Origin of the sequence: Streptococcus sp. 'group B', from assembly GCF_002073795.1 — a bacterium.
Classification (GTDB): domain Bacteria; phylum Bacillota; class Bacilli; order Lactobacillales; family Streptococcaceae; genus Streptococcus; species Streptococcus agalactiae.
In genome coordinates this window covers 1,276,885-1,334,555 of the sequence record NZ_CP020432.1, presented here as the reverse complement: position 1 = coordinate 1,334,555, position 57,671 = coordinate 1,276,885, and the positions used below count along the sequence as shown (strand labels likewise).

The following is a 57,671-nucleotide window of genomic DNA, read 5'->3' as shown; positions in this document are numbered from 1 at the left end:
ACAAGCGATTGAAGCCTATGGACTTGAAGCGACTGATTTATCAAGTGTTTTAGACACGGTTACTTATACCAGCCAAGCAACAGGTGTTGGTGTCCAAGAGTTGATGGACAAGGCAGTAGTGGGAGCACCACAAATCAAAGCCCTTGGCCTTTCCTTTGATGAGGGCGTCACCTTGATGGGACAGTTTGAAAAAGCAGGGGTTGATTCTTCTGCAGCACTCTCGTCACTCTCAAAGGCAGCTGTTAAGTATGCGGGCGATGGGCTTACGCTTCAAGATGGACTTGCTGGAACCATTGAGCAAATCAAAACTTCAACCAGTGAAACAGAGGCTCTTTCTCTTGCCTCAGAAATCTTCGGAAGTAAAGCAGCTCCTCGTATGGTTGATGCCATCAAGCGTGGTGCTTTGTCTTTTGAAGATTTAGCAGGAACAGCTGATAAGGCAGCTGGGATTGTAACGCAAACTTATGAGGGGACGCTTGATCCTATTGATCAGTTTACAACCGCTCAAAACACGGCGAAGTTAGCGATGGCTGAAATAGGAGACGCTATTGCCGCAACCCTAGCTCCTATCTTGGAAATATTAGCGAGTTTACTTCAAGCTGTTGCCACATGGTTTTCTGGGCTATCAGAGCCAGTCAAGCAGTTTATTGTCATCGTCGGAAGTTTGGTCGCAGCTCTTGGTTTAGTCTTACCGATTTTCATTGCCCTGCAAGCGGCCACTATGGCTATGGGGACAACCATTATGGGGGTGGTAACTGCAGCAGCTCCAATCGTAGGGATTATTCTTGGTGTTATTGCCGCTATTGCCTTACTGGTTGTTGGGATTCAACAACTTTGGCAACATCACGAAGGCTTTCGGACAGCTGTGACAGAAATCTGGAATGCCATCTATGCCTTTTTATCTGTCATTATCCAACAGATATCAAGCTTTGTTATGTCGATATGGGGAACCTTGACTACTTGGTGGACAGAGAACCAACAGCTAATCCTTAATGCCGCAAATACCGTGTGGACAGCTATTTCAACAGTCATTCAAACCATCATGACCATTCTTGGACCTTACCTTCAAGCCAGTTGGGAGAATATCAAACTGATTATCACGACAGCTTGGGACATCATTAAAGTGGTCGTTGAAACAGCCATCAATGTTGTCTTAGGTATTATCAAGGCAGTTATGCAGATTATCACGGGTGATTGGTCAGGTGCCTGGGAAACCATCAAGCAGGTCGTCTCTACAGTTTGGGAAGCCATCAAGTCACTGATTTCGATTGTTCTAAATGCCATTGCGCAGTTCATTTCCAATTCCTGGAATGGTATCAAAGGCACCATGACAAACTTACTCAATAGTATCAAGGGTGTTGTTAGTAATGTCTGGAATGGCATTGAGTCCACGATTAGTTCCATTCTATCTAGTATTGGCTCAACGGTATCTTCCGTTTGGAACGGAATGAAGGCTACTATCTCAGGTGTCCTAAATGGTATTTCAAACACAGTGTCCTCTGTCTGGAATGGGGTCAAATCGACCATTACAATTGCTATCAATGGGGCAAAAAATGCGGTTTCTTCAGCCATCAATGCCATTAAGAATCTCTTTAATTTCAAGATTAAGTGGCCGCATATTCCTCTTCCGCACTTTAGTGTGTCAGGTTCTGCCAATCCCCTTGATTGGTTAAAAGGTGGCTTACCTAAGATTTCCATTCAGTGGTACGCCAAGGGTGGAATTCTGACTAAGCCAACGGCATTTGGTATGACAGGGGATAGCTTGATGGTTGGAGGAGAGGCAGGACGTGAAGCAGTTCTACCTCTTAATAACCAAACTCTTGGCAGTATCGGACGCAGCATCGCAGCCACCATGCCTAACAAGGGAACAAGCATAACAGTCAATATCACGGATGTTGTGATTCGTGAAGAAGCGGATATGAAAAAACTAGCCGATTATGTGGCTGGTCGATTAGCTGATGAAATGAATCGACAAGCCTTACTGAGAGGAGGAACAGTGTGATTAAACATAATGAATTGGTACTGAATGGAAAAGGAACCTCGTCTTTTCTTTTTAAAGTTCTTGTGGAAGATAGACCGAGCATTCAAGTGCCACGGTCTAAAACGCAACTCCTAGACCATCGTGGATTGAGTGGGGCGATTGTTCAAACCAATAAGCATCGTGAAGTGATTGAGAAACCTTATCGCTTGTATCTGATTGGTGCGAGTGAGAAAGGGGTCAATGAGTTCTCGGCTTATCTCATGCAGGAAGGGTTTTGGCTAGAAAGTGAACGCCTTAAGCTCACCAGGCTCTGGTGTTACCGAACGGATAGCTTTGACATCAAGCAGGATGACCATGATGTGTATGTGATTGATGTGACCTTTATCTGTCACCCCACTCGCTTTTTTAAGAGTGTGGATAGGCAAGTTTTGAGTGCCAATGGTGTGTTAAAAACACAAGGATCTGCCCTTGCCTTTCCTAGCATTACCATAACTGGTCAATCCGTATCAGAGACTTCGTTTACAGTAGGGGACCAAGTGATTCGCATTGAGAAATTTACAGAGCCTCTTGTTATGGTGAATCACCCAGACCGTCCTAGTTTTAAGACCCTATCAGGGAAAGCTGTCAAGTGGTCTGGGGACTTCATCACGATTGATGCTAGTCATCCAACACAATCTGTCGGAGTGATTTTAGGCAGTGGGATACTATCGCTTACCTTTGAGACGAATTGGGGGTGGGTGTGATGCTTTACCTTCTTGATGGTCAAACAAAGACAGCGAAATGGAATGGTCAGCCATTATTTGAAACGGTGAGTGCAACGGTCGAAGAGGAGCTAAATGGTATCTTTCAGCTACGATTAACTTACCCCATTACGGATTCAGGTGTTCATGAAACCCTTAGAGCAGACGAGTTGATTTTGTGTCCAACTCCTGATTTGGGGAATCAGCTCTTTCGTGTTAAGCAGGCAAAAATTCAAGACGATAGGGTAGAGCTTGAGTGCTCTCACATTTCTGATGATGTGATGAAACGTCAAATTAAGCCCTTTTCTGCGACTAATACCACCTGCCAATCAGCCCTTATGAGGATGGTTGAGGTTTGTCCATCTGATTTAGGACTTTTTAGCTTTGACAGTGATGTGACGGAGCGTCATACCTATGTGTCTGACGAAGACTTGACACTTTATCAAGCTCTAATGGATGGTAAACATTCCATCCTTGGAACCTGGGAAGGTGAGCTCGTTCGTGATAACTTTCAGCTGATAGTTAAGAAACACCGTGGCAACGATAAGGGAGTTATTCTCACAAGCCATCACAATCTGAAAGCTTTTGAGGATAAGGGTGATTCTGAGAAGGTCATTACGCGCATCTATGCGACCTCAACCTTTCAGATAGAAGGTAGTGATGAGGATACCGTTCTTTCTGTCGTTGTGGAAAGTCCCCTCATTAACCAATACCCTTATGTCCACGAAGCACGGTATGAGAATAACACGCTTCAGACAGAGGAAGAATTGCGCCAATGGGCGATGGCTAAGTTCACGCATGAGCACATCGATAGCATCTCTAGACAGATAACCGTTGAAGCTTATCAGCTTGATGGTCAAGAAGTCCATCTGGGAGATACAGTCACTCTTAAAAGTCAAAAGCACAAGGTAGATGTTAAGAAAAAGGCAGTTAGTTATACCTTTGATGCTCTAGAAGAAGTGTATCTTTTGGTGACCTTTGATGATGAGGTTAGCTTTACAACCTCTGGATCATCAGGAAACAATTCGCTAACCAGTGCGGCTAAGACCATTCTTGATGTCAATCAGTCGGCTACAGAACACCGTGCGTCTAAGGAGCGAGCTAATTTTAAGAAGGTCTTTGATAGGCACTTTGAGCGTCTTCAAACAGAAGTTGAAGATGGTATCGCTAAGGCCAAAGCAGAAGGTGAGCGTTCTGGGAAGAAAGCTGCCCTTGATTATCTGGCAACGGATGCCCTTGAAGCACGAGTCGCAGCACTCCAAAAAGCTACGATTGATGAGTTGACCGTCTCTAGTTCAGCATGGATGACAAGGCTTGTCTCTCAACAGATTCTATCAGAGTATGTGAAGAGCCTAGAAATTGAAGCAGACAAGGTTGTTATTCCTGGCCAGCACACCCCAGTCTTTAGTTTGGATAGGGATGGGAGTCTTTCAATTGATACGCCACTCCTAAAGGTGAGAGGGGACAGCCTAGCGACAAAAGTTGATCTTAAAACTATCTCTTTAACCCCTGGACCAAAGGGGGACGCCGGAGCAGATGGGGTGGGCATTCAATTAAGGGAGCAGTACTACTTAGTCTCTGCACAAAAGACTGGTATTACCACAACAAGCTCTGGTTGGAGCAAAACTATTCCCTCACTCACCTCAACGCTTAAGTATCTGTGGAACTATGAAAAAACCACGTTTACTAATGGCTCAACAACGGTAACAACGCCAATTGTCATCGGAGTTTATGGGGATAAGGGTGTGGATGGAAAGGCTGGTAAGGATGGAAAGACCCTATACACTTGGCGCATGTACGCAGATAGTGACAAGGGAGATGGGATTTCTGCCGTCTCAACTGGCAAACGCTACCTCGGACTAGCTGTCAATAGGGAGAGTGCTACGCCTTCAACCAATCCTAGTGACTATACCTGGTCTTCCTTTTTTGAGGGAACGGAACTGGGAGGTCGTAATTACATTGACGATTACGCCATGAAGGCTGTGACCTTTTCATCAGTAACCTCTGAGTGGAAGAAGGAGGTGGTTGAGGATACGAGTTCTGTTAGTGGCGTGACTGTAAAGATGACCTGTACCAAAGCAGGTACAGCTGGATTTCATCGGAACTTCTATGATTTAAGGAGTCGAATTGGTGCGACTATGACTTTTTCAATTGATATTAAGTGTTCAAAATCTGTCACACTCAATATGGGTTGTGAACTCGGTGGAACGAAAGCTTACGAAGTAACAACAGATTGGCAAAGGTTTGTTTCTTCATGGAAAGTAAGTAGTTATCAGTACTATTCTTATATCTTTTACTTAAAGTCAGGTTCGTGGTCAGTAGGAGATGTGGTTTATCTTAGAAATGTTCAATTGGAAGATGGCAACGTTGCTTCAGCGCCTGGGCCTTCTTTGAATGATCTTATCGCTCAGATTGATACCAAAGCTGACAACGGGTTTATGAAGCAGCAATTAGACCTTCTAACTGAAAAGACAGAATCTCTCCGAGTGGACCTTGAAGCGAGAGCTTTGGCAAAAGAAGTAGCTGATTGGCTCAAGTCTTATAAAGAGTTTGAGAAGAATAATGAAGCTGTCCTTGCGCAATTTAATCAAGACTTTATTGATAATACAGCTCGTATCGCAGCGATTGAAGCCGATCTTAAAGCCAACAGTCTATTGCTTAACTTTGTCAATACTTATCTGAGAGCTGGTGATAATGGGGTGATTATTGGTAAGAAGGATAACTCTGAATATATCGAATTAACCTCACAAGGGATGATGATTAAGTCAGCTGGTAATGCCGTCATGACGGTTACAGCTGGTGTCATTAAAATTCATCATGGGGTTTTTGTGGAGACCTTACAGGTTGGTTATTACCGACTAGAAGCCGCAAGGCATAATGCCAAGCATCTAGTTTGTCGTTTTATTGATGCCAAGTAGAAAGGAGATCCTATGGCAGATTATGGTTCAAATAATGATAGGGGCTATACCCTACTTTTACGAGTGGAAGAAACAGGAACTTCAACGGCTAATAATACATCTACTGTCCGAGTCCAACTTTGGCTAAAGAATGGTTATACGACCTTTGGGATGTATGACTGTAGGGCAAGTGTGTCTATCAATGGCCAGACGCTTTCTTGGTCAGGGCGACCAGATATGTATACTGCTCATAGTTCTCTTCACTTGATTGATAAGACCATCACTGTGTCACATGATTCGAATGGGTCAAAAACCATCAGTTTTTCAGCGACCTTCACTGGGTCTGGTGGCTGGTCGCCTGGCACCTTGAATACAGGTTCACAAACGCTACGTTTAAGTGATATTCCACGGTCATCGAGTGCTACAGTTTCTGGGAATATGATGGGGAAAGTCGTAACCATTACGATTAAGCGCGCTAGTAGTGATTTTACCCATAATATCACATGGCATTTTGGATCTCTAAGTGGCACCATTGGAACAGGCATTGCGACCTCTGTAACTTGGACGCCATCAATATCGCAATTAGCAACTCAAATTCCAAATAACACCTCAGGTAACGGTCATTTAACGCTAGCTACTATCTATGGTGATAAGACAATAGGTTCTATGACAATTCCCATTACCCTCAACCTACCGACGTCAGTTGTTCCAACCTTGGGTAGTATTTCTGTTTCAGAATCCCATGCCACTGCAAAAACGATTTTAACTAGTACAAGTTTTGCCCAGTTAGTGTCTAACCCTAAAGTGACTTTTAATCAAGGAGCGGGTGTTTACGGATCGATCATTCCTTCAACGGGTTATCGTGCAGAGGTCTTTAAATTTGAGAATAATCAGTGGGTTCAACTGCCTAATGTGGTAACGAGTAATAACGGTCTTTTGGGAGGTATCAACTGGATTGGTCGCGCTAAGGTCTCTGCCTATGTGACTGATTCGAGAGGGCGACAAAGTGCTCGAAAAGAAGTGGAGATAACCCTATTAGAGTATTTCAAACCTATCTTTTCATTTTCAGCAGTTCGTGCCGGTTCTAGTATGAATCAGGTGACGGTCACACGAAAGCTTAAGATTGCCCCTCTAACCATCAATAGTGTTCAAAAGAATAAGGCAACCTTGACATGGGAAGTGGTTGATTTGGCAAGTGGCCAGAAGGTCACAAACGCTGGTGGTGCGGCCAACTGGACGTCAACCACGGAACACACAAAGACGGATTTCCAAGCTATTTTAGGGGGCACCTACGATACGACAAAATCCTACAACATTATTGGAAAGCTCGCAGACCTCTTTTATGCCACGACCTTTGAATTTACCGTTGGTCCAGAGAAGGTCGTCTACGGCTTAAGTCCATCTGGTATGGGGATAGGCAAAGCGTGGACAAGAGGGGTACTTGATGTGGATGGGAGTTTACCTGCTTATTTTGACGGTGAGATTTATATGAAGAATAAGAAACTTCTTGATATCTTTTACCCAGTCGGTGTGATTTACGAGTCGACGTCAAGTACCAGTCCAGCTACCATTATGGGTGGGACTTGGGAGAGGTTTGGCAATGGCAGGGTCTTAGTTGGCGTATCTGAGAATGAAAGTGAGTTTAAGAGCGTTAATAAATCAGGCGGTAGTAAAACACATACCTTGACGGTTGATGAAATGCCGTCTCACTCGCACGCTCAGTATGTATCTGCCAATAATGGCAATCAGGCTATTCGACGAGACTACTCTTCAGATGGGAACTCTAGTCTTTACCCTCAAGGGAATAACACAGGAAATACTGGTGGCAACAAGCCACACAACAACTTACAACCTTACGTCACGGTTTACCGTTGGCGTAGGACAGCATAAGAAAGGAAAGTGTCATTATGAAAGAATTACTGGCAACAAACAAAGTTCTCTTCTCAGCGATTGGAGGGCTTATCGGTTCGATTTTTGGAGAAGTTGATGGCTTTTTCTTCGCTTTGATGATTTTTATTGCCATCGATTACATCACAGGTCTTATGGCAGCAGCAGTTGAGAAAAGGCTTGCTAGCAATATTGGATTTAAGGGTATCTTCAAAAAGATAGCCATTCTCTTTTTGGTATCTGTGGGACACCTCATTGATACTGAAATCATCAAGCAGGGTGGAGCGATTCGCACCATGGTGATTTTCTTTTACTTGAGTAATGAAGGCTTGAGTATTTTGGAAAATGCGGTGCGGATTGGTTTACCTATCCCTGAGAAACTGCAAGCACTCTTAAAACAATTCAACGAAAAAGAAGGAGACTAACATGGGAAAACATCTAGTGATTTGTGGACATGGGCAAGGACGCACTACCTATGATCCAGGAGCAGTGAATAGTAAACGTGGCATCACAGAAGCCGGAAAGGTTCGTGAGTTGGCTAGACTCATGTCCAAGTACAGCGGCAAAAACATCGATTATATCACAGACCAAAATGTTTATGATTATAAGTCACTGGCAATCCTTGGTAAGGGCTATGACTCTGTTACCGAGCTTCATTTCAATGCCTTTAATGGCACTGCACGAGGAACGGAAGTCCTCATTCAATCTTCTTTGACGGCTGATAAGGAGGATTTGGCTATTCTATCTGTCCTTAGCCGTCATTTCCAAAACCGTGGGATTAAGAAAGTGGATTGGCTCTATAATGCCAACGAAGCTAAGAACCGTGGGTACACTTACCGCTTGGTGGAGATTGCCTTTATTGATAACGAAGAGGACATGACTATCTTTGAAAATAAGAAGGAAGAACTGGCCAAAGGTCTCGTCTCTGCTATTACCCAAGAGGAGGTGAAGACAGTTGTCTCTGCCACCCCCAGTAAGCAAGGAGGACAGCCCCATGCTTCTACCAGCCCTGTTTATCACGTTGGGGATAGTGTTCGTGTGCTTGGTCATGCGACTCATTACCAAACGGGTCAAGCGATGGCAAGTTGGGTCAAAGGTCGCACCTACAAAATCCTCCAAGTCAAAGCCGTAAACCAATCTCGTAGTAAGAGAGCCTACTTACTTGAAGGGATTACATCTTGGGTACTGGAACAGGATGTGGAAGGAACCAGCCTTGGTCATTCAGAACAGACCTATACGGCTCAAAAGGGAGATAGCTATTGGCGAATTGCACGAAAATCTGGGACAACGGTTGATGGTCTTTTAGCCTTGAATGGTTTGAAGAAAACCGATGTCTTAAAGATTGGTCAAACCTTGAAAGTCCATAAGGCGACGAGTTCCATCAAAGCAGTAGCAACAAGTCTTGCCCAACGCGCGGTTGCTTCAGCACTGTCTAAAGTTGGTCAGAAAGTGACTGTTCCTACCAACCCTTATGGTGGACAATGCGTCAGTCTGGTGGATAAGATTGTGCAGGAGTTGACCGACAAGGACATGGCATACACCAATGCCATCGATTGTTTAACCAAGGCGAAAGCTAACGGCTTTACAGTCATTAAGGACGCTTGGGGCGTTAACCCTAAAGCTGGTGACTTCTATGTTATTAAGACAGACAGTCATCCTTATGGTCACATCGGCATTTGTATCACAGATTCAGATGGTACAAGCATTGATGGGGTTGAGCAGAATGTCGATGGCTACTCTGACCACAACAAGAACGGTATCAATGACCAACTGGAAATTGGTGGTGGCGGTATTACCCGTCGAGTGAAGCGTGTCTGGATGGCAGATGGCTCACTTTATGATGCGACTGGCACCGTCAAACTTGGAAAAGTTATCGGTTGGTTCAGATTAGGATAAAAGATTTTAAGCCTGGTGGAGACATTAGGCTTTTTCTTTTTGCTTTTTTTCTTCAAAAGTTGGACTAAATCCTCACCATCTTCCCCTAGTAGGTAGAAGGAGGAAAGTCATGACCCCAGAACAAAAAGCAGCTATTCGTTATTTACGAGAACATGGACTTGGTTATAAAGCCATTGGCGTAAAGCTCAGTCTATCGTCTAACACCATAAAGTCATTTTGTCGTCGTGAGGTGATTGAGGCTGGTGAGAAAACAGATGAGCTTTTACCAGATTATTGTCATGCTTGTGGTCGTGTTTTGACGCATATAGACGGTAAGAAAAAGAAACGCTTTTGTGGAACACCCTGCCGTCAAACATGGTGGAACAGCCATTTGGAGGAAGTCAATCGACAGGCCTATACCGAGCATGTCTGTTTGGCTTGTGGGGGTGAGTTTACCTCCTACGCTAATCCTAAGAGAAAATATTGTAGTCGTAAGTGCTATGTGACTGCTAGATTTGGAGACAAGAAATGACAGAACAAGACTTTCAACAAGAACTTACCTACCAACTGACTATGGCACAGGCAAAGCAGCTCCTGTCCCAGGGTCTGATTTCTGAAGCCATCTTCCAAGAATTTAAGGCAAAAATGCTCGAAAAATATGAGCCTTTTATGAGCCAATTAGTGGCCTAAAGACTTGATAAATAAGGGCTTTAGAGTGATATATAATAGCGAAAGGAGATGTATCAATGAAACAAATCAAAACGATACAAGCCCAGAAGGTAACTGCCATTAAAAGGTTAAAGGTGGCCGCATACACTAGGGTTTCGCATACGAGTTTACTCCAGTCCTTATCCAATCAAGTCAGCCACTACAGCCAATTGATACAGGCAAATCCTGAATGGGACTATGTGGGAGTTTACAGCGATTCAGCCATTAGTGGTCGCAGTCAAGCTTATAGACGAGACTTTCAACAGTTACTTGAAGATTGTCGTAAGGGTAAGATTGACCTTATCTTAACCAAGTCTATTTCACGCTTTGGGCGAAATACGGTGGAGCTTTTGGAAACTGTTCGTGAGCTGAAGCGACTTGGTATCAGTGTTCGCTTTGAAAAGGAGAAGATTGACACCCTAACCGCTGAAGGGGAGTTGCTTTTAACCCTGCTTGCCTCCATGGCTCAAGAAGAATCACAGTCTATCAGTCAAAACATCAGATGGCGAGTGAAGAAACGCTTTGAAGAAGGGAAACCTTATATTCCTCAAGACATCTTTGGCTATCGGTGGAATGGCGACGAGTATGTGATTGAACCCCATGAAGCCTCTATTGTCAGGCAGGTCTTCGAATGGTATATGGAAGGACTTTCAGCCCCTAAAATAGCTAAAAGGCTTGATGATAGGGGTGAGCGAACAAGGCTAGGGAATCGCTTCACTAAACGAGTCATCTATAACATGTTTGATCAAGAAGCCTACTGTGGACGACTGATTTTACAGAAGACCTTTCGAGATCAATTTGGCAGTCGCTCCATTCTAAATGATGGGCAGATGGCGAAGTATATCGTTGAGAATGCCCATGAAGCTATTGTGACACCGGAGTATTTCCAACTGGTCAATCAAGAGAAAAAGCGTCGTGCTAGGAGGAGAGTCTCAAAGCATGATGCCCTAGCAAAGTTACAAGGCAAAGTGTATTGTGAGCACTGCGGTTTAGACATGGTTCTGACTTTGGAGACCAAATTTAATCAGGAAAAGCGAGTGAGGTATTATTGCAGGACAAGAGATGCCAAAGGTGTTGAGACTTGTTTAGGACGTACCGTTACAGAAGAACAGCTCTTTCAAGCTTTTGGTGAGAGCATAAATACAGAAGACATTCACCATATTTCTTTTAATAGCGTGACCAATGAAGCTAAAGCGATCTATAGAAATGGAGAAGAAAAACACGTCATCATTCAGAAAGGACGGTAGACATGAAAAAAGTTATCACGATAGAACCAGCCAAACAAGTCACCCATAAGGTTGAACTTCCCAGATTTACCAAACGACGAGTGGCAGGCTATGCCAGGGTGTCAACTGACCATGAAGACCAAACAACTTCTTATGAAGCACAGATGACATACTACACAGACTACATCAACAGTCGCTCGGATTGGGAATTTGTCAAGATGTATTCCGATGAAGGGATTTCTGGAACAAACACCAAAAAGAGACTTGGCTTTCAAGAAATGGTGGAAGATGCCCTTGACGGAAAGATAGACCTTATTTTAACCAAGTCAGTCAGTAGATTTGCCAGAAACACGGTAGACTCCCTCTCAACGGTTCGCAAGCTCAAGGAAGCAGGCGTTGAAATCTATTTTGAAAAGGAGAACATTTGGACCTTTGATTCCAAAGGGGAGCTTCTGATTACCATCATGTCGAGTCTTGCCCAAGAAGAGAGCCGTTCCATTTCAGAAAACGTGACTTGGGGTAGACGACGCCAGTTGGCTGAAGGGCAAGTGACCTTTTCCTACAGCCAAGTTCTAGGCTTCAAGAAAAGTGACACGGGTGGTTTTGAAATTGACCACGAAGAAGCTAAAATCGTTAGGTATATTTTTCATCAAGTTTTATTGGGAAACAACCCCAACAAAATTGCAAGAGAGTTGACTGCCCAAGGGATTCCAACGCCACAAGGGAAAAGGCAGTGGAGCTATGGCACGGTCAAGCGTATGCTTCGGAATGAAAAATACAAAGGGGATGCCCTCCTTCAGAAAAGTTTTACAACGGACTTCTTGACAAAAAGCACTAAACTCAATGAAGGGGAACTTCCACAGTATTATGTGGAGAACAACCATGAAGCCATTATCAAACGTGAAGTCTTTGATTTGGTTCAGGTTGAATTGGATAAGCTGGAAAGGAAACGGCAAACCAGCAACATTTTCACAGGACGACTATTCTGCGGTGATTGTGGGTCAGCTTTTGGCAGTAAGGTGTGGCACTCTACCAGCAAGTACAAACGCACTATCTACCAGTGCAATGCCAAGTACAAGGGTGAGCATAAATGTCAGACACCTCATGTGACGGAGGAAGAGATTAAAGGTTGGTTCCTATCAGCTATCAATCAACTCCTCAGTAACCGAGATGAGATTATCGCTAATACGGAACTCTTGATTGACATGGCAAAAGACACTTCGTCACTTGAAGCTAGGCTTGATGACTTGGAGCATCATCTTGAAACCATACGACAAGACATCGAGGACTTGGTCGATAGGAATGCAAGGAAAGCTCAGAATCAAGACCTCTACCAAGAACAGTACAATACCTTGGTAACAGCCTATCAAGAAAAACAGAAAGAGTTGCAGGAAACTAGGTCAGTCTTGGAAGAGCAGAAAAGTAAGCAGCTCAGTCTTGATGGTTTTATCCAAAATTTTAAAGAGCAGGATGACCTCATCACAGACTTCAACCAAGAACTCTGGCAGACCAGCGTTGAGCGATTGGATATCAAAGAAGACAAGAAAATTTTCCTAACCTTTAAAAATGGCTTACGGATTGATTTATAGCAGATTAGGCGTGTCAATTTTGAGGTTTCTATGGTATAATGAGAGAAGTTGTAGTAGAATGTGAGTTGCACAATCCACTTGGGTTTTGCACCCCCTTGAAAGGGAAATGGTTAGATTGTATGATTAAATTGATAGCAACAGATATGGATGGAACTTTTCTACGCTCAGATAAAACTTATGATAAAGCACGGTTTTCTTCTTTATTAACGTTGATGGAGAAGTATGATATTAAATTTGTAGCTGCTAGTGGTAATTTATACGATCAATTGTTGTTAAACTTTTTGGAATACCCTAATCGTATCGCCTACGTCGCTGAAAATGGTGGTCGTGTCATTGACCAAGATGGCACATTACTAAAAGAAACTTATTTATCTAATGATACAGTTGCAGCTGTTTTATCCTATTTATATCAGAACTATCCTGAGACACTCATCAGCTTATCTGGTGAAAAACGTTCATACCTTGAGCGAAGAACTCCTATTAATAGGCGGACTGAATTAGAATACTATATGCCTAATTTTATCTATAAAGACCATTTGCTGCCCTTAGATGATGACCGATATTTTCAAATGACACTTTGGGTAAATGAAAATCTTGTTTCTGAGATGTTGTTAGATATTAGTGAACACTTTAAAAATCATCATATCAGATTGACCTCTAGTGGTTTTGGTTGTATCGATGTCTTACCAGCTGATGTCAATAAAGCGGATGGTATCGCTATTCTCCTTGAAAAGTGGGGATTGAAACAGGATCAAGTGATGGTTTTTGGTGATGGGGGCAATGATGTGGAAATGTTGAGAGCAGCAAATATTTCTTACGCTATGTCAAATGCGCCAGAAGAAATTAAAGCTATTGCTAAATATCAAACAGTTAGTAACGATCAAGATGGTGTGTTAGAAACGATAGAGAACTTTCTTCACAAGATGAGTGATAATGAATAGAACCACGTAGCTTTTCACGAAGCATACTATTCAATTCTCAGGTGAAATTTTGTTATAATACAAGAAAGCCTAGAGAAATATTTAAGAATGAAGGAGAACGATGTTAGAAGTTATTGACAAAGCTTTAAGAGATTATCAAATGAAACGAGAACAGTTTTTTGAGATTAACAATCAGACAGTACAAGAAGGTGCCATTGTTTTCACAGGAGATTCTATCGTTGAGTTTTTTCCTTTAAAAAAACATTTAGGACGTGACTATCCTTTAGTTAATAGAGGAGTAGCAGGATCAGATTCTTATTGGCTTTTAGAAAACTTGAGAACCCAAGTATGGGAACTATTACCATCCAAAGTATTTATTTTAATTGGAACAAATGATATTGGTTTAGGGCATTCACAGTCAGAAATCATAGCTAATATCACGGATATAATTGCAGAAATTCGTGCGGAATCTTATATGACAGAGATTAATATACTGAGTGTTTTACCTGTTAGTGAAGAAGATGACTATATAGAGCGTGTCAAGGTAAGAAATAATCAAGCAATAAAAGCTTTAAACAAAACCTTATCAGTAATTTCTGGCATTAATTATATTGAATTGTATGATTTATTAGTTGACGAAAAAGGTCAGCTTGCTAGCAGTTTTACAAAAGATGGTTTGCACCTAACAGATCAAGCCTATGCTAAAATTTCTGAAACGATAAAACTCCACCTTTAAAAGTGTTTAGATACTATTTTTAAGTATTTAAATACACAGAATTAGTGAAAAGACCTTCTAAGTAGAAAGTTCATGTCACGGATAGTACCAGTATTTGGCGAATCAATGTCAGTAACTGGTCTTTTTTAATATTATGATAAGAAAAAACAAGAGGGGTAAATGATGGTAAAACAAGTATTTCCAAAAGGTTTTTTATGGGGCGGGGCAACTGCTGCCAATCAATGTGAAGGAGCTTACAATGTTGATGGACGTGGCCTAGCAAATGTAGATGTTGTTCCTACTGGAGAAGATCGATTTGCAATTATTTCAGGACAAAAGAAAATGTTTGATTTTGAGGAAGGATACTTTTATCCAGCAAAAGAATCAATAGATTTTTATCACCATTATAAAGAAGACCTTGCATTACTTGCAGAAATGGGTTTCAAAACCTATCGTATGTCAATAGCATGGACGCGTATTTTTCCAAAGGGTGATGAGCTATATCCAAATGAAGCTGGTCTTCGGTTTTATGAAAATATTTTTAAAGAGTGTCGTAAGTATGGTATTGAACCTTTGGTAACCATCACACATTTTGACTGTCCTATCTACCTTATTAAACATTACGGTGGGTGGCGGAGCCATAAAATGATTGGTTTTTATGAGCGCCTTGTACGAGCTTTATTTACTCGTTTTAAGGGGTTAGTTAAATATTGGTTGACCTTTAACGAAATCAATATGATTTTACACGCTCCTTTTATGGGCGCTGGCTTATATTTTGAAGATGGTGAAAATCAAGAGCAAATTAAATATCAAGCAGCTCACCATGAGTTAGTGGCTTCGGCTATTGCAGTAAAAATTGCTCATGAAGTTGATCCAAATAGTCAAATCGGATGTATGTTAGCTGCAGGTCAATACTATCCAAATACGTGTCATCCACAAGATTATTGGGCTTCGATGCAAAAAAATAGAGAAAATTATTTTTTTATTGATGTGCAAGCGCGTGGCAAATACCCTAATTATGCTAAAAAATATTTTGAGCATTTAGGTATTTCAATTCAAATGACAGCAGAAGATCTTGCTTTGTTAAGAGACTATACGGTTGATTTTATTTCATTTTCTTACTATTCAAGCCGAGTAGCTTCAGGTAATCCAACTGTCAGTGAACAGGTTCAAGAAAATATTTTCGCATCTCTTAAGAATCCTTACTTGAAATCTTCTGAATGGGGATGGCAAATTGATCCGCTTGGATTACGCATTACCTTAAATGCTATCTGGGATCGTTATCAAAAACCGATGTTTATTGTTGAAAATGGACTTGGAGCAGTAGATATTCCTGATGAGAATGGTTACGTAGAAGATGATTATCGTATTGATTACCTCCGTCAGCACATTGCTGCAATGAGAGATGCTATATATGTAGATGGTGTTAATCTAATTGGCTATACTACATGGGGATGTATTGATTTAGTATCTGCAGGAACTGGTGAAATGGAAAAACGCTATGGTTTCATTTATGTTGATCGCAATAATAAAGGAGAGGGAACACTCAAGCGTTACAAGAAAAAATCGTTTTATTGGTACAAGAAGGTTATTGCAAGTAATGGCAGTCAAATAGAATAAAGAGCAGACTAATAACTGTTAACTCTCTTTTTCTCATTCATAAAATAGTGTATAATAATTGAAAGAAATTAAGATTAATAAGGAGATTTCATGAAATTTGAAAAACGGCAGGTCTATTATGTTGTCATAACATTTGCTATTTGCTATGCTATACAGGCTTATTGGGGAGCTGTTTCTAATATTTTAACTACGCTTCATAAGGCAATATTTCCTTTTTTGATGGGAGCTGGAATTGCCTATATTATTAATATTGTAATGTCAGTCTATGAGCGATTATATATAAAGCTTTTTAAAGGATCTAGACTATTAATGGCAATCAAGCGTAGTGTTTCTATGATTTTATCCTATGCAACTTTTATTGGTTTAATTGTCTGGCTATTTTCAATTGTCATTCCAGATTTGATTTCTAGTTTGAGTTCTTTATTGGTTATTGATACCGGAGCACTTGCTAAATTGGTTAATAATCTCAATGAAAATAAACAAATTTCTGAGGCTTTAAATTATATGGGAACAGATAAAGACTTAGTTTCTACTTTAAGTGGTTATAGCCAGCAGATTTTGAAGCAAGTTTTATCTGTTTTAACAAATTTACTAACCTCAGTTTCCTCTATTGCGGCAACACTTCTGAATGTTTTTGTTAGTTTTATTTTTTCAATTTACGTTTTGGCAAACAAGGAGCAGTTGGGACGTCAATTTAATTTGTTAATTGATACCTATTTAGGTTCAACAGGCAAAACATTCCATTACGTTCGTCATATCCTTCATCAACGTTTCCATGGTTTTTTTGTAAGCCAAACTTTAGAAGCTATGATTTTAGGAAGTTTGACGGTTATTGGTATGTTGATCTTCCAATTTCCTTATGCTTTAACAGTTGGGGTTTTAGTTGCTTTTACAGCTCTAATACCGGTTGTGGGAGCCTACATTGGTGTTACAATCGGTTTCATCTTAATTGCTACTGAATCGCTTACTGAAGCATTCTTGTTTGTTCTTTTCTTGATCCTTTTACAACAATTTGAGGGAAATGTCATTTATCCGAAAGTTGTCGGTGGATCGATTGGACTGCCTTCTATGTGGGTTTTAATGGCTATTACTATCGGAGGTGCTTTATGGGGGATCTTAGGCATGTTACTTGCTGTTCCTGTTGCAGCTACTATCTATCAGATTGTAAAAGATCATATTATCAAGCGACAAACGCTTAGAAATCGTGCACGAACCTATCGTTAAATAAAAAATACTTAGATTTTTCATCTAAGTATTTTTTATTGATTTAAAACATGAGTTTTTGATTAGTTTACGAATATTATGACTGGAGGTGTTTTATGTACCATATTGAATTAAAAAAGGAAGCTTTACTACCAAGAGAACGCCTAGTTGATTTAGGCGCAGATAGATTGAGTAATCAGGAGTTATTAGCCATTCTCTTACGTACAGGTATTAAAGAAAAACCTGTTCTTGAAATTTCAACGCAAATTTTAGAAAACATAAGCAGTTTAGCAGATTTTGGTCAATTATCCTTACAGGAGTTGCAATCCATTAAAGGAATCGGTCAGGTTAAATCCGTCGAAATAAAAGCTATGCTAGAACTAGCAAAACGGATTCACAAAGCTGAATATGATCGTAAAGAGCAAATTTTAAGTAGTGAACAATTAGCGAGGAAAATGATGCTCGAATTAGGGGATAAAAAACAAGAACATTTAGTAGCTATTTATATGGATACACAAAATCGTATTATCGAACAGAGAACTATTTTTATTGGTACTGTACGTCGTTCAGTAGCAGAGCCAAGAGAAATTCTACATTATGCTTGTAAAAACATGGCAACTTCTTTGATTATTATACATAATCATCCCTCAGGTTCTCCAAATCCCAGTGAAAGTGATTTAAGTTTCACTAAAAAAATAAAACGATCATGTGATCATCTGGGAATTGTCTGCCTAGATCACATCATCGTTGGAAAAAATAAATATTATAGTTTTCGAGAAGAAGCAGATATTTTATAAATAATGAACTATTTATCGCTGCTGGTTCATGAAATAAAGTAAAGTTTGTAATTCGCTTGTTAAATCTACATACTGAACAATGATATCTTTTGGTAATGTTAAATGAACTGGAGAAAAACTCAAGATGCCTTTTATACCTGCTTTGACTAAGATGTCAGCAACTTCTTGGGCTTCTGTACTAGGTACTGTTAGGATAGCAGTTTCAATATCACTATCTATTAAATGGTCATTGATAGTCGAAATACCGTAGACAGGAATTCCATCCTCGGTTGTTTTACCAACTAAATCATTGCTATCTAAATCAAAAGCCATTGAAATTTGCATTTTATTGCGATCGTGGAAACGATAATGCAAGAGAGCTCTACCGATATTTCCACACCCCACCAGCATAACATTTGTTGTAGAATGATCGTTCAATATTTCTGCAAAGAAGTTCATAAGTTTTTTGACATCATAACCAAAACCACGGCGTCCTAGTTCACCAAAATAAGAAAAATCACGTCGAACAGTAGCAGAATCGATACCTAGGGCATCTGCAATTTGTTTGGAACTAGCTTTTTCGATGCCATCAGTATTAAAACGTTTAAAAATACGGTAGTACAGTGATAAACGTTTAGCAGTTGCTTTAGGAATAGACTTATCCATAATCACAAAATTATCTCCTTGTTAAAAATTTTATTATTCGATTTAGAATCAGTTATATAACTTAATTCTTCACATCTCTATTGTACAAAAAGATTGTGAAAGTGACAACAAAATGGTTCGCAAAAAGACCACTAAAATGTTAAAAATAGTGGTCGGTAAATTATTTTGCAGTTTTCGTAAAGATATTACGCTCAACGAGGCTGTCCATTAAGAAATAAAATTTGTCTTGAAGAATTTTATGATCGGTAGATTTAAAGATATTTACTATTCTAAGGCCAGATTTATCAGTAATTAAGAGCTTAAAACCAGAAAGTTCTTTATTGATTGTAATCTTTAGAGGAAAGCCATCGCCAGAATTAGGTACTGTTTCTAGGAGACGCTCTAATTCATAATTACCTAAGCGATTTTGAGTGAATGTAGTATCGCGTAAGGTATATTTTTTAATGTTCGGGCTGATAGTGTAAATGTAATTGCAGTCTGGAAGATTTATTTCTTTTTCAAATGCCATATTAATCTCCTATAATTTTTCTTAAGGTTTTAGCTAATTCAAGAATTTCTTCTTGGGTATTTAGTTCTGAAAAACTAATACGTATTGATTCATTTAGACGTGGTGAGTTGGCTCCATACAAGCTTGTTAAGACATGACTAGGTTCGACTGTTCCTGCAGTACATGCAGAACCTGTTGAAACTGCGAATCCAGCTAAATCTAACTGTGTCAATAACAAGCCATTATTCTGTCTAGGAAAACCTATATTAAGTACATGAGGTAAGCAGTCTTGACCGTTATTAAGATAGAAGTCAAGGTCTGAAATAGCATCTAAAAAGGTCGTTCTCAGCTGACTAATGTGAGTCCAATTTTTAAGGGTGTTAGTCGTAGCATCAGTAAGAGCTTGAGACATTCCAGCAATACCAATTATATTTTCAGTTGAAGCACGCCTTTTTTCCTCTTGGTCTCCACCATGAAGTAGACTATCAAAGTGATGGGGAGCACAGTAAAGTATCCCAACACCTTTTGGACCGTGAAATTTATGGGCAGAAGCAGCTAAAAAGTCAATTCCTAAAGAATGAGGATCAAGTTCCATTTTGCTAAAGACTTGAACGGCATCAACGTGAAAAACAGCTTGGTGGTTCCTGAGAAGCTGACCAATCTCTTGAATTGGTAAAAAGTCCCCGGTTTCATTATTAGCAAACATGAGAGATACCATAATAGTATCATCTCGTAAAGCTTCTTGAACGTCTTTTGCAGTAATTTGTCCATGGTTTGGTTTTAAGTAAGTAATATCAAAACCAAATCGCTCTGATAAGTAAGTCATAGTATGTAGGACTGAATGATGTTCAATTTCAGAGGTAATAATATGTTTACCTTTTAGCTGATTTGCAAGAGCATACCCTTTGATAGCTGTATTGTTGCTCTCAGTTCCCCCAGAAGTGAAAATAATTTCACGTGAATTAACATTTAGATATTCAGCAATAATTTGTCGACATTCACGTAAAAGTTGATTTGCTTGACGCCCAAAGGTATGTATACTAGATGGATTACCATAGTTACTTGTCATGACATTGGTCATTTTCTCAATAACAGATGGGGTTAGAGCGGTAGTAGCAGCATTGTCTAAATAAATCATCAATTAATCCTTCTTATCTGAACGATATGAAAATAATGGACTTAAAGGTTTTCTTTCATGGATACGGATAATAGCGTCTGCAATGAGATGGCTAGCGGTCAGATATTTAATATTGCTAGGAATACGCTCTTTAGATAAAACAGAGTCTGTTACGATAATTTCTCTAATTGGTGCAGACTCTAAAATATCAGCTGCGCCGCCAGCAAAAAGCCCATGACTAGCAACAGCATAAATCTCAGTTGCTCCACCACGTTCTAAAATTTTTGCAGCTTCGGCAAAGGTTTTTCCTGTATTTAAAATATCATCAATAATAATAGCTTTCTTACCTTCTACCTCACCAATAATATAGCCTTCTTCACGTTCAGAATCATCTTGTGCATAATCAATGATAGCAATTGGAGAGTCAAGGTATTCTGCCAAACTACGAGCACGCTTGATTCCAGAATTTTTAGGACTAACAACGACGACATCTTCACCAGAGAGACCGAGTTGATTATAGTGTTCAGCAAATAGTGGGACAGTAAAAAGATTGTCAACTGGGATATCGAAGAACCCTTGTACTTGCACTGCATGTAAGTCGAGGGTAAGAACTCGATCAACTCCAGCTTTAACTAACATATTAGCGACCAATTTTGCAGTAATAGGTTCACGAGATGCAGCGATGCGGTCCTGACGAGAGTATCCAAAATAAGGGACTACGATGTTAACAGTATTAGCACTTGCACGTTTGCAAGCGTCAATCATAATGAGTAATTCCCAGAGATTATCATTGACTGGGAAGCTTGTAGATTGGATGATATAGATATCGTCACCGCGCACCGTTTCCTCAATATTAATCATAATTTCGCCATCAGAGAATTGACGTGATGACATCTTACCCAAAGGAATTCCTGAAGCTTGGGAAATTTTTTCAGCAATTTCTCTATTAGCGGTTAATGAGAAAAGTTTGATTTGTTTATCGGCGTATTGTTCTGCCATGAGATAGATGACTCCTTTAGATTGATACTAATAGTTTACCAAAAAAATAGAAAAAATTCACGATAAGAAACATGAAAATGCTTGCAATAACAATGTTGAGGAGAGATAGTATGAGATTTTAAGTTCTTGCTTAAATGAGAATTATAAAAGAGATTGGAAAATCCAATCTCTCAACGTTAGTTATTTTTTAAAGTAGCAGAGAATCTAGCCACCTTACTTTTGGCGTATTTAAAATTAATATTATTTTCTTTTAAAAACTGGTCGAAATCTCTTTTCCCTTGTTTAGGTTGTTTGACTTCTAACTCAAGTTCATAATCTTTAATATCAGCATATATATTGCTGTCTAGAGCCATTAAGCCGATTGAAGTTTCCATCTCTCGTCTTGTTGTTGTAAGTTGTCCAAAGACAGCTAATTTGGTTGGATCAACTCCCTTTTCAAGGATTAAAGAAGCAATCTCAGTATCTTCAGGGAACTGGCCATTTTTAACGATATATTTAGCTTCTTCTAAAGTAAGGTCATGATTGTGCTCTAAATTTCCTACTTCTCTAGGGATTTTTAGTGTTAGTTCGGCACGGTTAGGTAACGTTCTAATGCGAAGTGACATTCGGTGTGCTTTCATTTCAAATGTTTCTGTGTCAAAATAGTAATTGGTTTGAGTAATAGGTTGAACATGAGAAAATAAGCTTGTTAGACGATTAAATTCGTCTTTATTCAATAGAGTTTTGTATTCAATTTCTAGGTGTGTCATCTTATCACTTCCTTTTCCTAAATATGGTATAATATTAATTGTTGTGTTAATTTTATAGAAAAAAAGTTTATTTTACAAGAGAGTACATTAAATATTTTGGAGGATTAGAATGTCAATGGATTGGGAAACATTTCTAGACCCTTATATTCAAACGGTTGGTGAATTAAAAATAAAGCTTCGTGGTATTCGTAAACAATTTAGAAAGCAAAATCGTCACTCTCCAATAGAATTTGTTACTGGACGCGTAAAGTCGGTTGAAAGTATTCAAGAAAAGATGGTTTTACGTGGTATTTCAGAAGAAAATCTTGCTCAGGACTTGCAAGATATTGCAGGTCTTCGTATCATGGTACAATTTGTAGATGACGTTGATGAAGTCCTTGCCTTGTTGAGAAAACGTCATGACATGACAGTGGTTCAGGAGCGAGACTATATTACCCATATGAAATCTAGTGGATATCGTTCATATCATGTCGTTGTAGAGTATCCTGTAGACACAATAGATGGACAAAAGAAAGTTTTAGCAGAAATACAAATTAGAACTCTGGCTATGAATTTTTGGGCAACCATCGAACATTCATTAAATTACAAGTATCAGGGGGACTTCCCTGAAGAAATTAAACAAAGACTGGAGAAAACAGCAAAAATCGCTTTAGAATTGGATGAAGAAATGCGTAAGATTCGCGAAGATATTCGTGAAGCACAGCTTTTATTTGATCCTTTAAATCGAAAATTGAGCGATGGTGTAGGAAATAGTGATGACACAGATGAATTTTACAGATAGAGCAACACGTGTTGCTATAATTGCTAACGGAAAATATCAAAGCAAGCGTGTAGCCTCAAAGCTCTTTGCTGCTTTTAAACATGATCCTGATTTTTATTTATCAAAAAAGGATCCTGATATTGTCATTTCTATTGGTGGAGATGGTATGCTTTTGTCAGCCTTCCATATGTACGAAAAACAACTGGATAAAGTAAGGTTTGTCGGTGTTCATACAGGACATTTAGGGTTTTATACAGACTATCGAGATTTTGAAGTTGACACATTAATTAATAATTTGAAAAATGATAAAGGTGAACAAATCTCCTATCCTATTTTGAAAGTAACTATTACCCTTGAAGATGGTCGAGTTATTCGTGCGCGTGCTTTAAATGAGTCTACTATTAAGCGTATTGAAAAAACAATGGTAGCGGATGTTGTTATTAATCAAGTGGTATTTGAAAGGTTTAGGGGAGATGGCATTTTAGTTTCTACACCAACCGGTAGTACTGCTTACAATAAATCACTAGGGGGGGCAGTACTCCACCCAACGATAGAAGCCTTGCAACTAACAGAAATTTCTAGTCTTAATAATCGCGTCTATCGTACCTTGGGGTCATCGGTTATCATCCCCAAAAAAGATGCTATAGAGATAGTTCCTAAACGAGTTGGTGTCTATACAATTTCTATAGATAACAAAACGGTCCATTACAAAAATGTTACCAAAATAGAATATAGTATTGACGAAAAAAGTATTAACTTTGTTTCAACTCCAAGTCACACTAGCTTTTGGGAACGTGTTAACGATGCTTTTATCGGAGAACCTGAACATTGAAATTTGAATACATAGCAGAAGAAAGGTGCAAAGTTAAAACACTTTTGAAAAGTCATGATGTTTCAAGGGGGTTATTAGCAAAGATTAAGTACAGAGGTGGTAAGATTTTTGTCAATGGTGAAGAGCAGAACGCTATTTTCTTATTAGAGATTGGCGATGTTGTTACGATAGATATTCCTGACGAGCCTTCTCACGAAACTTTGGAACCAGTACCTCACGATTTAGATATTGTTTATGAGGATGATCATTTTTTGATTTTAAATAAACCTTTTGGTTTCGCTAGTATTCCTAGCTCTATTCATTCAAATACAATTGCTAATTTTATAAAACACTATTATGTGTCTAATAACTATGCCAATCAGCAGGTCCATATTGTGACCCGGTTGGATCGAGATACAAGTGGATTAATGTTATTCGCCAAGCATGGTTATGCCCATGCTCGTCTAGATAAACAACTTCAGGCTAAAGCAATTGAAAAAAGGTATTATGCATTAGTATCAGGGAGTGGTGATTTAGCAGATAGTGGTGATATTATAGCTCCTATTGCACGAGATGTTGATAGTATTATTACGAGGCGAGTCCATGAATCAGGCAAATATGCACATACTAGTTATCAAGTAGTTGCTCGTTATGGTGATGTTAGATTAGTGGATATCAAATTACATACAGGGCGTACTCATCAAATTAGAGTTCACTTTGCTCATATCGGCTTTCCTCTTTTGGGAGATGATTTGTACGGAGGACGTATGGATCTAGGAATAAACAGGCAAGCATTGCATTGTCATTCTTTGTCTTTTTACGACCCTTTTATGGGAAAAATAAATAAACAGACGCTAGACTTGACAGATGACTTTGACAGCGTTATCATGGAATTACATTAATTTAGAAATAGAAGGTTTTATATATATGCGTTCCTTATTTGGTGGTTTAAGAGAAAAAGTTGCAAGTGATTATGTTAAGATTGTTTTCCCTGAGGGAAGCGATGAACGTGTATTACGTGCAGCAGCTCGTTTGAAATTTGAAGGTCTTGTGGATCCTGTTATTTTAGGTAAGGCTGACGAAGTTCACGATTCTTTGGCAAGACTTGGTTTTGTTGATCAAGATTATAGCGTTATTGACCCTGAACAATACGAAAAATTTGAAGAGATGAAAGAAGCTTTTGTTGAGATTCGTAAAGGCAAAGCTACTATGGAAGATGCAGATCGTCTTTTGAAGGATGTTAACTATTTTGGGGTTATGTTAGTAAAACTTGGTTTGGCAGATGGTATGGTATCAGGGGCCATTCATTCAACAGCTGATACTGTACGTCCTGCTCTTCAAATTATTAAAACAAAACCAGGAATTTCACGCACTTCAGGTGTATTCTTGATGAACCGTGAAAATACACAAGAACGTTATATTTTTGCTGACTGTGCTATTAACATTGATCCTAATGCACAAGAGCTAGCAGAAATTGCAGTAAATACTGCGGATACAGCCAAAATATTTGATATTAATCCCAAGATTGCTATGCTTAGTTTTTCAACAAAAGGAAGTGCAAAAGCGCCTCAAGCTGAAAAAGTTCAAGAAGCAGCTAAAATTGCCAAAGATTTATCTCCCGAATTAGCTGTTGATGGAGAATTACAATTTGATGCAGCTTTTGTTCCGGAAACTGCAGAAATTAAAGCTCCTAATAGTGATGTTGCTGGAAAAGCAAATGTTTTTATTTTCCCAGACCTTCAATCAGGAAATATTGGCTATAAAATTGCACAACGTTTGGGTATGTTTGAAGCAATCGGACCGATCTTACAAGGATTGAATGCTCCAGTAAATGATTTATCACGTGGATCAAGTGCTGAAGATATTTACAAACTTGCTATCATTACAGCTGCTCAAGCTATTGATGAGAAATCAAAATAAGTTATAAAACGAGAAGGATTTTTCCTAGCTCGTTTTTCTATATACTAGAGGAGGAGTATTTATGATATCACGTAAAGTTGCGCTTGTGACGGGGGCATCTGCTGGTTTTGGTGCAGCTGTTGTTACTAAATTAGTTTCAGATGGTTATAGCGTTATTGGTTGTGCTCGTCGAATGGATAAATTAAAATGCCTTGGAGAAAAGTTTTCAGAGGGTTACTTTTATCCACTTTAAATGGATATTACAAGTAGAGAATCGGTTGACAAAGCTTTAGAAAGTCTGCCTAAAAATTTGCAATCAATTGATTTGTTGGTTAATAATGCAGGTTTAGCACTTGGATTGGATAAATCATATGAAGCTGATTTTGAAGATTGGATGACTATGATTAATACTAACGTTGTAGGATTAATTTACTTGACACGATGCATTTTACCGAAAATGGTAGAAGTTAATAGAGGGTTAATTATCAATTTGGGATCAACTGCAGGAACAATTCCTTATCCAGGAGCTAATGTCTATGGCGCATCAAAAGCTTTTGTAAAACAATTTGCTCTCAACTTGCGTGCCGATTTAGCTGGAACTAAAATCAGAGTTACTAACCTAGAACCCGGTTTATGTGAAGGGACAGAATTTTCAACTGTACGTTTCAAAGGAGATCATAAAAGAGTTGAAAAACTTTATGAAGGTGCGCATGCAATTCAAGCAGAGGATATTGCTAATACCGTGTCATGGGTTGCTAGCCAACCAGAACACATTAATATTAATCGCATAGAAATAATGCCAGTCAGTCAAACTTATGGACCTCAACCTGTTTATCGTGATTAAAATAGTAAAGACCAGGAAACGCTTTAATAATTTCTGGTCTTTTTATAGATAAGTGTTGTTTTTTTAACTTAATCTGCTATAATGAGTTCAGCCATTTTTTTGACTAATATTATTTAATCGGAGGGTTGGCAGAAATGCAACATGTCAATCATTCTTCTTTTGATAAAGCATCAAAAGCAGGATTTATTATTGCTTTAGGCATTGTTTATGGAGATATTGGTACAAGCCCACTCTATACGATGCAATCATTGGTTGAAAACCAAGGTGGTATTTCTAGTGTCACAGAATCGTTTATCTTAGGTTCTATATCTTTAATCATATGGACCTTGACACTTATTACAACTATCAAGTATGTGCTTGTAGCTTTAAAGGCGGATAATCACCACGAAGGTGGTATTTTTTCTTTATATACCCTTGTTAGAAAAATGACACCTTGGTTAATTGTTCCGGCTGTTATTGGAGGTGCAACCTTGTTGTCAGATGGAGCTTTGACGCCAGCTGTAACCGTAACTTCAGCCGTTGAAGGATTAAAAGTAGTTCCTAGTTTGCAGCATATTTTCCAGAATCAGAGTAATGTTATTTTTGCGACCTTGTTTATTTTACTGTTACTTTTTGCCATCCAAAGGTTTGGAACGGGTGTTATTGGGAAATTATTTGGGCCAATTATGTTTATATGGTTTGCCTTTTTAGGTATTAGCGGTCTCCTTAATAGTTTTGCCCATCCAGAAGTTTTCAAAGCAATTAATCCATACTACGGTTTGAAATTGTTATTTAGTCCAGAGAATCATAAAGGTATTTTTATTTTAGGATCTATTTTCCTGGCGACAACGGGAGCAGAAGCACTATACTCTGACTTAGGTCATGTTGGGCGTGGAAATATACATGTTTCATGGCCGTTCGTTAAGGTTGCCATTATACTTTCTTATTGTGGGCAAGGGGCATGGATTTTAGCTAATAAGAACGCAGGAAATGAATTGAATCCCTTTTTTGCTAGTATTCCTTCGCAATTTACAATGCATGTCGTTATTTTAGCTACTTTGGCAGCTATCATCGCTTCACAGGCACTGATTTCTGGATCATTTACCTTAGTTTCTGAAGCTATGCGACTAAAAATATTCCCACAATTTCGTTCAACTTATCCTGGTGACAATATTGGTCAAACCTACATACCTGTTATTAATTGGTTCTTATTTGCCATTACAACCTCTATTGTTTTGCTTTTTAAGACTTCAGCGCACATGGAAGCAGCATATGGATTAGCGATAACAATTACGATGCTAATGACAACTATTTTACTGTCTTTCTTTTTAATTCAAAAAGGAGTAAAAAGAGGTTTAGTCTTATTGATGATGATTTTCTTTGGTATTTTAGAGGGAATCTTCTTCCTTGCTTCAGCTGTTAAATTTATGCATGGAGGCTATGTTGTTGTTATTATAGCAGTAGCAATTATATTCATCATGACTATCTGGTATAAAGGTAGTAAAATTGTTTCGCGTTATGTTAAGTTGTTGGATTTAAAAGATTACATCGGACAATTAGATAAACTTAGACATGATCATCGTTATCCGATTTATCATACTAACGTTGTTTATTTGACAAATCGTATGGAAGGAGACATGATTGATAAGTCTATCATGTATTCTATCCTTGATAAGCGCCCTAAAAAAGCACAAGTTTATTGGTTTGTAAACATTAAGGTCACTGATGAACCTTATACAGCTGAGTATAAAGTTGACATGATGGGAACCGACTTCATTGTGAAGGTAGAACTTTACCTTGGATTTAAGATGCGTCAGACTGTGTCACGCTATCTTCGTACGATTGTAGAAGAATTACTTGAAAGTGGACGTCTGCCTAAACAAGGAAAGACATACAGCGTTAGACCTGATAGTAAAGTAGGAGATTTTAGGTTTATTGTCCTTGATGAACGTTTTTCAAGCAGTCAAAACCTAAAACCTGGTGAACGATTTGTTATGCTAATGAAATCATCTGTAAAGCATTGGACAGCAACACCAATACGATGGTTTGGTCTACAATTTTCCGAAGTTACAACAGAAGTAGTTCCTTTGATTTTTACAGCTAATCGAGGTCTACCAATTAAAGAAAAAATTGAACTTACAACAACTGGAGATTGATTAATAAAAGGCGCTGGAATTAAACCAGTGCCTTTTAGTTATTAGTTTTCTTTTTAGAGTGACGAGTGGATTATAGTTCAAAATCATCGTTAGAGATAGAAGCACCAGACGTGACATCAGACCATCCAACGATAGCTTGACCGGATTCTTTTAAATACCCCTCTAATAGTGGTTTAATATTATGGACATGTTCAATATAACCAACTAGTTGCCCACTATCATTTTCTAAGCGTTTATAAGATTGTACTAGAATATAATCTTGTGATGCGCCAGGTAAGAGTAAATGTAGCTCTTTCGCTTTTTTCTCTATTAGACTGTTTTGAACCCATTTGTCTATAGGATATTCTTCTTCAGGATAAATATCAAAAGGATCTTCAGGTTTATGGTTCGAATAAATTGTTTGACCGTCCTTATTATGCAATCTAAAACGATATGGGAGATGGTTAAATAAGTCAAAATTTAGCATATAGTAAAACTCGGTCATTGTTTTGGAGAGTTCCGAGAACGTTTTAATATCGTTAGCCTCTGTTTTTGAGTTAGTCTGACTAATCGCTAAGTAGTTGGAGTCAATTACCAGATGAGGTATGCTAGTTTCTATATCATGGAATGCAAAGCTACCGTCAAAATCTGCATGATTGAGAGTTGAAATATCTGTAATGATTTGAATAGAAAACAAATAATTAAAGTAAGTCTTTAACGTAATAAAGAAATTATTTTCAGATTCATTTGAGGCAAAAGCCACTATTTTCTTGGGTATTAGCATATGAACATGATAACGGTATTAAGAGTAAATTGCAATTGTTATGTTCTCTGAAGTGGTGATTGATGGGTAGAGAATAGATAAGAAAGTGAAGGCATTAATATTCAAAAAACTCTTTGTTTTTCTTAGCTTTATTTGATATAATAAGAGCTGTTGATTGTCCTTTGACAACTAATATAAACAATTTAATTTTAATTCGAATGAATTAAATGGAGCACCTTGATTTAGCGGGGTGCTCTATTTTATGATAATAATCAAAGTAAGGAGATTTTAATGACTAAAAAGGGATGGCGTATTATGCCTGCCATAATTACAACGGCTATATTAGGTTTTTCAGGGATTCTTATTGAAACATCTATGAATGTCACTTTTCCGCTTTTGATGAAAGAATTTGGGGTTAACCCCGCTGTTATTCAATGGGTGACAACAGGAAATTTGTTAGCTGTTGCTGTGACTGTGCCTTTGTCAGCATTTATGATTAAAAATTTATCAGAGAGACAAATTTTTACATTGGCAAATGTGCTTTTTTTATTTGGTGTTTTAATTGATAGCTTTGCCCCTAATTTAGCTATATTGTTAGTAGGGAGAGTCTTGCAAGGTGTTGGGACAGGATTAGCCCTCCCTTTATTGTTTCATATCATTCTTACACAAATTCCGATGGAGCGTAGAGGACTAATGATGGGAGTAGCTGCTATGGTCACACTTTTAGCACCGGCAGTTGGACCTACTTATGGTGGTGTCATTTCAGGAATGTTAGGATGGAAGATGATTTTTATGCTTCTGGCACCAATACTTATCATATCTACCTTTATAGGTTTGGCTTCTATTCCCAAACGTCAAGTAAGAATTAATGATAAACTCAATTTTCCTGCCTTTGTCAGTTTAGGTATTGGCTTGGCAACCCTTCTTTTAGCTATTGAAAAGATGTCTATTTTTTACTTATTAGTAGCTATTGTTAGTTTTGTTATTTTTTACTATTTAAATAAACAGCTAGAATTTTTGAATTTGAATGTTTTTAAAGATAAAGATTTCTCAATCTTATTGTATGGCGTCCTGGCTTTTCAAATGATTCCTCTAGCACTTTCGTTCTTATTACCTAACCTCTTGCAACTTGTTTTACATCAAACTTCAACCAAAGCTGGTTTGTTTATGTTTCCAGGTGCAATAGCAGTAGTTTTTTTATCCCCTTTTGCAGGTTATCTCCTGGATAAAATTGGTGCATTTAAGCCAATTATGATAGGTATCTCCCTTTCTTTGATAGGTTTAATTGGTACAGCTATATTCATTCCTGCGAAGTTTGTTGTAGTACTTTTAGCCTTTGATATTCTTACTAAAATTGGTATGGGGATTGGAGCAAGTAATATGGTTACGACAGCTTTAACAAAACTAAAGCCAGCACAGTCAGCGGATGGTAATAGTATCTTAAATACACTACAACAATTTGCGGGAGCTTTTGCAACCGCAGTAGCCTCACAAATTTTTACCATCGGACAAGTAGCTATTCCGAAAAATGGAGCTATAATTGGTAGTCAATTTGCAGTTCTATTCGTTATCGTTGTTGTTATCTTAGCTATTGTAGGATTAACTTATCTTCGAAAAAGAAAAGCAATATAATAAATGTAAAATCCTATAGAGTACTGCTCTATAGGATTTTACATTTATTTTGAAAAAAACGAACATTATTCAAATAAATTGATCAAAAATTGACTAAAAATAAATAAAGTATATAATTTAAAAAGGAAAGGTATGTTTTTACCTAGCGATGCTTTGTTATACAAAGTTATAGGAAGGTCATTTTACTCATTAGGAGAACCATTATGTTTAACGATATTCCTGTTTTTGATTATGAAGATATTCAATTAATACCAAACAAGTGTATTATATCTAGCCGCTCACAAGCTGACACAAGTGTCAAACTTGGAAACTATACCTTTAAACTTCCAGTAATCCCTGCTAATATGCAGACTATTATTGATGAAGAGGTAGCTGAAACATTAGCGTGTGAAGGTTATTTTTATATTATGCACCGTTTTAATGAAGAAGCAAGAAGACCTTTTATCAAGCGTATGCATGATAAAGGCTTAATTGCTTCGATTTCGGTTGGGGTCAAAGACTATGAATATGATTTTGTGACAAGTCTGAAAGAAGATGCTCCTGAGTTTATCACTATTGATATTGCACATGGCCATTCTAACAGTGTTATAGAGATGATCCAACACATTAAACAAGAGCTTCCAGGAACTTTCGTTATTGCTGGAAATGTAGGAACGCCTGAAGCTGTTAGAGAATTGGAAAATGCAGGTGCAGATGCAACTAAAGTTGGTATTGGACCTGGTAAAGTTTGTATTACTAAAGTCAAGACAGGTTTTGGTACTGGAGGTTGGCAATTAGCTGCCTTACGTTGGTGTTCTAAAGCTGCTCGCAAGCCAATTATTGCTGATGGTGGTATTCGAACACATGGGGATATTGCAAAATCTATCCGCTTTGGTGCTAGTATGGTAATGATTGGTTCGCTGTTTGCTGGTCACCTTGAAAGTCCTGGAAAACTTGTGGAAGTAGAAGGACAGCAATTTAAAGAATACTATGGCTCAGCTTCTGAATATCAAAAGGGAGAACATAAAAATGTTGAAGGTAAGAAAATTCTATTACCTGTTAAAGGGCGACTAGAGGATACTTTGACAGAAATGCAACAAGATTTGCAAAGTTCTATTTCTTACGCAGGTGGAAAAGAATTGGATAGCTTGAGACACGTTGATTACGTTATTGTTAAAAATTCTATTTGGAATGGTGATTCCATTTAAATTAAATCTTGAAATCTTAATTAAAAATGTTACAATAGTTATCTATCATACATAACAATTAAATATATGATTTACTTATTTATGCTGAGGATTGGCTTAGCGTCTCTACAAGACACCGTAATGTCTAACAATAAGTAAGCTAATAAATAGCTTGCCTGTTGGTTCATGTTAATGAAGCGATAAATTAGAGGAGATTTGTGTCCTCTGATTGAGGTAAGTTATTTTTTTATTTTCTAAAGAGTGAAGGGGTTATTATGAAGTTATTGGAAGAACGTATTCTTAAAGATGGTGATGTTTTAGGTGAGAACATTTTAAAAGTTGATTCTTTTTTGACTCATCAGGTAAATTTTGAGTTAATGCAGGAAATAGGTAAAGTTTTTGCTGATAAATATAAAGAAGCCGGCATTACGAAGGTTGTTACAATTGAAGCATCTGGAATTGCGCCAGCAGTGTACGCAGCTCAAGCATTGGGCGTACCAATGATATTTGCTAAAAAAGCTAAGAACATTACTATGACTGAAGGTATCTTAACTGCTGAAGTGTATTCTTTTACAAAGCAAGTTACGAGTCAAGTTTCTATTGTGAGTCGCTTTTTATCTAACGATGATACTGTACTCATCATTGATGACTTTTTAGCAAACGGTCAAGCGGCTAAAGGATTACTTGAAATTATTGGTCAAGCTGAAGCTAAGGTTGCTGGTATCGGAATCGTTATTGAAAAATCTTTCCAAGATGGGCGTGATTTGTTAGAAAAAACAGGTGTTCCGGTTACTTCTCTTGCTCGTATTAAAGCGTTTGAAAATGGTCGAGTTGTTTTTGCGGAGGCTGATGCTTAATGAAATTTAATGAGCAAAGTAATTCGCAAGCAGCACTTCTAGGCTTGCAACACCTGTTAGCTATGTATGCAGGATCCATTCTTGTACCTATCATGATTGCTAGTGCTCTTGGTTATAATGCTAAGCAACTAACTTATCTTATTGCGACAGATATTTTTATGTGTGGGATTGCCACCTTATTACAATTACGATTAAGTAAGCACTTTGGAGTGGGTCTTCCAGTTGTATTAGGGTGTGCCTTTCAGTCTGTAGCTCCTTTATCAATTATTGGTGCACAACAAGGTTCTGGCTATATGTTTGGAGCTTTAATTGCTTCAGGAATATATGTCGTTTTAGTTGCTGGCATTTTTTCTAAAGTTGCAAATTTCTTTCCTCCAATTGTAACAGGATCAGTTATTACTACAATTGGTTTGACATTAATACCAGTTGCGATGGGAAATATGGGTGATAATGCAAAAGAACCAAGCTTACAATCTTTAACTTTATCACTGGTAACGATTGGTGTTGTTTTATTAATTAATATTTTCGCAAAAGGCTTTTTGAAGTCAATTTCAATCCTTATTGGACTCATTTCAGGTACAATTCTTGCAGCATTTATGGGCTTAGTTGATGCTTCTGTGGTAGCAGAAGCACCACTTGTACATATTCCGAAGCCATTTTATTTTGGAGCTCCTAGATTTGAATTTACTTCTATTTTAATGATGTGTATTATTGCAACAGTTTCTATGGTAGAATCAACAGGTGTTTACCTTGCGCTTTCAGATATTACAAACGATAAATTAGACAGTAAGAGACTTCGTAATGGTTACCGTTCAGAAGGATTGGCAGTATTACTTAGCGGCTTATTTAATACCTTTCCATATACTGGTTTTTCTCAAAATGTGGGACTGGTACAGATATCTGGGATACGTACGCGTAAGCCGATATATTTTACAGCTCTCTTCTTAGTTATACTTGGCTTGTTACCTAAATTTGGCGCAATGGCTCAAATGATTCCAAGTCCAGTTCTTGGTGGTGCTATGTTAGTTTTATTTGGTATGGTAGCACTTCAAGGGATGAAAATGCTTAATCAGGTTGATTTTGAGCATAATGAGCATAACTTTATCATTGCAGCCGTATCAATTGCAGCAGGAGTAGGTTTTAATGAGACAAATCTCTTCATTAGTCTTCCTAATACTTTACAAATGTTTTTGACAAATGGTATTGTTATCTCAACCCTGACAGCTGTTGTTTTAAATATCATTTTGAATGGATTGCCTAAAAAATTAATATGATACTTTCCTTTATTTATCAAAAAAGTTAATTTTTAGTTATTGATTTCATGATGAGAATATAAAAGAAAAACTGAGTAATAAATTACTCAGTTTTTCTTTTATTCATGGTGAGAAGTTTTTGTTTTATTTAACCAAGCATAGGCTAGGCCGATGAAAACGCCCCCTCCTATCCAGTTACCAAAAAATACAAGTGTCCATTGGCGGATAACGTTTAGAAGAGTAAAACCTTTAATATGTTCGATATGGCTAAAAGCAGCTAACATAAAGGATGCAAAATTAGCAATTAAGTGTTCGTTTGATAGAAAAACAAACATAAAAATAGCAGATAAAATAACCGTCATTTTTGCCGATTCTTCTTTTAATAACATGTAAGCAAGGATAGCTAAATTCACAAACATATTAGCAATAATACCTTCTAGGAAAGCTCCTGAACTAGGTTTTCCTAACTTTTTAGCAACGACATGCCCTAAAAAGCTATCATTTGTTAAATGCTGGAATGAGTACGATTGATTAAACAACCAAGCTAATATACAAGCACCAACGAGGTTGAAAAAAGTACAATAAATTAAAATTGTTATGGCTTTTTTCCAAGAGATATTTTTATTATAGGCTCCTGCAGTGAGATAAAGCATATTAGATGTCGCCAATTCACCATTAAATATTAAAACATAAATAAGTCCAAAACTAAAGATGAAAGCAAATACAAAACCTGATAGAGCAGGAGAAATTTTACCAATAGTATCAGCTGCGACGATACCGGCAGCAGTACTCATTGTCAAATAAGCCCCTGCTAGCATTGATCTCAAGGCGTAGCGTCCTAAACTCTCTTTATAAAGCGCTTCCTTTTTAGCGCAATTGTAAGCAATTTTTTCTTGAAAAAGTGACATAGTATATTCCTTTTATGTGATTTTATTAACTTGATTAAATATTAAAAAGGAGGATCTTGATATCTTTTTAAGGTATCAGATCCTCAAAAGCGAGGAGATTAATGTTCAGAGGCACCAGAAGTGGCATCTGTGGCTTGATCAACGGGAGCATCCTCTGTGCTAGTTGAAGCGCTAGAAGTAGCGTCAACTGCTGAAGCTCCAGGAGCAGCAGTAGTTCCACCGACCAAACGTTGTCCAGTAGTTTGGAGGTACCAATCTAACCACGGTTTAAAGTTAAAGATAATTTCATTAATACCAGCATAAGATCCGTCTGGGTAGTACATAGCTTGATAGTTGTGAGTATTGATAACTTCTGGAGGTGTACCAGGAACGACTGTACGTACATATTCTTGATTTCCATTACGAAGAGTACCGATAACCCATTCAACATTTTTCATTCGTGCCGGTGGTAAACTACCATGAACTGTGGCCATACGGTTTCCTACTTGTTCACGAACACGTTTTCCTAACATTGTATCTGGATCTGGATGATTATTATTGTAATATAGAAATTGATTATTATCATCTGCATATGTTAGCTCAAATGGCATAGCATTTAAAAACATATTAAGTTGGTTAACAGTAAGTAAACCATTGTCTAGTTTAACGTAAGCATCCCCTTCAACGGCGTTAACTTTCTCGGCTGCCTTGTCTAACCAATCAGGATCATCTGGATCGATACTAGTAATGGTTGTATCGATTTGTCCCTGACAGTAGAGGTCTTCAGATTCAATAGCTTTAGGTTTTCTCAATGATGATACAACTCCTACATATTTGATAAAATTATCAAGACAAGTTTCTAAAAATTGAACAGTCCCAGGATTGATAATGTTTCCATTATCATCAAAGGCTTCTTTAGCTTTTCCTAATAAGAATTCATTTCCTGGAAGTGTGTAAGCATTAACGCCAGGAGCATCAAGGATTTTACGAAGGTGTATTTGAGCACGTGATGTGCCTTGATCATAATATGAAGCACCGACAATCATAACAGGTTTATTTTCGAGTGGATGCACAGCAAATGAGAGCCACTCAAGCACACTTTTAAGAGCGGCCGTAATAGTATGATTATGTTCAGGAGTGGCAATAATAACGCCATCAGCTCGTGTGATCTTATTATTAAGAAGACGAAGTTGGAAACTTTCTTCCCAATTTTGGACTTGATTAAACATTGGAATATCATCGATTTCAAGGACTTCCAATTCAAATTTGGTTTTAAAATTCTTGCGAATAAATTCAAGCAACATACGATTATATGATTGCTCTGCATTTGAGCCAACAATACCTACAAATTTCATCTTAGTTATTCCCTTCTATACTCTTATAAACTTTCCCAGTCAAAATTTTCTGCTTCTTTTTGAAGTAAATCACGAGCATTTGATAATTTACCAGTAATCTTAACAAAAAGACGAAAATCATCAAAGATAGCATCTAGCTTCTGACTTGTTTCGATATCGTGTAGGTTGCCATCTTTATCAAAGGCTTGGAGAGAGTGTGATAACAAGAATTCGTCAGGTAAAACACTTGCTTTTAGTTCAGGAGCGTTAAGTATTTGACGTAATTGTAATTGTGCACGTGATGATCCAAGTGTTCCATATGAAGCACCAGTAATCATAACGGGTTTGTTGAGAAGTGGGTAAATACCATATGATAGCCAAGCTAAAACACTCATTAAGGCCGAAGGTATAGAATGATCATATTCTGGCGTACCAATAATAACACCATCAGCTTCTTCAATTTTAGCAGCAATATCTAAAATTACTTGGGGAACATTTTTATCAGCAGGTTTATTAAATAACGGAAGGTCTTTAACTTCGATGAGTTCAATTTCTGCTTTGTCAGCAAAGTGTTGTTGCATGTATTGTAATAATTGACGATTTGTTGATTTATTTGAGTTAGTTCCAACGATGCCAATAAGTTTCATATTAGAAATCCTCTTTCTTAATGATAAAATAGTTGAAAATGATGTTTTAAGCCATCAGATAAATAGATACGGTCATCTTTAGTGATGATAATGCCTTCAATGTAGGAAACAGCGTTTAAAATATCAAGAGCCTCTTTAATGGATAAGCCAAACAACCTTGTGGTCCAGATTTCACAGTCGACGGATTGTTTAGAAACAATAGAAATGCTAGCCATCTCTGTTTGTATCGGATAACCAGTCTGTCGATCAAAAATATGATGGTATTCCTTATCGTCAATAATCAGACGGCGTTCATAAGTACCTGAGGTTACAACAGATTGGTTTTTAATTTTGACAGCTCCAATATTTTGTCCCCGTTTCTTTTTCGGATGTTGAATGCCGATAACCCAATACCCTTCTGAACGATTAGGATTATCTCCGTGAACTAAAACGTTTCCGCCTAAATTAATGATAGCAGAATCAATCATCTCATTTTTGAGATAGGTCATAATTTTGTCAGCAATATATCCTTTTGCAAGTGCACCCAAATCAATTTTCATTCCTATCTGATTTAAAAAAACAGATTGATTTTTTGAATCTAGAAGTATATGAGTTGGGTCAGATAAAATCATAGCTTCTGATACTTCACTAGGGCTAGGTAGTTTAGCATCTGAAAATCCAATTCTCCAAGTTTGCACTAAAGGACCAATAGCAATATTTAGGTTACTAGGCCTAGCTAAGCTGTGTTCTTTCCCAATTGTGATTAATTCAAAGAGGTCTGGATGTACTTGAATAGGCTTGATACCAGCGTTGTTATTTATAGCCATTAACTCTGAATTAAAGTCATTTGCACTAAAGCGATTTTTGTAGAGCTCCAAGAGTTCTATGACCTCTTGGATTTGTTTTTGAGCATTTTTAGAATTAATTTGAATATCGATAGTCGTTCCCATGAGTCTTAAACTATGAGAAAGTTGCAAATTTTCCACCCCCAAAGCAATATATTCTAATGATACCGTTTTCTAACTTGAAAATCAATACTTATTTTCAAATATTTTCAATTTGTCAAGAAATATGCTTGCAAAGACTATCAAAAGAGGTTACCTGGGTAACCTCTTTTACTATTTCTTATTTTTTCTTAAGTTCACCTTGAGGATAGTAGGTTCCTTCAGGCATATCGTTGATAAAAACATGGATATTTTCTTTAGGTGCTTTTGCAATGCGTGATACTACTTCAGTAACCTCGCGAGCTAATTCATTTTTTTGTTCTTGTGAGCGTCCCTCAAACAAGTCAATTTTTACAAATGGCATAATATTACTCCTTTATGTTATTGGGCATCATTGTAACATAATGTTGTGAAAAAGTACACACTGTTTTCAATGGCTGGGAAAACTTCAGCCTTTGTGGTAAAATAGGTAGAATACTATAGAAAGTAGGATTTTCCGCTTTGGCTCAACTCTATTATAAATATGGGACAATGAATTCTGGTAAAACCATTGAAATTTTAAAAGTTGCTCATAACTATGAAGAACAAGGAAAACCTGTGGTTATTATGACAAGCGCCTTGGACACTCGAGATGAATTTGGAGTCGTTTCAAGTCGTATTGGAATGCGTCGTGAAGCAGTTCCAATTTCAGATGATATGGACATTTTCTCCTATATTCAGAATTTACCACAAAAGCCTTATTGTGTTTTAATTGATGAATGTCAATTTTTGAGTAAGAAAAACGTCTACGATTTAGCTAGAGTAGTAGATGACTTAGATGTACCAGTCATGGCTTTTGGTTTGAAAAATGATTTCCAAAACAATCTTTTTGAAGGTTCAAAACATTTGCTATTATTGGCCGATAAGATTGATGAAATCAAAACAATTTGCCAATACTGTAGTAAGAAAGCAACCATGGTTTTAAGGACAGAAAACGGAAAACCTGTCTATGAAGGTGATCAGATACAAATTGGTGGTAATGAAACATATATCCCAGTTTGTCGAAAACATTATTTTAATCCAGATATTTAAAAGATAATCGGTTTTAAAGGAGATACAAAGAAAAATGAATATTTATGATCAATTGCAGGCAGTTGAAGATCGTTATGAAGAGTTAGGTGAGTTACTTAGTGATCCAGATGTTGTTTCAGATACAAAGCGATTTATGGAATTATCACGTGAAGAAGCTAATACTCGAGAAACTGTCACAGCTTATAGAGAATATAAGCAAGTCATTCAAAATATTTCAGATGCTGAAGAAATGATCAAGGATGCTTCTGGTGATGCTGAATTGGAAGAAATGGCTAAAGAAGAACTTAAAGAATCAAAAGCAGCTAAAGAAGAGTATGAAGAAAGATTAAAAATCCTTCTATTACCTAAAGATCCTAACGATGATAAAAACATTATTTTAGAAATTCGTGGTGCTGCTGGTGGCGATGAAGCAGCGCTTTTTGCTGGTGATCTTTTAACAATGTATCAAAAATATGCTGAAACTCAAGGATGGCGTTTTGAAGTTATGGAATCATCCGTTAATGGTGTTGGTGGTATTAAAGAAGTGGTTGCTATGGTTTCTGGTCAGTCAGTTTATTCTAAGCTTAAATATGAATCAGGAGCTCATCGTGTTCAACGTGTTCCGGTGACAGAGAGTCAGGGTCGTGTTCATACTTCAACTGCAACTGTTCTGGTAATGCCAGAAGTTGAAGAAGTAGAATACGAAATTGATCAAAAAGATCTTCGCGTCGATATTTACCACGCGTCTGGTGCTGGTGGTCAGAACGTCAATAAAGTTGCTACTGCAGTTCGTATGGTACACATTCCTACAGGAATCAAAGTTGAAATGCAAGAAGAGCGTACTCAGCAAAAAAACCGTGATAAAGCGATGAAAATCATTCGTGCTCGTGTTGCTGACCATTTTGCGCAAATTGCTCAAGATGAACAAGATGCTGAACGTAAATCAACAGTTGGTACTGGTGATCGTTCAGAACGTATTCGCACTTATAATTTCCCACAAAATCGTGTAACAGATCATCGTATTGGTTTGACACTTCAAAAATTAGATACTATTTTATCTGGAAAAATGGATGAAGTTATTGATGCACTTGTTATGTATGATCAGACTCAAAAGTTAGAAGCCTTAAATAAATAATGAATTATGCGCAGTTAATCAAGCATTATGAACAGTTGTTAGAGGCTTGTGGTGAAGAAGTCGAAAATTTTATTTATGTATTAAAAGACCTAAAACAATGGTCAACAACTGATTATCTTTTAAATCAAAATAGTAGTGTGAGTGATACTGATCAGCAATTAATGGAAAATATTTTTCAACAGCTTAAAAAACATAGATCACCGCAGTATATTACAGGTAAAGCTTACTTTAGAGATCTTATTTTCTTTGTTGATGAACGAGTTTTAATTCCGAGGCCTGAGACAGAGGAGTTGGTTGATCTAATCTTATCAGAGAATAAAGTAGAAGATTGTTCTGTTTTAGATATTGGTACAGGTAGTGGAGCAATTGCCATTTCTCTAAAAAAAGAACGCCCCTCTTGGGATGTTCTAGCTAGTGACATTTCTGTATCTGCATTAGACTTGGCAAAGGAAAATGCTAATAATTGTGATGCGGAAGTGACTTTTATAGAATCAGATGTCTTTAGTAACATTTCAGATAAATTTGATATTATTGTGTCTAATCCTCCCTATATTTCTTACAATGACAAAGACGAGGTGGGGAAGAATGTGCTAGCTTCAGAGCCTCATAGTGCCCTTTTTGCAGACGAAGAAGGATTAGCTATTTATCGTAAAATCATTGAAAACTCAAGAGAATATTTGCAACCTAGAGGTAAATTATATTTTGAAATAGGTTACAAACAAGGTGATGATTTACGAAGTTTATTGAAAAGATATTTTCCAAACAATCGTTGCAGAGTTTTGAAAGATATATTTGGTAAAGATAGAATGGTGGTATTAGATAATGAATGATTTGGGACAGATTTTAGAGGATCATGGCGCAGTTATTATGCCAACAGAAACGGTCTACGGAATCTTTGCCAAAGCTTTGAGTGAAGAAGCTGTGAACCACGTCTATGAGCTTAAAAAAAGACCTCGTGATAAGGCTATGAACTTAAATATATGTGATTTTGAGACTATTTTAAAATATTCTAAAAATCAACCGACCTATTTGAAGCAATTGTACGATGCTTTTTTACCAGGACCGCTAACCATTATTTTGGAAGCTTCACAAGAAGTTCCGGATTGGATCAATTCTGGGTTATCAAGCGTAGGATTTCGGATGCCTAAGCACCCTGTAACCCTTGATATGATTGCTAACCATGGTCCATTGATTGGTCCTTCTGCTAATATTTCTGGATGTGATAGTGGTCGTGTATTCTCAGAAATTCAAAAACAGTTTAATCATCAAGTTTTAGGTATTGAAGATGATAAAGCATTGACAGGTGTGGATTCTACTATTATTGATTTGTCTGGTGATAGAGTTAAGATTTTAAGGCAAGGTGCAATCACGCAAGAGGTACTAACGGCTACGATACCTGAATTAATTTTTGAAAATTAATTTAATCATCTTGCAACTAATAGTAAAAATGTGATAAATATAATGATTGAAACCATTATTTAAAAGTTATAACGAGCTTAAGGAGTAAAAAATGATTTTTGATAAAGACAATTTTAAAGAATTTGACCAAGAACTTTGGCAGGCTATTCATGATGAGGAAATTCGCCAACAAAATAATATTGAATTAATTGCATCAGAAAACGTTGTTTCAAAAGCTGTTATGGCAGCACAAGGTTCTGTTTTGACAAATAAATATGCCGAAGGGTATCCTAGTCATCGTTATTATGGAGGAACAGATTGTGTTGATGTAGTTGAAAGTTTAGCTATAGAACGAGCTAAGATGTTATTTAATGCTGAGTTTGCTAATGTTCAACCACATTCTGGTAGTCAGGCTAATGCAGCAGCTTACATGGCTTTAATCGAGCCAGGAGATACTGTCTTAGGGATGGACTTAGCAGCAGGTGGGCACTTAACACATGGCGCTTCAGTTAGCTTCTCAGGAAAAACTTATCATTTTGTTTCTTACTCTGTTGATCCTAAGACGGAGATGCTAGACTATGATAACATTTTGAAAATAGCACAGGAAACGCAACCTAAATTAATTGTTGCAGGGGCGTCGGCCTATTCTCGCATTATTGATTTTGAAAAGTTTCGTCAAATAGCAGACGCAGTAGATGCTTACTTAATGGTTGACATGGCTCACATTGCAGGTTTAGTTGCTTCTGGTCATCATCCTAGTCCTATTCCTTATGCTCATGTAACGACAACGACAACACATAAGACTCTACGTGGACCTAGAGGTGGTTTGATTTTAACCAATGATGAAGCAATTGCTAAAAAAATTAATTCTGCAGTCTTTCCAGGACTCCAAGGCGGACCATTAGAACATGTAATTGCTGCAAAAGCTGTAGCTTTGAAAGAAGCTCTAGATCCTTCCTTTAAAATATACGGTGAGGATATTATTAAAAATGCTCAAGCCATGGCTAAAGTTTTTAAAGAAGATGATGACTTTCATTTGATTTCTGATGGTACTGATAATCATTTGTTCTTAGTAGACGTCACAAAAGTTATTGAGAATGGCAAAAAGGCACAAAATGTTCTTGAAGAAGTCAATATCACCCTTAACAAGAACTCTATACCGTTTGAGCGACTATCACCATTTAAAACATCAGGTATTCGAATTGGTACTCCAGCAATTACTAGTCGAGGAATGGGAGTTGAAGAATCTCGAAGAATCGCTGAATTAATGATTAAGGCACTCAAAAATCATGAAAATCAAGATGTCCTCACAGAAGTTCGTCAAGAAATTAAATCATTAACGGACGCTTTCCCTTTGTATGAGAATTAATGTTATGATGGATTTTTATATCAAACAGATTATTATACATCAGTTTTCTCCTAACGACACAGAGTTAGTGCTATCAGATACTCCGTTAACCCTAACTCCAAGGATTGATGACTACTTTCGTAAAAAATTAAGTAAAGTTTTTTCTGATGAAGCTAAGCGTGGCTATTTTGGAGAGGATAATGTATTTATGAGTCATTTACAAGATGATTTATATGTTTCTTCCTGTCAAATTGCGCAACTTTGGAAAGAAGAGTTTGTCATATCGGAAGATCAAAAAACGAATGACTTAGTTTTTATTCAATTTGACAAGGATGGAATGGAACATTTTGCTTTCCTTCGAATCTCATTAAAGGAACATTTTGCTCATGTTTCTGAAAATCAAGAGCAGCCAATTACAATAACACAGAATAACCTTCCAAGTGCTGCTCAAACTCCAGATGAAGCTTTGGTTGTTAACAAGTCATCAAAGCAATACTATTTAATTGAAAAGCGTATCAAACACAATGGTTCATTTGCTAATTATTTTTCTGAAAATTTATTACAAGTACAACCAGAACAGTCTGTTAAAAAATCTATAAAAATGGTTGAACAGACAGCTCAAAAAATTGCTGAAAATTTCAACAAAGATGATTTTTCTTTCCAATCAAAAATGAAATCGGCTATTTATAAGAATTTAGAAGAAGAGCAAGAATTGTCTCCAGAAAAATTAGCAGATCAATTATTTGATGATAATTTAACAGCCAGGCTGACTTTTGTTGATGAATTGAAAGACGCAATACCTGGATCTGTTCAAGTAAGTGATATTGATCATTCCCGTCAAATTAAGAAGTTAGAGAATCAGAAGCTATCTCTTTCAAATGGTATTGAATTGATTGTACCCAACAATGTCTACCAAGATGCCGAATCAGTTGAATTTATCCAAAACCCTGATGGTACATACTCAATACTAATCAAAAACATACAGGATATTCAAAATAAATAATATGTTTAAATTTTTAAAACGTTTGATAGCATTAATTATTATTATTTTCATTGGGTACCGTCTAGTTATCATCCATGAAAATGTTAAAAAAGTGCTTCAATATCATGATTTAGTGCAGAATACTCTTGCAGAGAATGGTTCAGAGGCTAATGTGCACTTAGTATTATCTATGATTTATACTGAAACTAAGGGAGATGCTATAGATGTGATGCAATCAAGTGAAAGTATCAGTGGAACTACGAACAGTATTACGGATAGTCACACCAGTATTAAACATGGCGTCACTCTGTTGTCACAAAATATAAGTCAAGCTAAAAAAGCTAAGGTTGATGTATGGACTGCTGTCCAAGCATATAATTTTGGTTCTTCTTATATTGATTATGTAGCGGATCATGGGGGTGAAAATTCCATTGAGTTGGCCAAAAATTACTCTAAAAATGTTGTAGCTCCCAGCCTAGGAAATTATAACGGGGACACTTACTTTTACTATCATCCTCTCGCCTTAATTTCAGGAGGGAAGCTCTATAAAAATGGTGGTAATATTTACTACTCACGTGAAGTTCAATTCAACCTTTATTTGATAAAAATAATGGAGTTGTTTTAAGAAGGGTAAGTATGAAAAGACTAACTTATTATTTTAAGGGGTATATCAAAGAAACTATCTTTGGACCCCTTTTCAAATTATTAGAAGCCTCTTTTGAACTTTTGGTACCAATCGTTATTGCAAAAATGATTGACGAGACCATTCCACGAGGGGATAGAAGTAGTTTACTGTTGCAAATTGGATTGATTTTCTTTTTGGCTGCGGTGGGTGTTGTAGTAGCGATAACTGCTCAATATTATTCTTCAAAAGCCGCAGTTGGTTATACGAGACAATTGACAGAGGATCTCTATCAAAAAGTCATGTCACTGGGTAAAAAAGACAGAGATGAATTGGGAACTGCTAGTTTGATTACTCGTTTGACTGCTGATACATTTCACATCCAAACTGGTTTAAATCAATTTTTACGTTTATTTTTGAGGGCTCCGATTATTGTTTTTGGTGCCATAATTATGGCTTTTTCCATTAGTCCCTCATTGACTATTTGGTTCTTGATAATGGTTGTCACGTTATTTATCATTGTTTTTGTAATGTCTCGACTATTAAATCCTATTTACCTTAAAATCAGAACTTCAACCGATTATTTGGTAAAGTTGACTAGGCAACAACTTCAAGGTGTACGAGTTATCCGTGCCTTTAATCAAGTAGATAGAGAGAGTGAAGCATTTAATGATATCAATTATCACTATACGAATTTACAATTAAAAGCAGGTAGGCTTTCTAGTTTAGTAACGCCTCTAACATTTCTAGTTGTTAATATCACTTTGGTTGTGATTATTTGGCGTGGTAATTTAAATATAGCTAATCATCTTTTATCACAAGGAATGTTGGTTGCTTTAATTAATTACTTATTGCAAATTCTTGTTGAATTGTTAAAAATGACAATGTTGGTGACATCACTGAACCAAAGTTATATCAGTGCTAAGCGAATTATAGCCGTTTTTGAAAGACCGTCTGAAATAATTGATGACAAACTTGAGCCAAAATATTCGAATAAGGCTTTAGAAGTGCAAGAAATGGCATTTTCTTATCCAAACTCCTCTGAAAAAGCTTTATCTGATATTACTTTTTCTATGAATGTAGGAGAAACTTTAGGGATAATTGGTGGAACTGGCTCTGGGAAATCAACCTTGGTTAATTTACTGCTTCATATTTATAAAGTGCAAGAAGGGGATATTGATATATATCATCAGGGAAAAAGTCCAGATACAATTTCAAATTGGCGTAGCCTGGTAAGAGTTGTTCCTCAAAATGCTCAGTTGTTTAAAGGAACTATTCGTTCTAACCTTTCTTTGGGACTTGGTAAAGTTAGTGAGGAAAAACTTTGGACTGCTTTAGAAATAGCACAAGCTAGTGATTTTGTAAAAGAAAAAGATGGTCAACTTGATGCCCCTGTAGAGAGTTTTGGTAGGAATTTCTCTGGTGGTCAAAGGCAAAGGTTGACGATTGCAAGAGCTTTAGTTCAAGATAAGATTCCATTTTTGATTTTAGACGATGCAACATCTGCATTGGATTATTTAACAGAAGCTCGTTTATTTAAAGCTATAATTAAACATTTCAACCAAACTAATCTTATTATTGTATCACAGAGAATTAATAGTATACAAAATGCAGATAGAATCTTACTCCTTGATAAGGGCAAACAAGTTGGTTTTGATAATCATCAATCTTTATTAGCTCATAACAAAGTTTATAAGTCCATTTACCATTCACAAAATTTTAAGGAGGAGGAGTAAATGAAAGCAAGTCATCCTAAAAAGATACAAAAAAAGCTTGTTCAAGATCTTCTTTCTAAAAAAAGCTTAGTAGGAATGGCATTATTAGGGACGGTAGTACAAGTTTGCCTCACTGTTTATTTGCCTGTTCTAATTGGACAGGCGGTAGACGTTGTATTATCGCCTCATTCTATGATATTATTGTTACCTATAATGTGGAAGATGGTTGCAGTTATTTTAGCAAATACTATTATTCAATGGATTAATCCTCTGCTCTATAACCGCTTAATTTTTCATTATGTTGCTTCTTTAAGAAAGGCTGTAATGGAAAAGTTGAGTCTATTACCTATAGCTTACCTTGATAAACGTGGCATAGGTGACTTGATTAGTCGTGTGACTACCGATACGGAGCAATTATCAAATGGTTTATTAATGGTTTTTAACCAGTTCTTTGTTGGTTTATTAACTATTCTAGTTACTATTTTTAGTATGGCAAAGATTGATTTATTAATGCTTTTTTTGGTATTATTTCTGACGCCTTTATCACTCTTTCTAGCCCGCTTTATTGCTAAAAAGAGTTATCACTTATATCAAAATCAAACGGCATCACGAGGACGACAAACTCAATTCATTGAAGAGATGGTGAGTCAAGAAAGCCTTATTCAAGCATTCAGTGCGCAAGAAGAAAGTAGTGATCATTTTAGGACTATTAATCAAGAGTATGCTAACTTTTCTCAATCAGCAATTTTTTATTCTTCAACTGTCAATCCATCAACCCGATTTATCAATAGTTTGATTTATGGCTTCTTAGCAGGGATTGGTGCCCTTCGTATTATGTCAGGTGCTTTTAGTGTTGGTCAATTAATCACTTTCTTAAATTATGTCAATCAATATACTAAGCCATTTAATGACATCTCTTCCGTCCTGTCTGAGATGCAAAGTGCTCTGGCTTGTGCAGAACGCCTTTACTCTATTTTAGAAGAATCGTCACCAAATATAACAGGTACAGAAAAACTTGATTCATCAACGGTCAAAGGTCAAATCGATTTTAAAAACGTTATTTTTGGTTATAATAAATCAAAACCACTATTGAATGGTATTAATTTACACATTCCAGCAGGAGCTAAGGTCGCTATTGTAGGACCAACAGGTGCTGGGAAGTCTACTTTAATCAATTTATTAATGCGTTTCTATGAAGTTGACGGGGGAAATATCCTTTTAGATGGTAAGCCTATTACTGATTATGAGCCATCACAATTAAGGCAAGAAATTGGAATGGTATTACAAGAAACGTGGTTAAAAAGTGCTACGATTCACGATAACATTGCATATGCCAATCCTAAAGCTAGCCGTGAAGAAGTGATAGAGGCTGCAAAAGCAGCTAATGCAGATTTCTTTATCAAACAATTACCGAATGGATATGATACGTATTTAGAAGATGCTGGAGATTCGTTATCACAGGGGCAATGTCAGCTATTGACAATTGCTCGTATTTTTCTTAAATTACCTAGAATATTGATATTAGATGAGGCGACATCGTCTATAGATACTCGTACTGAAGTTCTTGTTCAAGAAGCATTCCAAATGTTGATGAAGGGGAGAACAAGCTTTATTATTGCACATCGCTTATCTACCATTCAAACAGCAGATATTATTTTAGTTATGGTATCTGGTGAAATTGTAGAAGTGGGTAACCACTCTGAATTAATAGCTCAAAAAGGTATTTATTATCAAATGCAAAATGCACAAAAGTAGTAAGAGGAATTATATGAAAAAAAGGCTTCAACTATTATTACTGATATTTATTTCTGCAGTTTCATGGTTTATCAGTAACCAACTAGCAACTAAGAATACGGTATTATCTGTTTTAATAGGTTTAGTTGCAGTTATTGGGATAACGTGGTTAATTGTAAGTCTGCTCTATTATTTGATCGTGAAGTTAATTGCAGTTATATTTCATGATTGAAAATAATAGAACATCGTTAGATAGATATAAAAAAAGCTAGGAGTAAGTTCCTAGCTTTTTTTATTAATTTACAAATGTTGTAATCTCTTTTTCAATATTGGCGATTTTTGTTTCTGCATCTGCTAAATCATTACCGACCGTAGCAATATAGAACTTGATTTTTGGTTCAGTTCCTGAAGGGCGAACTGCAATCCATGAATCATCAGCTAACGTGTACTTCAAAACATTACTTGGAGGAGTTGTTAAGTTAGATATTGTTCCATCATTTTTAGTAGCGATTTGTTTTTGGAAATCTTCTAATAATACAATATCAGTATTGTTAAATTGTTTTGGACCATTTTCACGGAATTTGTCCATAATCTTCTTAATTTCAGCAGCTCCATCCACTCCTGAAAGTGTTACTGAAATCGTTTTTTCAGCAAAATAACCATATTCTTTGTAAATTTCATCAATACCATCTGCAAGTGTTAAACCACGCGAACGGTAATAAGCTGCAATCTCAGCAACCAAAAGAACTGCTTGAATAGCGTCTTTATCACGGACAAATGGTTTAATAAGATATCCGAAGCTCTCTTCAAAACCAAACATATAGGTGTGGTTATGTTTTTCTTCAAACTCTTGAATTTTCTCAGCGATGAATTTGAATCCAGTTAAAACGTTAAACATTGTAGCGCCATAACTTTCGGCAATTTTTGTTACTAATTCTGTTGATACGATTGATTTAGCGAGAGCAGCATTTTCTGGAAGTGTTCCTGCTGTTTTATGAGCTTCCAGGATGTATTTCGCAATAATCGCTCCAATTTGATTTCCAGAAAGGTTTTTATAAGAACCATCTGGTTGGCGAATTTCAACGCCTAGGCGGTCTGCATCAGGATCAGTAGCTACTAAGACATCTGCATTAACTTCTCGTCCGAGTTCTTCAGCAAGAGCAAAGGCAGCTTGGCTTTCAGGGTTAGGCGATTTAACAGTAGAAAAGTCTGGATCTGCCTTAGCTTGTGATTCTACTACAACAACAGATTCAAAACCGGCTTGAGCAAGGGCACGGCGTGTCAACATCTCACCAGTTCCGTGGAGAGGAGTATAGACAATTTTCATGTCTTTTCCAAAGTTATTGATTAAATCTTGATTGATATTAACATCTTTAACCTCTCTAAGATATTCAATATCAACATCTTCACCGATAACCTGAATAAGGCCCGATGATTTGCTTTCATCTAAATCAGCAAGTTCAACTGCAAATGGATTTTCAATAGCACGGATAAAGTCTGTTAGTGCATCAGCATCAGCTGGTGGTAGTTGACCTCCGTCTTGTCCATAGACTTTATAACCATTGAAAGGTGCTGGATTGTGGCTTGCAGTAACCATAATACCAGCATAGGCATTTAAATGGCGAACAGCAAAAGAGAGTTCTGGTGTTGGACGAAGAGCTTCAAATACGTAAGATTTAATTCCATGCTGTGCCAAGACCTGTGCAGACTCAAAAGCAAATTCTGGAGAGAAGTGGCGTGAATCATAAGCAATGGCTACACCACGTTTTTTAGCTTCCTCTCCCTTAGTTTCGATTAATTTTGCCAATCCTTCGGTTGCTTGACGGACAACATAAATATTAATACGATTTGTACCAGCACCAATATAACCACGCATACCAGCAGTACCAAATTCTAAGTTTGTGTAAAAAGCATCTTCTTTTGTTTTTTCATCCATTGATAGTAATTCTTGACGAAGATAGTCAGGAAGCTGCTCAAAATCTAACCATTTTTGAAAATTTTCTGTGTAAGTCATTGAAATACTCCTTCAATATTTATAAACGCTTTCATTATAACATGTTTTTTTCAATATGACTATAAAATATAAGTAAGAAAAGCCAGGAAGATTTCTTCCTGGCCAGTTTTTAATGTTTAATATTGAGAATACGAGGAACAGTTAGATATACAATGATAGCTGCAATGACCATCTCAGCTAATGAATTAGATGAAATAATCCCAGCGAGCATTAGCTTGATATTCCCATTATAAGTACTTGAAAAAAAGATAAAAATTCCAGATAAAACAAATACTGTGTTTGTTAGAGAGCCTATAGCACCTGAGATAGCCAAACCAAAGCGGTTGTGTAGTAATTTGTAAACGAAATAAGGAATAATCCCGATTAGAATACGTGGTACAAGTGCAATAATTAGCGAATAAAAATTACCATTTTCAACAAAAGGTGAGAAGAGGTAACTCGTTGGTAATAGAACAATGCTGCTGTTAGCTACGCTGATCCCCCCCATTAAGGCGCCTAGAGTTGCACCAATACGAGGTCCATAGGCTATAGATGCAATAATAACTGGGATATGCATCAAAGTAGGTTTAATAGGGACTAACCAAAAACTAAAAATAAATGATGACAAAAAATGAATGACAAGCATAATAGCAAAAAAGATTGCAATTATAGCAATGTTAGAGGATTTGTTTTTCTTTTTCATTATAACTCCTTAAATTAAACTAGAAATAGTATACAAATTTACAGCCTAATTTGCAACTTCTTGTATACATTTAAGTATAGTAGAGATATCAGCTAGGGCTCCTTGACCGGTATCACCACAGGCAAGCAAACTAATACGAGGTTCAATTTCCTGATAACCTATTTTTTTCAAAATATCAATGTTACGTTGGGTGATTGTATTATGATACATCTTTGTATTCATTGCTGGTGCGATAAGTTTTGGAGTTTCATCGGGCATAGCAAGAGCAACGCTTGTTACGATGTTATCAGCGAAGCCATATGCTAGATGAGCAATAGTATTAGCAGAGGCAGGTGCAACGATAAATAAATCTGTGCGTTTTGCTAATTCGATATGGTTGATGATTTTTGGGTTATGCTCATCCATAACATCTAAATGAATAGGATTTTTTGATAATACTTGCAGAGTTAACGGTGTAATAAATTGTGTGGCAGCTTGTGTCATTATGATATGAACATCATAGCCAATTTTAGTTAATTGACTTGTAAGGTCTGCTGCTTTATAGGCCGAAATTGAACCTGTGACGGCTAGTGTAATACGTTTAATCATATTTTTTTTACCTTCTCGTAAATTAATTGAGCAATATCTTCTTTGGTGGTAGCTTTATACACATTATCATGATCAAGTAGGTAGGCTATGTGATGTTTTGAGGTAATATCAATGAGGTCATTAGCTAAAATAAACGTAGCTTTATTTTTGATTAAGCTATGACGAGCAACTTTAAAAAGGTTTTCTTTAGTAACGTTCACAAGTAGTTTAAAACCTACTAGAGTAATTTGAGGATTCCATTTTTTCACAAGGCTGATAACTTTTGGTGTTTTTTTGAGAAAAAGGACTTGATATTCTGATTCAGATGATATTTTCCCTTCGTGGTTATCTTTGCGCAAAAAAGTATCTAAATCATCGCTTGATTTAACCTTTTCGAAATCAGCCATGTAGACGGGGGTATAGTCAGACACTGCCATGCTATGAATTAAAATATCATGCTCTTTCACTAATGGCTTCAAGGTTTTTATTAATGAGTCAACGTCCTCAATCTCAAATATGGATAAGTTGGTAGCAGATTCTGGTTTGACTGCATTTTTAGTAGTCACGAGTGTCACCTGATGTCCTTCTCGTAAATATTTTTCTGCAATTATTTTTCCTAAAGCTCCTGTTGCGTGATTCGTGATACTCCTAACGGTATCAATTTTCTCGGTAGTCCCACCTGATGTAATCAAAATTTTCATAGCCATATTGTACATAAAAAAATGCTTTTCGTAAATAAAAGATATATTTCTTCTTGATAGTAATGGAATTTGAGGGAAACTTACTGGAAAATTTCAAGCGATTGCGATAAAATAAATCTTGCAGAGTTTTCTAGAGAAAGGAGGTCAGATTTATTGGAGTGGCAAGATCTAGCGCAGTTACCTGTATCTATTTTTAAAGACTATGTTACAGATGCTCAAGACGCGGAAAAACCTTTTATATGGACAGAAGTATTTTTAAGGGAGATTAATCGCTCAAATCAAGAAATTATTTTGCATATTTGGCCGATGACTAAGACAGTCATTCTGGGGATGTTAGATCGAGAATTACCACATTTAGAATTAGCTAAAAAAGAAATCATCAGTCGTGGTTATGAACCAGTTGTTCGGAATTTTGGAGGTCTCGCAGTTGTAGCTGATGAAGGAATTTTAAATTTTTCATTGGTTATTCCAGATGTTTTTGAGAGAAAATTGTCTATCTCAGATGGGTATCTTATAATGGTCGATTTTATTAGAAGTATATTTTCGGATTTTTATCAACCTATTGAGCACTTTGAAGTAGAGACCTCCTATTGTCCTGGTAAGTTTGATCTTAGTATAAATGGCAAAAAATTTGCTGGCTTGGCTCAGCGCCGTATAAAGAATGGTATTGCGGTATCAATTTACCTTAGCGTTTGTGGCGATCAAAAAGGGCGGAGTCAAATGATTTCAGATTTTTATAAGATTGGTCTAGGTGATACGGGTAGTCCAATTGCTTATCCAAATGTAGATCCTGAAATTATGGCTAATCTATCTGATCTATTAGATTGTCCTATGACAGTAGAAGATGTTATTGATCGTATGTTGATTAGCCTTAAACAAGTAGGTTTTAATGATCGTTTACTGATGATTAGACCCGATTTAGTTGCAGAGTTTGATAGATTTCAGGCTAAGTCTATGGCTAATAAGGGGATGGTGAGCAGAGATGAATAATGTCCAAGGTAATTTATTTCGTCCATTAACACTTCCCAATGGATTGAGCTTAGAAAATCGTTTTGTTCTATCACCTATGGTAACTAATTCTTCTACATCAGAAGGTTTTGTAACTGATGACGACATAGCATATGCTGTTCGTCGTGCTAAATCCGCTCCATTACAAATTACTGGAGCAGCATATATCACAGAATATGGTCAGTTATTTGAATATGGTTTTAGCGTTTCAAAGGATGAGGACATTCCTGGTTTGACTAAATTGGCTAAAGCAATGAAGTCTAAGGGAGCGAAAGCTGTTTTGCAGCTGACGCATGCTGGACGTTTCTCAAGTCACACTTTGGCAAGACACGGATATGTATATGGTCCCAGCCCTATGCAATTGCAATCGCCATACCCACATCAGGTTAAAGAACTAACACACAAAGATATACTAAGGATTATCGATGAATATGTCCAGGCTACAAGACGAGCTATACAAGCTGGATTTGATGGTGTTGAAATATCTTCTGCACAACGATTACTAATTCAAACTTTTTTCTCAACCTTCTCAAATCAAAGAAAAGATGAGTATGGTCCTCAAACTTTGACTAATCGCTGTCGTTTAGGCTTAGAAGTTTTTAAAGCGGTACAAAAAGTTATCAGAGAAGAAGCGGAGTCAGATTTTATCCTTGGTTTTAGAGCGACGCCTGAAGAAACTCGCGGTTCACAAATTGGATATAGCATTGAAGAGTTTATGGAATTTCTTGAAAAAATTTTAGCGATTGCTCAGGTAGATTATCTTGCCATTGCAAGCTGGGGGCATGATGTCTTTAGAAATACTATACGTTCTGAGGGAGTTTACAAAGGGCAGCTGGTTAATCAAGTTATATTTGAACATTTTGGTGATAGAGTTCCAATTATGGCAACTGGAGGTATTAATAGTGCTTCAAAGGTGTTTGAAGCCTTACAACATGCTCATATGATAGGAGCTTCCACGCCCTTAGTAGTTGATCCGGAATTTTTACAAAAAATAAAAGCTAAGCGTTCTGATCAGATTAATTTAAGGATTAAAGTGAATGATTTAGAAGGTTTGGCGATTCCAAAAGCCTCCTTTAAAGATATTGTTCCTTTGATGGATTATGGAGAATCTTTACCAAAGGAAGCTCGAGAAGTTTTTAGAGAACTTCGAAGCAATTATAGGGAGGAAAGATGAAATTAAGTGTCCTTGATTATGGGCTTATTGATTATGGAAAAACTGCAAGTGATGCAATACAAGAAACGATTCTTTTATCACAAGAGGCGGAGCAACTAGGCTATCATCAATTTTGGGTGGCTGAACATCACGGTGTTAAGGCATTCAGTATTAGCAATCCAGAATTAATGATAATGCATTTGGCTAACCAGACTAAATCTATCAAAATTGGCTCTGGAGGTATAATGCCTCTGCACTATAGTAGTTTTAAACTCGCGGAGACTCTCAAGACATTAGAGACATGTCATCCGAATCGAGTAAGTATTGGTTTAGGAAATTCACTAGGGACAGTTAAAGTTTCAAATGCACTTCGTAGCTTACATAAAGCACATGATTACGAAGAGGTACTGGAGGAATTGAAGTCATGGCTTATTGATGAATCATCCAGTAAGGAACCATTAGTTCAACCGACTCTTTCTAGCTTCCCAGACTTATATGTGTTGGGGAGTGGTCAAAAATCAGCTTATTTAGCGGCTAAACTTGGCTTAGGCTTTACCTTCGGTGTTTTTCCTTTTATGGACAAAGACCCATTGACAGAAGCTAAAAAGCTTTCATCTCTTTATTATCATCAGTTTGAAGAATATTATCCTAATAAGTCTCCTAATTTGATGGTAGCTCCATTTGTAGTTATAGCTGATACTTCAGAAGAAGCTGAAAACATAGCAAAGACTTTAGATATCTGGATGCTAGGAAATAAAGACTTCAATGAATTTGCAACATTTCCTACTATTGAAGAAGCTAATCATTACCAATTGACTCCTGAACAAAAAGCAAAAATTAAATCAAATCGCCACCGTATGATTGTAGGTGATCCAAAACAAGTTAAAGAAAGCCTTGACGCTTTAGTTAATGCTAGTCAAGCAGAAGAACTACTTTTGATTCCTCTTGTTCCAGGACTTGATCAACGAATCAAATCCTTAAAATTATTATCACAGTTATATTAATCACGTTTTCTCAGAAAGGAAATTACTCATGAAAAAAATTGCGAACTACTTATTAATTGAAAAAAATGAAGAACTTTATACTATCAGCTTAACTCCCGAACTTCAAGATGACTTGGGAACTGTTGGATATGTGGAATTCACAGATGATACAAATTTAGAAGTTGATGATGTTATTTTAAATATTGAAGCTTCAAAGACGGTTATGGCAATTTTATCTCCTCTTACAGGTAAAGTTGTTAAAGTTAATACAGCTGCAAGTCAAGAACCAACTTTGTTAAATTCTGAAAAAGCTGACGAAAATTGGTTGGTTGTGTTAACAGATGTTGATTATGCTGCTTTTGAAGCTTTAGAAAATGCCTAATCAAAAACAACTATTGCTAGCCATGATTGAGTATCTTCAGTCAGAAAAATTAACAGACGTTGATGACTTGAGGACCACCGATTTGCAAACGGTTTGGCGTGGTCTAGTTAATCAACAAGATCCTCAAAACATTAGTCAAGAGTACCTGTCTTTAGAAGATAGGTATTTGTCACATTGGTGGAATACTCAAAAAGTAAAAACGATAGACGTCTGTCATCAAACGGTATATTCAAATGTATTTACCTACCATGGGGATATTTGCTTATTACAAGTGGATGCTATTGTTAATGCAGCAAATAGTAAGTTGTTAGGTTGTTTTATTCCTAATCACCATTGTATTGACAATCAGATTCATACGTTTGCAGGTTCACGATTACGTTTAGCATGTCATCAATTGATGACACAACAAGGACGAATGGAAGCCGTAGGACAAGCTAAACTTACCGAATCCTATCATCTTCCTTGTAAGTATGTTATTCATACAGTCGGACCTTATGTAAAAGTTGATCAAAAGCCATCTCGTATAAGAGAGGATTTATTAAAGTCTTCTTATAAATCCTGCTTACAATTGGCAGCTCAAGCTAATCTTAAAACAATTGTCTTCCCTTGTATATCAACGGGAGAATTTGGTTTTCCTAATCAAAGAGCCGCTGAATTGGCTGTTCAAGAGATATTAGAGTGGCAACGCGAAAATCAGCACAAACTCTATATTATTTTCAATACATTCACACCTAAAGACCAAGAGATTTATCAAAAATTATTATTAAAAGAGGAAATAGATGACAGTGTGGAAGACTCTAGAAAAAACTAATCATTCTCAATCAGAAATACTAAGTCAGTTAATAGAAGAATCAGATGCTATTGTAGTTGGTATTGGTGCAGGCATGTCTGCAGCGGATGGATTTACCTATATTGGCCCCAGATTTGAAGAAGCTTTTCCGGATTTTATTGCTAAATATCAACTATTAGATATGTTGCAAGCAAGTCTTTATGACTTTGAAGATTGGGAAGAATATTGGGCCTTCCAAAGTCGTTTTGTGGCACTTAATTATTTAGATCAACCGGTAGGACAAGCTTATCTTGATTTAAAGGATATTTTAGCGAAAAAAGAATATCATATTATTACAACTAATGCTGATAATGCCTTCGCTGTGGCTGATTATAATTTAGAAAAAGTTTTTCATATTCAAGGTGAATATGGCTTATGGCAGTGTAGTCAACATTGTCATCAACAAACTTATCGAAATGATCAGGCAATTCGTCAAATGATTGCACAACAAAAGGATATGAAGATTCCTAGTAACTTAATCCCCAAATGCCCAAAGTGTGATCAACCGTTTGAAATTAATAAACGTAACGAAGAAAAAGGTATGGTGGAAGATGCTGACTTTCATGCTCAACGACAACGTTATGAAAATTTCTTATCACAACATCAAAATGACAAAGTTCTTTATCTAGAGATTGGAGTTGGACATACCACGCCACAATTTATTAAGCATCCGTTTTGGCGATTCGTCTCTTTAAATGAAAACTCTTTATTTGTTACTCTTAATCACAAGCATTATCGCATTCCTCAAAAGATTCGCTCAAGGAGTGTGCAACTGACACAGCATATCGCTGAATTAATTGCTGAAGCGAAAAAAGAAATTATTGGATAACTAAATTGCTATAAAAGGAGACCTAAATGTATCTTATTGAACCAATTAGAAATGGTAAGCGTATCACAGACGGTGCGATTGCACTTGCCATGCAAGTTTATATTTTACAAAATGTTTTTTTAGATGATGATATTTTATTTCCATACTATTGTGATCCTAAAGTTGAAATCGGAAAATTTCAGAATGCAGTTATAGAGACAAATCAAGAATATTTGAAAGAACATGATATTCCTGTTGTTCGTCGAGATACTGGTGGAGGAGCTGTTTACGTTGACTCAGGTGCTGTAAATATTTGCTATCTAATGAAAGATCATGGACAATTTGGTGATTTCAAACGAGCTTATGAGCCAGCTATTAAGGCCCTAAAAACTTTAGGTGCTTCTAGTGTTGAAATGAGGGGACGAAATGACTTAGTTATTGATGGTAAAAAAGTATCAGGTGCAGCAATGACGATAGTAAACGGTCGTATTTACGGTGGTTACTCTCTTTTATTA

General features: G+C 37.0%; 56 protein-coding genes, 1 pseudogene and 1 riboswitch (2 of these 58 only partly in view). Of the genes and pseudogenes, 42 read left to right on the top strand and 15 right to left on the bottom strand.

Annotated elements, in window-relative coordinates; genetic code table 11:
• From A6J68_RS07045 to radC, 15 genes are all read left to right on the top strand, one after another.
• On the top strand, nucleotides 1-2,002 hold the 3' portion of the coding sequence (locus tag A6J68_RS07045; RefSeq protein ID WP_017646695.1) for a phage tail tape measure protein. It extends 1,118 nt beyond the left edge of the window; only the last 2,002 of its 3,120 coding nucleotides appear in the window; its start codon lies beyond the left edge, outside the window; its stop codon occupies nucleotides 2,000-2,002.
• Entirely contained in the window at nucleotides 1,999-2,724 is a 726-nt protein-coding gene (locus A6J68_RS07040; RefSeq protein WP_017646696.1) for a phage tail protein, read from the top strand. Before A6J68_RS07045 ends, A6J68_RS07040 begins: the two co-directional genes overlap by 4 nt.
• Nucleotides 2,724-5,639, top strand: a complete 2,916-nt coding sequence (locus A6J68_RS07035; protein ID WP_017646697.1) for a phage tail spike protein — start codon at nucleotides 2,724-2,726, stop codon at nucleotides 5,637-5,639. The genes A6J68_RS07040 and A6J68_RS07035 overlap by 1 nt, the downstream gene beginning before the upstream one ends.
• A 12-nt stretch (nucleotides 5,640-5,651) precedes the next feature.
• A complete protein-coding gene (locus A6J68_RS07030) occupies nucleotides 5,652-7,508 on the top strand; it encodes a DUF859 family phage minor structural protein (RefSeq protein ID WP_017646698.1) in 1,857 nt (618 codons plus the stop codon).
• A 17-nt stretch (nucleotides 7,509-7,525) separates the two neighbouring features.
• Nucleotides 7,526-7,930 carry a holin family protein gene (locus tag A6J68_RS07025; RefSeq protein WP_017646699.1) on the top strand — a complete coding sequence of 135 codons (405 nt, stop codon included), beginning with the start codon at nucleotides 7,526-7,528 and terminating at the stop codon, nucleotides 7,928-7,930.
• 1 nt (nucleotide 7,931) lies between these two features.
• Complete coding sequence (locus A6J68_RS07020; RefSeq protein WP_017646700.1) at nucleotides 7,932-9,401, top strand: N-acetylmuramoyl-L-alanine amidase; 1,470 nt, start codon at nucleotides 7,932-7,934, stop codon at nucleotides 9,399-9,401.
• A gap of 109 nt (nucleotides 9,402-9,510) precedes the next feature.
• Entirely contained in the window at nucleotides 9,511-9,912 is a 402-nt protein-coding gene (locus A6J68_RS07015; protein ID WP_017646701.1) for a DNA-directed RNA polymerase sigma-70 factor, read from the top strand.
• Nucleotides 9,909-10,070, top strand: coding sequence for an SHOCT domain-containing protein (locus tag A6J68_RS11510; RefSeq protein ID WP_017643178.1), 162 nt, complete (start codon nucleotides 9,909-9,911; stop codon nucleotides 10,068-10,070). The genes A6J68_RS07015 and A6J68_RS11510 overlap by 4 nt, the downstream gene beginning before the upstream one ends.
• A gap of 56 nt (nucleotides 10,071-10,126) precedes the next feature.
• Nucleotides 10,127-11,335 carry a recombinase family protein gene (locus A6J68_RS07010; protein WP_017646702.1) on the top strand — a complete coding sequence of 403 codons (1,209 nt, stop codon included), beginning with the start codon at nucleotides 10,127-10,129 and terminating at the stop codon, nucleotides 11,333-11,335.
• A 2-nt stretch (nucleotides 11,336-11,337) separates the two neighbouring features.
• Complete coding sequence (locus A6J68_RS07005; protein WP_017646703.1) at nucleotides 11,338-12,903, top strand: recombinase family protein; 1,566 nt, start codon at nucleotides 11,338-11,340, stop codon at nucleotides 12,901-12,903.
• Nucleotides 12,904-13,022: 119 nt separating this feature from the next.
• Nucleotides 13,023-13,844, top strand: coding sequence for a Cof-type HAD-IIB family hydrolase (locus A6J68_RS07000; RefSeq protein WP_000593347.1), 822 nt, complete (start codon nucleotides 13,023-13,025; stop codon nucleotides 13,842-13,844).
• 100 nt (nucleotides 13,845-13,944) lie between these two features.
• Nucleotides 13,945-14,559: an SGNH/GDSL hydrolase family protein gene (locus tag A6J68_RS06995; protein WP_000895125.1), complete on the top strand. Its 615-nt coding sequence runs from the start codon at nucleotides 13,945-13,947 to the stop codon at nucleotides 14,557-14,559.
• Nucleotides 14,560-14,718: 159 nt separating this feature from the next.
• Nucleotides 14,719-16,158 carry a 6-phospho-beta-glucosidase gene (locus A6J68_RS06990; RefSeq protein WP_000989484.1) on the top strand — a complete coding sequence of 480 codons (1,440 nt, stop codon included), beginning with the start codon at nucleotides 14,719-14,721 and terminating at the stop codon, nucleotides 16,156-16,158.
• 90 nt (nucleotides 16,159-16,248) lie between these two features.
• Nucleotides 16,249-17,382: an AI-2E family transporter gene (locus tag A6J68_RS06985; RefSeq protein WP_000667240.1), complete on the top strand. Its 1,134-nt coding sequence runs from the start codon at nucleotides 16,249-16,251 to the stop codon at nucleotides 17,380-17,382.
• A 95-nt stretch (nucleotides 17,383-17,477) separates the two neighbouring features.
• Nucleotides 17,478-18,158, top strand: coding sequence for a RadC family protein (radC, locus tag A6J68_RS06980; protein WP_000274752.1), 681 nt, complete (start codon nucleotides 17,478-17,480; stop codon nucleotides 18,156-18,158).
• 12 nt (nucleotides 18,159-18,170) lie between these two features.
• Here radC and A6J68_RS06975 read toward each other — a convergent pair whose 3' ends face one another.
• The 5 genes from A6J68_RS06975 to A6J68_RS06955 form a co-directional block, all read right to left on the bottom strand.
• Nucleotides 18,171-18,809 carry a redox-sensing transcriptional repressor Rex gene (locus tag A6J68_RS06975; protein WP_000605176.1) on the bottom strand — a complete coding sequence of 213 codons (639 nt, stop codon included), beginning with the start codon at nucleotides 18,807-18,809 and terminating at the stop codon, nucleotides 18,171-18,173.
• Nucleotides 18,810-18,963: 154 nt separating this feature from the next.
• Entirely contained in the window at nucleotides 18,964-19,311 is a 348-nt protein-coding gene (locus tag A6J68_RS06970; protein WP_000863502.1) for a DUF1831 domain-containing protein, read from the bottom strand.
• A 1-nt stretch (nucleotide 19,312) separates the two neighbouring features.
• Nucleotides 19,313-20,428, bottom strand: coding sequence for a cysteine desulfurase family protein (locus tag A6J68_RS06965; protein ID WP_000639603.1), 1,116 nt, complete (start codon nucleotides 20,426-20,428; stop codon nucleotides 19,313-19,315).
• Nucleotides 20,429-20,431: 3 nt separating this feature from the next.
• Nucleotides 20,432-21,406, bottom strand: a complete 975-nt coding sequence (locus A6J68_RS06960) for a ribose-phosphate diphosphokinase (protein ID WP_000840698.1) — start codon at nucleotides 21,404-21,406, stop codon at nucleotides 20,432-20,434.
• 176 nt (nucleotides 21,407-21,582) lie between these two features.
• A complete protein-coding gene (locus A6J68_RS06955) occupies nucleotides 21,583-22,155 on the bottom strand; it encodes a CYTH domain-containing protein (protein WP_000149079.1) in 573 nt (190 codons plus the stop codon).
• Between the two features lie 109 nt (nucleotides 22,156-22,264).
• On the opposite strand from A6J68_RS06955, the gene A6J68_RS06950 reads away from it, so the two are divergent.
• The 6 genes and pseudogenes from A6J68_RS06950 to A6J68_RS06925 all read left to right on the top strand — a co-directional run bounded on the left by A6J68_RS06950 (nucleotide 22,265) and on the right by A6J68_RS06925 (nucleotide 28,604).
• Entirely contained in the window at nucleotides 22,265-22,936 is a 672-nt protein-coding gene (locus A6J68_RS06950) for a GTP pyrophosphokinase family protein (protein WP_000061344.1), read from the top strand.
• A complete protein-coding gene (locus A6J68_RS06945) occupies nucleotides 22,911-23,747 on the top strand; it encodes an NAD kinase (RefSeq protein WP_000192910.1) in 837 nt (278 codons plus the stop codon). Before A6J68_RS06950 ends, A6J68_RS06945 begins: the two co-directional genes overlap by 26 nt.
• A complete protein-coding gene (locus A6J68_RS06940; protein WP_000667471.1) occupies nucleotides 23,744-24,628 on the top strand; it encodes an RluA family pseudouridine synthase in 885 nt (294 codons plus the stop codon). Before A6J68_RS06945 ends, A6J68_RS06940 begins: the two co-directional genes overlap by 4 nt.
• A gap of 25 nt (nucleotides 24,629-24,653) precedes the next feature.
• Nucleotides 24,654-25,646 (top strand): phosphate acetyltransferase, encoded by a 993-nt coding sequence (gene pta / locus A6J68_RS06935; protein ID WP_001257098.1) that lies wholly within the window; start codon nucleotides 24,654-24,656, stop codon nucleotides 25,644-25,646.
• Nucleotides 25,647-25,707: 61 nt separating this feature from the next.
• Nucleotides 25,708-26,469, top strand: a pseudogene (locus A6J68_RS06930) (SDR family NAD(P)-dependent oxidoreductase).
• A gap of 134 nt (nucleotides 26,470-26,603) precedes the next feature.
• Entirely contained in the window at nucleotides 26,604-28,604 is a 2,001-nt protein-coding gene (locus A6J68_RS06925) for a KUP/HAK/KT family potassium transporter (protein ID WP_001164949.1), read from the top strand.
• 70 nt (nucleotides 28,605-28,674) lie between these two features.
• On the opposite strand, the gene A6J68_RS06920 is transcribed toward A6J68_RS06925, so the two are convergent.
• Nucleotides 28,675-29,346, bottom strand: coding sequence for a hypothetical protein (locus tag A6J68_RS06920; protein ID WP_000853104.1), 672 nt, complete (start codon nucleotides 29,344-29,346; stop codon nucleotides 28,675-28,677).
• Nucleotides 29,347-29,637: 291 nt separating this feature from the next.
• Between A6J68_RS06920 and A6J68_RS06915 the strand changes: the two genes are divergently transcribed.
• The 4 genes from A6J68_RS06915 (at nucleotide 29,638) to A6J68_RS06900 (ending at nucleotide 34,275) form a co-directional block, all read left to right on the top strand.
• Nucleotides 29,638-30,978 (top strand): MFS transporter, encoded by a 1,341-nt coding sequence (locus A6J68_RS06915; RefSeq protein ID WP_000162138.1) that lies wholly within the window; start codon nucleotides 29,638-29,640, stop codon nucleotides 30,976-30,978.
• Between the two features lie 203 nt (nucleotides 30,979-31,181).
• Nucleotides 31,182-32,165: a GMP reductase gene (gene guaC / locus A6J68_RS06910; protein ID WP_000481323.1), complete on the top strand. Its 984-nt coding sequence runs from the start codon at nucleotides 31,182-31,184 to the stop codon at nucleotides 32,163-32,165.
• Nucleotides 32,166-32,220: 55 nt separating this feature from the next.
• A riboswitch (purine riboswitch) is annotated at nucleotides 32,221-32,316 on the top strand.
• 103 nt (nucleotides 32,317-32,419) lie between these two features.
• Nucleotides 32,420-33,001 carry a xanthine phosphoribosyltransferase gene (locus A6J68_RS06905; protein WP_000770391.1) on the top strand — a complete coding sequence of 194 codons (582 nt, stop codon included), beginning with the start codon at nucleotides 32,420-32,422 and terminating at the stop codon, nucleotides 32,999-33,001.
• On the top strand, nucleotides 33,001-34,275 hold the full coding sequence (locus tag A6J68_RS06900; protein WP_000671150.1) for a nucleobase:cation symporter-2 family protein: 1,275 nt from the start codon (nucleotides 33,001-33,003) through the stop codon (nucleotides 34,273-34,275). Before A6J68_RS06905 ends, A6J68_RS06900 begins: the two co-directional genes overlap by 1 nt.
• 98 nt (nucleotides 34,276-34,373) lie before the next feature.
• Here the strand turns inward: A6J68_RS06900 and A6J68_RS06895 are convergent, their stop codons facing one another.
• The 5 genes from A6J68_RS06895 to A6J68_RS06870 form a co-directional block, all read right to left on the bottom strand.
• The gene (locus tag A6J68_RS06895; protein ID WP_000051848.1) at nucleotides 34,374-35,162 is read right to left on the bottom strand and encodes a formate/nitrite transporter family protein; all 789 of its coding nucleotides are present in this window, start codon (nucleotides 35,160-35,162) and stop codon (nucleotides 34,374-34,376) included.
• Between the two features lie 98 nt (nucleotides 35,163-35,260).
• Nucleotides 35,261-36,496 carry an NAD(P)H-dependent oxidoreductase gene (locus tag A6J68_RS06890; RefSeq protein WP_000673647.1) on the bottom strand — a complete coding sequence of 412 codons (1,236 nt, stop codon included), beginning with the start codon at nucleotides 36,494-36,496 and terminating at the stop codon, nucleotides 35,261-35,263.
• A 23-nt stretch (nucleotides 36,497-36,519) separates the two neighbouring features.
• Nucleotides 36,520-37,122 carry an NADPH-dependent FMN reductase gene (locus A6J68_RS06885; protein ID WP_000766628.1) on the bottom strand — a complete coding sequence of 201 codons (603 nt, stop codon included), beginning with the start codon at nucleotides 37,120-37,122 and terminating at the stop codon, nucleotides 36,520-36,522.
• A gap of 17 nt (nucleotides 37,123-37,139) precedes the next feature.
• Nucleotides 37,140-38,078, bottom strand: a complete 939-nt coding sequence (locus tag A6J68_RS06880; protein WP_001177179.1) for an FAD:protein FMN transferase — start codon at nucleotides 38,076-38,078, stop codon at nucleotides 37,140-37,142.
• A gap of 148 nt (nucleotides 38,079-38,226) precedes the next feature.
• Nucleotides 38,227-38,409: a 4-oxalocrotonate tautomerase gene (locus A6J68_RS06870; protein ID WP_001117229.1), complete on the bottom strand. Its 183-nt coding sequence runs from the start codon at nucleotides 38,407-38,409 to the stop codon at nucleotides 38,227-38,229.
• A 137-nt stretch (nucleotides 38,410-38,546) separates the two neighbouring features.
• On the opposite strand from A6J68_RS06870, the gene A6J68_RS06865 reads away from it, so the two are divergent.
• From A6J68_RS06865 to A6J68_RS06820, 10 genes are all read left to right on the top strand, one after another.
• Nucleotides 38,547-39,116, top strand: a complete 570-nt coding sequence (locus A6J68_RS06865; RefSeq protein ID WP_000068109.1) for a thymidine kinase — start codon at nucleotides 38,547-38,549, stop codon at nucleotides 39,114-39,116.
• Between the two features lie 34 nt (nucleotides 39,117-39,150).
• Entirely contained in the window at nucleotides 39,151-40,230 is a 1,080-nt protein-coding gene (gene prfA / locus A6J68_RS06860) for a peptide chain release factor 1 (RefSeq protein ID WP_001028826.1), read from the top strand.
• A complete protein-coding gene (gene prmC / locus A6J68_RS06855) occupies nucleotides 40,230-41,060 on the top strand; it encodes a peptide chain release factor N(5)-glutamine methyltransferase (RefSeq protein ID WP_001104941.1) in 831 nt (276 codons plus the stop codon). The genes prfA and prmC overlap by 1 nt, the downstream gene beginning before the upstream one ends.
• The gene (locus A6J68_RS06850) at nucleotides 41,053-41,649 is read left to right on the top strand and encodes an L-threonylcarbamoyladenylate synthase (RefSeq protein WP_000998734.1); all 597 of its coding nucleotides are present in this window, start codon (nucleotides 41,053-41,055) and stop codon (nucleotides 41,647-41,649) included. Before prmC ends, A6J68_RS06850 begins: the two co-directional genes overlap by 8 nt.
• A gap of 91 nt (nucleotides 41,650-41,740) precedes the next feature.
• Complete coding sequence (gene glyA / locus A6J68_RS06845) at nucleotides 41,741-42,997, top strand: serine hydroxymethyltransferase (RefSeq protein WP_000575539.1); 1,257 nt, start codon at nucleotides 41,741-41,743, stop codon at nucleotides 42,995-42,997.
• Between the two features lie 4 nt (nucleotides 42,998-43,001).
• Complete coding sequence (locus A6J68_RS06840; RefSeq protein ID WP_000968653.1) at nucleotides 43,002-43,979, top strand: nucleoid-associated protein; 978 nt, start codon at nucleotides 43,002-43,004, stop codon at nucleotides 43,977-43,979.
• A gap of 1 nt (nucleotide 43,980) precedes the next feature.
• The gene (locus tag A6J68_RS06835; protein ID WP_000472259.1) at nucleotides 43,981-44,583 is read left to right on the top strand and encodes a lysozyme family protein; all 603 of its coding nucleotides are present in this window, start codon (nucleotides 43,981-43,983) and stop codon (nucleotides 44,581-44,583) included.
• An 11-nt stretch (nucleotides 44,584-44,594) separates the two neighbouring features.
• The gene (locus tag A6J68_RS06830; protein WP_000826935.1) at nucleotides 44,595-46,316 is read left to right on the top strand and encodes an ABC transporter ATP-binding protein; all 1,722 of its coding nucleotides are present in this window, start codon (nucleotides 44,595-44,597) and stop codon (nucleotides 46,314-46,316) included.
• Nucleotides 46,317-48,050, top strand: coding sequence for an ABC transporter ATP-binding protein (locus A6J68_RS06825; protein ID WP_000647650.1), 1,734 nt, complete (start codon nucleotides 46,317-46,319; stop codon nucleotides 48,048-48,050). It abuts the gene before it with no gap.
• Nucleotides 48,051-48,063: 13 nt separating this feature from the next.
• Complete coding sequence (locus A6J68_RS06820; RefSeq protein ID WP_000746856.1) at nucleotides 48,064-48,261, top strand: hypothetical protein; 198 nt, start codon at nucleotides 48,064-48,066, stop codon at nucleotides 48,259-48,261.
• Nucleotides 48,262-48,324: 63 nt separating this feature from the next.
• Here the strand turns inward: A6J68_RS06820 and A6J68_RS06815 are convergent, their stop codons facing one another.
• The 4 genes from A6J68_RS06815 to coaB all read right to left on the bottom strand — a co-directional run bounded on the left by A6J68_RS06815 (nucleotide 48,325) and on the right by coaB (nucleotide 51,993).
• Nucleotides 48,325-50,043: a phospho-sugar mutase gene (locus A6J68_RS06815; RefSeq protein WP_000222549.1), complete on the bottom strand. Its 1,719-nt coding sequence runs from the start codon at nucleotides 50,041-50,043 to the stop codon at nucleotides 48,325-48,327.
• A gap of 109 nt (nucleotides 50,044-50,152) precedes the next feature.
• Nucleotides 50,153-50,725: an ECF transporter S component gene (locus tag A6J68_RS06810; protein WP_000728786.1), complete on the bottom strand. Its 573-nt coding sequence runs from the start codon at nucleotides 50,723-50,725 to the stop codon at nucleotides 50,153-50,155.
• Nucleotides 50,726-50,770: 45 nt separating this feature from the next.
• The gene (gene coaC / locus A6J68_RS06805) at nucleotides 50,771-51,313 is read right to left on the bottom strand and encodes a phosphopantothenoylcysteine decarboxylase (protein WP_000595816.1); all 543 of its coding nucleotides are present in this window, start codon (nucleotides 51,311-51,313) and stop codon (nucleotides 50,771-50,773) included.
• Nucleotides 51,310-51,993, bottom strand: a complete 684-nt coding sequence (coaB, locus tag A6J68_RS06800; protein ID WP_001873872.1) for a phosphopantothenate--cysteine ligase — start codon at nucleotides 51,991-51,993, stop codon at nucleotides 51,310-51,312. Before coaB ends, coaC begins: the two co-directional genes overlap by 4 nt.
• 153 nt (nucleotides 51,994-52,146) lie before the next feature.
• Here coaB and A6J68_RS06795 point away from each other — a divergent pair, with 153 nt between their 5' ends.
• The 7 genes in view from A6J68_RS06795 to A6J68_RS06765 are tightly spaced (at most 28 nt apart) and all read left to right on the top strand, a layout consistent with a single transcriptional unit that may run on beyond the window.
• Nucleotides 52,147-52,983 (top strand): lipoate--protein ligase family protein, encoded by an 837-nt coding sequence (locus A6J68_RS06795; RefSeq protein ID WP_000455160.1) that lies wholly within the window; start codon nucleotides 52,147-52,149, stop codon nucleotides 52,981-52,983.
• Complete coding sequence (locus A6J68_RS06790) at nucleotides 52,976-54,175, top strand: NADH-dependent flavin oxidoreductase (RefSeq protein WP_001067085.1); 1,200 nt, start codon at nucleotides 52,976-52,978, stop codon at nucleotides 54,173-54,175. Before A6J68_RS06795 ends, A6J68_RS06790 begins: the two co-directional genes overlap by 8 nt.
• Nucleotides 54,172-55,158 carry an MsnO8 family LLM class oxidoreductase gene (locus A6J68_RS06785; RefSeq protein WP_000778218.1) on the top strand — a complete coding sequence of 329 codons (987 nt, stop codon included), beginning with the start codon at nucleotides 54,172-54,174 and terminating at the stop codon, nucleotides 55,156-55,158. Before A6J68_RS06790 ends, A6J68_RS06785 begins: the two co-directional genes overlap by 4 nt.
• A gap of 28 nt (nucleotides 55,159-55,186) precedes the next feature.
• Complete coding sequence (locus tag A6J68_RS06780) at nucleotides 55,187-55,519, top strand: glycine cleavage system protein H (RefSeq protein ID WP_000717326.1); 333 nt, start codon at nucleotides 55,187-55,189, stop codon at nucleotides 55,517-55,519.
• A complete protein-coding gene (locus tag A6J68_RS06775) occupies nucleotides 55,512-56,330 on the top strand; it encodes a protein-ADP-ribose hydrolase (protein ID WP_001133602.1) in 819 nt (272 codons plus the stop codon). The genes A6J68_RS06780 and A6J68_RS06775 overlap by 8 nt, the downstream gene beginning before the upstream one ends.
• On the top strand, nucleotides 56,299-57,177 hold the full coding sequence (locus A6J68_RS06770; RefSeq protein ID WP_000219401.1) for an SIR2 family NAD-dependent protein deacylase: 879 nt from the start codon (nucleotides 56,299-56,301) through the stop codon (nucleotides 57,175-57,177). The genes A6J68_RS06775 and A6J68_RS06770 overlap by 32 nt, the downstream gene beginning before the upstream one ends.
• A gap of 26 nt (nucleotides 57,178-57,203) precedes the next feature.
• Nucleotides 57,204-57,671, top strand: the beginning of a protein-coding gene (locus tag A6J68_RS06765) for a lipoate--protein ligase (RefSeq protein WP_000280831.1). It continues 552 nt past the right edge of the window; the window shows 468 of its 1,020 coding nt (coding positions 1-468); its start codon is at nucleotides 57,204-57,206; its stop codon lies off the right edge, out of view.

Bases quoted from the DNA above. Each gene is read 5' to 3' on its own strand.
- A6J68_RS07035 (WP_017646697.1), top strand. From the start codon at position 2,724: ATGCTTTACCTTCTTGATGGTCAAACAAAGACAGCGAAATGGAATGGT.
- A6J68_RS07030 (WP_017646698.1), top strand. From the start codon at position 5,652: ATGGCAGATTATGGTTCAAATAATGATAGGGGCTATACCCTACTTTTA.
- A6J68_RS07025 (WP_017646699.1), top strand. From the start codon at position 7,526: ATGAAAGAATTACTGGCAACAAACAAAGTTCTCTTCTCAGCGATTGGA.
- A6J68_RS07020 (WP_017646700.1), top strand. From the start codon at position 7,932: ATGGGAAAACATCTAGTGATTTGTGGACATGGGCAAGGACGCACTACC.
- A6J68_RS07015 (WP_017646701.1), top strand. From the start codon at position 9,511: ATGACCCCAGAACAAAAAGCAGCTATTCGTTATTTACGAGAACATGGA.
- A6J68_RS11510 (WP_017643178.1), top strand. From the start codon at position 9,909: ATGACAGAACAAGACTTTCAACAAGAACTTACCTACCAACTGACTATG.
- A6J68_RS07010 (WP_017646702.1), top strand. From the start codon at position 10,127: ATGAAACAAATCAAAACGATACAAGCCCAGAAGGTAACTGCCATTAAA.
- A6J68_RS07005 (WP_017646703.1), top strand. From the start codon at position 11,338: ATGAAAAAAGTTATCACGATAGAACCAGCCAAACAAGTCACCCATAAG.
- A6J68_RS07000 (WP_000593347.1), top strand. From the start codon at position 13,023: ATGATTAAATTGATAGCAACAGATATGGATGGAACTTTTCTACGCTCA.
- A6J68_RS06995 (WP_000895125.1), top strand. From the start codon at position 13,945: ATGTTAGAAGTTATTGACAAAGCTTTAAGAGATTATCAAATGAAACGA.
- A6J68_RS06990 (WP_000989484.1), top strand. From the start codon at position 14,719: ATGATGGTAAAACAAGTATTTCCAAAAGGTTTTTTATGGGGCGGGGCA.
- A6J68_RS06985 (WP_000667240.1), top strand. From the start codon at position 16,249: ATGAAATTTGAAAAACGGCAGGTCTATTATGTTGTCATAACATTTGCT.
- radC (WP_000274752.1), top strand. From the start codon at position 17,478: ATGTACCATATTGAATTAAAAAAGGAAGCTTTACTACCAAGAGAACGC.
- A6J68_RS06970 (WP_000863502.1), bottom strand. From the start codon at position 19,311: ATGGCATTTGAAAAAGAAATAAATCTTCCAGACTGCAATTACATTTAC.
- A6J68_RS06965 (WP_000639603.1), bottom strand. From the start codon at position 20,428: ATGATTTATTTAGACAATGCTGCTACTACCGCTCTAACCCCATCTGTT.
- A6J68_RS06960 (WP_000840698.1), bottom strand. From the start codon at position 21,406: ATGGCAGAACAATACGCCGATAAACAAATCAAACTTTTCTCATTAACC.
- A6J68_RS06955 (WP_000149079.1), bottom strand. From the start codon at position 22,155: ATGACACACCTAGAAATTGAATACAAAACTCTATTGAATAAAGACGAA.
- A6J68_RS06950 (WP_000061344.1), top strand. From the start codon at position 22,265: ATGTCAATGGATTGGGAAACATTTCTAGACCCTTATATTCAAACGGTT.
- A6J68_RS06945 (WP_000192910.1), top strand. From the start codon at position 22,911: ATGACACAGATGAATTTTACAGATAGAGCAACACGTGTTGCTATAATT.
- pta (WP_001257098.1), top strand. From the start codon at position 24,654: ATGCGTTCCTTATTTGGTGGTTTAAGAGAAAAAGTTGCAAGTGATTAT.
- A6J68_RS06925 (WP_001164949.1), top strand. From the start codon at position 26,604: ATGCAACATGTCAATCATTCTTCTTTTGATAAAGCATCAAAAGCAGGA.
- A6J68_RS06915 (WP_000162138.1), top strand. From the start codon at position 29,638: ATGACTAAAAAGGGATGGCGTATTATGCCTGCCATAATTACAACGGCT.
- guaC (WP_000481323.1), top strand. From the start codon at position 31,182: ATGTTTAACGATATTCCTGTTTTTGATTATGAAGATATTCAATTAATA.
- A6J68_RS06905 (WP_000770391.1), top strand. From the start codon at position 32,420: ATGAAGTTATTGGAAGAACGTATTCTTAAAGATGGTGATGTTTTAGGT.
- A6J68_RS06900 (WP_000671150.1), top strand. From the start codon at position 33,001: ATGAAATTTAATGAGCAAAGTAATTCGCAAGCAGCACTTCTAGGCTTG.
- A6J68_RS06895 (WP_000051848.1), bottom strand. From the start codon at position 35,162: ATGTCACTTTTTCAAGAAAAAATTGCTTACAATTGCGCTAAAAAGGAA.
- A6J68_RS06890 (WP_000673647.1), bottom strand. From the start codon at position 36,496: ATGAAATTTGTAGGTATTGTTGGCTCAAATGCAGAGCAATCATATAAT.
- A6J68_RS06885 (WP_000766628.1), bottom strand. From the start codon at position 37,122: ATGAAACTTATTGGCATCGTTGGAACTAACTCAAATAAATCAACAAAT.
- A6J68_RS06870 (WP_001117229.1), bottom strand. From the start codon at position 38,409: ATGCCATTTGTAAAAATTGACTTGTTTGAGGGACGCTCACAAGAACAA.
- prfA (WP_001028826.1), top strand. From the start codon at position 39,151: ATGAATATTTATGATCAATTGCAGGCAGTTGAAGATCGTTATGAAGAG.
- prmC (WP_001104941.1), top strand. From the start codon at position 40,230: ATGAATTATGCGCAGTTAATCAAGCATTATGAACAGTTGTTAGAGGCT.
- A6J68_RS06850 (WP_000998734.1), top strand. From the start codon at position 41,053: ATGAATGATTTGGGACAGATTTTAGAGGATCATGGCGCAGTTATTATG.
- glyA (WP_000575539.1), top strand. From the start codon at position 41,741: ATGATTTTTGATAAAGACAATTTTAAAGAATTTGACCAAGAACTTTGG.
- A6J68_RS06840 (WP_000968653.1), top strand. From the start codon at position 43,002: ATGATGGATTTTTATATCAAACAGATTATTATACATCAGTTTTCTCCT.
- A6J68_RS06835 (WP_000472259.1), top strand. From the start codon at position 43,981: ATGTTTAAATTTTTAAAACGTTTGATAGCATTAATTATTATTATTTTC.
- A6J68_RS06830 (WP_000826935.1), top strand. From the start codon at position 44,595: ATGAAAAGACTAACTTATTATTTTAAGGGGTATATCAAAGAAACTATC.
- A6J68_RS06825 (WP_000647650.1), top strand. From the start codon at position 46,317: ATGAAAGCAAGTCATCCTAAAAAGATACAAAAAAAGCTTGTTCAAGAT.
- A6J68_RS06820 (WP_000746856.1), top strand. From the start codon at position 48,064: ATGAAAAAAAGGCTTCAACTATTATTACTGATATTTATTTCTGCAGTT.
- A6J68_RS06815 (WP_000222549.1), bottom strand. From the start codon at position 50,043: ATGACTTACACAGAAAATTTTCAAAAATGGTTAGATTTTGAGCAGCTT.
- A6J68_RS06810 (WP_000728786.1), bottom strand. From the start codon at position 50,725: ATGAAAAAGAAAAACAAATCCTCTAACATTGCTATAATTGCAATCTTT.
- coaC (WP_000595816.1), bottom strand. From the start codon at position 51,313: ATGATTAAACGTATTACACTAGCCGTCACAGGTTCAATTTCGGCCTAT.
- coaB (WP_001873872.1), bottom strand. From the start codon at position 51,993: ATGAAAATTTTGATTACATCAGGTGGGACTACCGAGAAAATTGATACC.
- A6J68_RS06790 (WP_001067085.1), top strand. From the start codon at position 52,976: ATGAATAATGTCCAAGGTAATTTATTTCGTCCATTAACACTTCCCAAT.
- A6J68_RS06785 (WP_000778218.1), top strand. From the start codon at position 54,172: ATGAAATTAAGTGTCCTTGATTATGGGCTTATTGATTATGGAAAAACT.
- A6J68_RS06780 (WP_000717326.1), top strand. From the start codon at position 55,187: ATGAAAAAAATTGCGAACTACTTATTAATTGAAAAAAATGAAGAACTT.
- A6J68_RS06775 (WP_001133602.1), top strand. From the start codon at position 55,512: ATGCCTAATCAAAAACAACTATTGCTAGCCATGATTGAGTATCTTCAG.
- A6J68_RS06770 (WP_000219401.1), top strand. From the start codon at position 56,299: ATGACAGTGTGGAAGACTCTAGAAAAAACTAATCATTCTCAATCAGAA.